Source organism: Pseudomonas sp. Leaf58, assembly GCF_003627215.1.
In the GTDB taxonomy this organism is placed as follows: domain Bacteria; phylum Pseudomonadota; class Gammaproteobacteria; order Pseudomonadales; family Pseudomonadaceae; genus Aquipseudomonas.
The window spans coordinates 461,374-510,000 of sequence record NZ_CP032677.1 but is presented as its reverse complement, the minus strand read 5'-3'; the positions used below and the strand labels follow the sequence as shown (position 1 = coordinate 510,000).

General features: G+C 62.0%; 45 protein-coding genes and 1 rRNA gene (2 of these 46 cut by a window edge). 23 read left to right on the top strand and 23 right to left on the bottom strand.

The genetic code is table 11. The annotated features are described in order from the left end of the window. Both DV532_RS02270 and tyrS read right to left on the bottom strand, forming a co-directional pair. Positions 1 to 690: ribosomal RNA gene (locus DV532_RS02270) — 16S ribosomal RNA — on the bottom strand (it extends 847 nt beyond the left edge of the window). 922 nt (positions 691 to 1,612) lie between these two features. Continuing rightward, positions 1,613 to 2,812 (bottom strand): tyrosine--tRNA ligase, encoded by a 1,200-nt coding sequence (gene tyrS / locus DV532_RS02265; RefSeq protein WP_056805434.1) that lies wholly within the window; start codon positions 2,810 to 2,812, stop codon positions 1,613 to 1,615. A gap of 213 nt (positions 2,813 to 3,025) precedes the next feature. Here tyrS and DV532_RS02255 point away from each other — a divergent pair, with 213 nt between their 5' ends. Further along, the gene (locus tag DV532_RS02255) at positions 3,026 to 4,447 is read left to right on the top strand and encodes a peptidoglycan DD-metalloendopeptidase family protein (RefSeq protein ID WP_056805436.1); all 1,422 of its coding nucleotides are present in this window, start codon (positions 3,026 to 3,028) and stop codon (positions 4,445 to 4,447) included. Between the two features lie 4 nt (positions 4,448 to 4,451). Next, positions 4,452 to 5,543, top strand: coding sequence for an anhydro-N-acetylmuramic acid kinase (locus DV532_RS02250; RefSeq protein WP_056805439.1), 1,092 nt, complete (start codon positions 4,452 to 4,454; stop codon positions 5,541 to 5,543). Between the two features lie 58 nt (positions 5,544 to 5,601). Here the strand turns inward: DV532_RS02250 and erpA are convergent, their stop codons facing one another. Both erpA and argC read right to left on the bottom strand, forming a co-directional pair. Beyond that, positions 5,602 to 5,952 (bottom strand): iron-sulfur cluster insertion protein ErpA, encoded by a 351-nt coding sequence (gene erpA / locus DV532_RS02245; protein ID WP_056806185.1) that lies wholly within the window; start codon positions 5,950 to 5,952, stop codon positions 5,602 to 5,604. Between the two features lie 152 nt (positions 5,953 to 6,104). Then, entirely contained in the window at positions 6,105 to 7,139 is a 1,035-nt protein-coding gene (argC, locus tag DV532_RS02240; protein WP_056805442.1) for an N-acetyl-gamma-glutamyl-phosphate reductase, read from the bottom strand. Positions 7,140 to 7,281: 142 nt separating this feature from the next. Here argC and hemJ point away from each other — a divergent pair, with 142 nt between their 5' ends. From hemJ to DV532_RS02210, 6 genes are all read left to right on the top strand, one after another. Then, the gene (hemJ, locus tag DV532_RS02235) at positions 7,282 to 7,707 is read left to right on the top strand and encodes a protoporphyrinogen oxidase HemJ (RefSeq protein WP_056805444.1); all 426 of its coding nucleotides are present in this window, start codon (positions 7,282 to 7,284) and stop codon (positions 7,705 to 7,707) included. A gap of 29 nt (positions 7,708 to 7,736) precedes the next feature. Continuing rightward, the gene (locus tag DV532_RS02230; protein ID WP_056805447.1) at positions 7,737 to 8,693 is read left to right on the top strand and encodes a nitronate monooxygenase family protein; all 957 of its coding nucleotides are present in this window, start codon (positions 7,737 to 7,739) and stop codon (positions 8,691 to 8,693) included. 67 nt (positions 8,694 to 8,760) lie between these two features. Beyond that, positions 8,761 to 9,543: an SDR family oxidoreductase gene (locus DV532_RS02225; RefSeq protein WP_056805451.1), complete on the top strand. Its 783-nt coding sequence runs from the start codon at positions 8,761 to 8,763 to the stop codon at positions 9,541 to 9,543. A gap of 63 nt (positions 9,544 to 9,606) precedes the next feature. Beyond that, positions 9,607 to 9,945: a histidine triad nucleotide-binding protein gene (locus DV532_RS02220; protein WP_056805453.1), complete on the top strand. Its 339-nt coding sequence runs from the start codon at positions 9,607 to 9,609 to the stop codon at positions 9,943 to 9,945. 65 nt (positions 9,946 to 10,010) lie between these two features. Continuing rightward, complete coding sequence (coq7, locus tag DV532_RS02215) at positions 10,011 to 10,658, top strand: 2-polyprenyl-3-methyl-6-methoxy-1,4-benzoquinone monooxygenase (RefSeq protein WP_056805456.1); 648 nt, start codon at positions 10,011 to 10,013, stop codon at positions 10,656 to 10,658. A gap of 10 nt (positions 10,659 to 10,668) precedes the next feature. Next, positions 10,669 to 11,709, top strand: a complete 1,041-nt coding sequence (locus tag DV532_RS02210; RefSeq protein WP_056805458.1) for a hypothetical protein — start codon at positions 10,669 to 10,671, stop codon at positions 11,707 to 11,709. 139 nt (positions 11,710 to 11,848) lie between these two features. Here DV532_RS02210 and DV532_RS02205 read toward each other — a convergent pair whose 3' ends face one another. Then, entirely contained in the window at positions 11,849 to 12,271 is a 423-nt protein-coding gene (locus DV532_RS02205; RefSeq protein ID WP_004376171.1) for an OsmC family protein, read from the bottom strand. Between the two features lie 190 nt (positions 12,272 to 12,461). On the opposite strand from DV532_RS02205, the gene crp reads away from it, so the two are divergent. Further along, complete coding sequence (crp, locus tag DV532_RS02200) at positions 12,462 to 13,106, top strand: cAMP-activated global transcriptional regulator CRP (RefSeq protein ID WP_056805460.1); 645 nt, start codon at positions 12,462 to 12,464, stop codon at positions 13,104 to 13,106. Here crp and DV532_RS02195 read toward each other — a convergent pair. The 4 genes from DV532_RS02195 to DV532_RS02180 all read right to left on the bottom strand — a co-directional run bounded on the left by DV532_RS02195 (position 13,103) and on the right by DV532_RS02180 (position 16,437). After that, complete coding sequence (locus tag DV532_RS02195; RefSeq protein ID WP_056805462.1) at positions 13,103 to 13,807, bottom strand: lipoate--protein ligase family protein; 705 nt, start codon at positions 13,805 to 13,807, stop codon at positions 13,103 to 13,105. The two genes, crp and DV532_RS02195, sit on opposite strands and share 4 nt — an antisense overlap. 147 nt (positions 13,808 to 13,954) lie before the next feature. Next, positions 13,955 to 14,788: an indole-3-glycerol phosphate synthase TrpC gene (trpC, locus tag DV532_RS02190; RefSeq protein WP_056805465.1), complete on the bottom strand. Its 834-nt coding sequence runs from the start codon at positions 14,786 to 14,788 to the stop codon at positions 13,955 to 13,957. Beyond that, on the bottom strand, positions 14,785 to 15,834 hold the full coding sequence (gene trpD / locus DV532_RS02185; protein ID WP_056805468.1) for an anthranilate phosphoribosyltransferase: 1,050 nt from the start codon (positions 15,832 to 15,834) through the stop codon (positions 14,785 to 14,787). The genes trpC and trpD overlap by 4 nt, the downstream gene beginning before the upstream one ends. A gap of 9 nt (positions 15,835 to 15,843) precedes the next feature. Next, positions 15,844 to 16,437: an aminodeoxychorismate/anthranilate synthase component II gene (locus DV532_RS02180; protein ID WP_019472944.1), complete on the bottom strand. Its 594-nt coding sequence runs from the start codon at positions 16,435 to 16,437 to the stop codon at positions 15,844 to 15,846. Between the two features lie 368 nt (positions 16,438 to 16,805). On the opposite strand from DV532_RS02180, the gene estP reads away from it, so the two are divergent. Beyond that, on the top strand, positions 16,806 to 18,686 hold the full coding sequence (gene estP, locus DV532_RS02175) for an esterase EstP (protein WP_056805471.1): 1,881 nt from the start codon (positions 16,806 to 16,808) through the stop codon (positions 18,684 to 18,686). Between the two features lie 69 nt (positions 18,687 to 18,755). On the opposite strand, the gene trpE is transcribed toward estP, so the two are convergent. From trpE to DV532_RS02130, 9 genes are all read right to left on the bottom strand, one after another. Beyond that, complete coding sequence (trpE, locus tag DV532_RS02170; RefSeq protein ID WP_056805474.1) at positions 18,756 to 20,240, bottom strand: anthranilate synthase component I; 1,485 nt, start codon at positions 20,238 to 20,240, stop codon at positions 18,756 to 18,758. A 70-nt stretch (positions 20,241 to 20,310) separates the two neighbouring features. Then, positions 20,311 to 21,129, bottom strand: coding sequence for a phosphoglycolate phosphatase (locus tag DV532_RS02165; RefSeq protein WP_056805477.1), 819 nt, complete (start codon positions 21,127 to 21,129; stop codon positions 20,311 to 20,313). After that, complete coding sequence (gene rpe, locus DV532_RS02160) at positions 21,126 to 21,800, bottom strand: ribulose-phosphate 3-epimerase (RefSeq protein ID WP_056805480.1); 675 nt, start codon at positions 21,798 to 21,800, stop codon at positions 21,126 to 21,128. Before rpe ends, DV532_RS02165 begins: the two co-directional genes overlap by 4 nt. 207 nt (positions 21,801 to 22,007) lie before the next feature. Then, a complete protein-coding gene (locus tag DV532_RS02155) occupies positions 22,008 to 22,835 on the bottom strand; it encodes an ABC transporter permease (RefSeq protein ID WP_056805484.1) in 828 nt (275 codons plus the stop codon). Between the two features lie 11 nt (positions 22,836 to 22,846). Further along, on the bottom strand, positions 22,847 to 24,094 hold the full coding sequence (locus DV532_RS02150) for an ABC transporter permease (RefSeq protein ID WP_056805486.1): 1,248 nt from the start codon (positions 24,092 to 24,094) through the stop codon (positions 22,847 to 22,849). A gap of 161 nt (positions 24,095 to 24,255) precedes the next feature. After that, positions 24,256 to 25,290, bottom strand: coding sequence for an ABC transporter substrate-binding protein (locus DV532_RS02145; RefSeq protein ID WP_056805490.1), 1,035 nt, complete (start codon positions 25,288 to 25,290; stop codon positions 24,256 to 24,258). Between the two features lie 40 nt (positions 25,291 to 25,330). After that, positions 25,331 to 26,455 (bottom strand): ABC transporter ATP-binding protein, encoded by a 1,125-nt coding sequence (locus tag DV532_RS02140; protein WP_051096152.1) that lies wholly within the window; start codon positions 26,453 to 26,455, stop codon positions 25,331 to 25,333. A gap of 293 nt (positions 26,456 to 26,748) precedes the next feature. Further along, positions 26,749 to 27,381, bottom strand: coding sequence for a response regulator transcription factor (locus DV532_RS02135; RefSeq protein ID WP_177339551.1), 633 nt, complete (start codon positions 27,379 to 27,381; stop codon positions 26,749 to 26,751). A gap of 7 nt (positions 27,382 to 27,388) precedes the next feature. Continuing rightward, on the bottom strand, positions 27,389 to 29,776 hold the full coding sequence (locus tag DV532_RS02130; RefSeq protein ID WP_056805496.1) for a PAS domain S-box protein: 2,388 nt from the start codon (positions 29,774 to 29,776) through the stop codon (positions 27,389 to 27,391). A gap of 95 nt (positions 29,777 to 29,871) precedes the next feature. On the opposite strand from DV532_RS02130, the gene DV532_RS02125 reads away from it, so the two are divergent. Next, complete coding sequence (locus tag DV532_RS02125; protein WP_056805500.1) at positions 29,872 to 30,870, top strand: alpha/beta hydrolase family protein; 999 nt, start codon at positions 29,872 to 29,874, stop codon at positions 30,868 to 30,870. A 46-nt stretch (positions 30,871 to 30,916) separates the two neighbouring features. Here DV532_RS02125 and DV532_RS02120 read toward each other — a convergent pair whose 3' ends face one another. Genes DV532_RS02120 through DV532_RS02110 form a run of 3 tightly spaced genes read right to left on the bottom strand, consistent with a single transcriptional unit; the run spans position 30,917 to position 33,373 of the window. Next, positions 30,917 to 31,684: a TerB family tellurite resistance protein gene (locus tag DV532_RS02120; protein ID WP_056805503.1), complete on the bottom strand. Its 768-nt coding sequence runs from the start codon at positions 31,682 to 31,684 to the stop codon at positions 30,917 to 30,919. A gap of 1 nt (position 31,685) precedes the next feature. Then, positions 31,686 to 32,357, bottom strand: a complete 672-nt coding sequence (gene murU / locus DV532_RS02115) for an N-acetylmuramate alpha-1-phosphate uridylyltransferase MurU (protein ID WP_056805506.1) — start codon at positions 32,355 to 32,357, stop codon at positions 31,686 to 31,688. Continuing rightward, complete coding sequence (locus DV532_RS02110) at positions 32,354 to 33,373, bottom strand: aminoglycoside phosphotransferase family protein (RefSeq protein WP_056805508.1); 1,020 nt, start codon at positions 33,371 to 33,373, stop codon at positions 32,354 to 32,356. The genes murU and DV532_RS02110 overlap by 4 nt, the downstream gene beginning before the upstream one ends. A gap of 130 nt (positions 33,374 to 33,503) precedes the next feature. On the opposite strand from DV532_RS02110, the gene DV532_RS02105 reads away from it, so the two are divergent. The 11 genes from DV532_RS02105 to DV532_RS02055 all read left to right on the top strand — a co-directional run bounded on the left by DV532_RS02105 (position 33,504) and on the right by DV532_RS02055 (position 47,530). Further along, on the top strand, positions 33,504 to 36,311 hold the full coding sequence (locus DV532_RS02105; protein WP_056805511.1) for an LPS-assembly protein LptD: 2,808 nt from the start codon (positions 33,504 to 33,506) through the stop codon (positions 36,309 to 36,311). Further along, complete coding sequence (surA, locus tag DV532_RS02100) at positions 36,292 to 37,611, top strand: peptidylprolyl isomerase SurA (protein ID WP_056805515.1); 1,320 nt, start codon at positions 36,292 to 36,294, stop codon at positions 37,609 to 37,611. Before DV532_RS02105 ends, surA begins: the two co-directional genes overlap by 20 nt. Next, positions 37,608 to 38,597 (top strand): 4-hydroxythreonine-4-phosphate dehydrogenase PdxA, encoded by a 990-nt coding sequence (gene pdxA, locus DV532_RS02095; RefSeq protein WP_056805518.1) that lies wholly within the window; start codon positions 37,608 to 37,610, stop codon positions 38,595 to 38,597. The genes surA and pdxA overlap by 4 nt, the downstream gene beginning before the upstream one ends. Further along, positions 38,594 to 39,397 carry a 16S rRNA (adenine(1518)-N(6)/adenine(1519)-N(6))-dimethyltransferase RsmA gene (rsmA, locus tag DV532_RS02090; RefSeq protein ID WP_056805523.1) on the top strand — a complete coding sequence of 268 codons (804 nt, stop codon included), beginning with the start codon at positions 38,594 to 38,596 and terminating at the stop codon, positions 39,395 to 39,397. Before pdxA ends, rsmA begins: the two co-directional genes overlap by 4 nt. A 207-nt stretch (positions 39,398 to 39,604) precedes the next feature. Next, entirely contained in the window at positions 39,605 to 39,985 is a 381-nt protein-coding gene (gene apaG, locus DV532_RS02085; protein ID WP_012270198.1) for a Co2+/Mg2+ efflux protein ApaG, read from the top strand. Then, positions 39,985 to 40,851 carry a symmetrical bis(5'-nucleosyl)-tetraphosphatase gene (locus DV532_RS02080; RefSeq protein ID WP_056805526.1) on the top strand — a complete coding sequence of 289 codons (867 nt, stop codon included), beginning with the start codon at positions 39,985 to 39,987 and terminating at the stop codon, positions 40,849 to 40,851. Before apaG ends, DV532_RS02080 begins: the two co-directional genes overlap by 1 nt. Positions 40,852 to 40,863: 12 nt before the next feature. Continuing rightward, complete coding sequence (gene glpE, locus DV532_RS02075; RefSeq protein ID WP_056805528.1) at positions 40,864 to 41,193, top strand: thiosulfate sulfurtransferase GlpE; 330 nt, start codon at positions 40,864 to 40,866, stop codon at positions 41,191 to 41,193. A gap of 283 nt (positions 41,194 to 41,476) precedes the next feature. Further along, positions 41,477 to 43,399, top strand: coding sequence for a PrkA family serine protein kinase (locus DV532_RS02070; protein WP_056805531.1), 1,923 nt, complete (start codon positions 41,477 to 41,479; stop codon positions 43,397 to 43,399). 141 nt (positions 43,400 to 43,540) lie between these two features. Next, positions 43,541 to 44,812 (top strand): YeaH/YhbH family protein, encoded by a 1,272-nt coding sequence (locus tag DV532_RS02065; protein ID WP_056805533.1) that lies wholly within the window; start codon positions 43,541 to 43,543, stop codon positions 44,810 to 44,812. Next, a complete protein-coding gene (locus tag DV532_RS02060; protein ID WP_056805536.1) occupies positions 44,809 to 46,377 on the top strand; it encodes a SpoVR family protein in 1,569 nt (522 codons plus the stop codon). The genes DV532_RS02065 and DV532_RS02060 overlap by 4 nt, the downstream gene beginning before the upstream one ends. Before the next feature lie 55 nt (positions 46,378 to 46,432). Further along, positions 46,433 to 47,530, top strand: a complete 1,098-nt coding sequence (locus DV532_RS02055) for a multifunctional CCA addition/repair protein (RefSeq protein ID WP_056805539.1) — start codon at positions 46,433 to 46,435, stop codon at positions 47,528 to 47,530. Between the two features lie 111 nt (positions 47,531 to 47,641). Here the strand turns inward: DV532_RS02055 and folK are convergent, their stop codons facing one another. Beyond that, positions 47,642 to 48,157, bottom strand: a complete 516-nt coding sequence (gene folK, locus DV532_RS02050) for a 2-amino-4-hydroxy-6-hydroxymethyldihydropteridine diphosphokinase (RefSeq protein WP_056805542.1) — start codon at positions 48,155 to 48,157, stop codon at positions 47,642 to 47,644. Beyond that, positions 48,148 to 48,504: a dihydroneopterin aldolase gene (folB, locus tag DV532_RS02045; protein ID WP_004375185.1), complete on the bottom strand. Its 357-nt coding sequence runs from the start codon at positions 48,502 to 48,504 to the stop codon at positions 48,148 to 48,150. The genes folK and folB overlap by 10 nt, the downstream gene beginning before the upstream one ends. Before the next feature lie 74 nt (positions 48,505 to 48,578). Between folB and plsY the strand changes: the two genes are divergently transcribed. Further along, on the top strand, positions 48,579 to 48,627 hold the 5' portion of the coding sequence (gene plsY, locus DV532_RS02040) for a glycerol-3-phosphate 1-O-acyltransferase PlsY (RefSeq protein ID WP_056805544.1). 521 nt of this gene lie beyond the right edge of the window; 49 of the gene's 570 nt are visible here — the first part of the coding sequence; it begins with the start codon at positions 48,579 to 48,581; the stop codon falls past the right edge of the window.

Sequence of the window (48,627 nt, the reverse complement as noted above, 5' to 3'; positions counted from 1 at the left end):
TTTCACCGCTACACAGGAAATTCCACCACCCTCTACCGTACTCTAGCTTGCCAGTTTTGGATGCAGTTCCCAGGTTGAGCCCGGGGCTTTCACATCCAACTTAACAAACCACCTACGCGCGCTTTACGCCCAGTAATTCCGATTAACGCTTGCACCCTCTGTATTACCGCGGCTGCTGGCACAGAGTTAGCCGGTGCTTATTCTGTCGGTAACGTCAAAACAGCAAGGTATTAGCTTACTGCCCTTCCTCCCAACTTAAAGTGCTTTACAATCCGAAGACCTTCTTCACACACGCGGCATGGCTGGATCAGGCTTTCGCCCATTGTCCAATATTCCCCACTGCTGCCTCCCGTAGGAGTCTGGACCGTGTCTCAGTTCCAGTGTGACTGATCATCCTCTCAGACCAGTTACGGATCGTCGCCTTGGTGAGCCATTACCCCACCAACTAGCTAATCCGACCTAGGCTCATCTGATAGCGCAAGGCCCGAAGGTCCCCTGCTTTCTCCCGTAGGACGTATGCGGTATTAGCGTTCCTTTCGAAACGTTGTCCCCCACTACCAGGCAGATTCCTAGGCATTACTCACCCGTCCGCCGCTGAATCGAAGAGCAAGCTCTTCTCATCCGCTCGACTTGCATGTGTTAGGCCTGCCGCCAGCGTTCAATCTGAGCCATGATCAAACTCTTCAGTTCAATACTGCTTGGGTTTTTAAGAAACCCTAAACTTGGCTCAGCAATCTCAAATGACTATGTGATTTCTCGCATGGTCACTTGTGATGCTGATAATCTTTTTGACTATCAGTCCATACTCACAAGCACCCACACGAATTGCTTGATTCAATTTGTTAAAGAGCGTTTGGTTAAGAGCTTTTCGTCTCAACCGAGGCGCGCATTCTACGCTTTCCTCAGAGCCTGTCAAGCGTTTATTTTGAAGTTTTTTGCGAGAAACTCGTTTAGCTTCAAACACTTGGCTCGCTGCGATCTCTCGTAGCGGGAGGCGAATCATACAGCGTTTAGCAACGCTGTCAACCATCATCTCAACCGCTTTCGATCATTCGATCGTAGCCCTTTCAGCTTCTTCTGAACTACTTAACTCGTTGAATCTCAAGGAGTTTGTCGTTCCGTTGTCGCTGGAAGTGGGGCGCATTATAAGGGGATTCGAAAGGGCGTCAACCTTTAATTTCAAGAATATGAAATATAACGGGAAAAGACCGTGTCAGGGCCACCAAGTGTTCGCCACCACACCTTCAGCGCCGGTGAGATCGAGCGCCGCCCGCGCGGCGCTTCGCGGGGCAAGCCCGCTCCCACATCTGTTTTGGGCCAATCACTCCTGTGAAGTCTCCTCTGCCCGCCTTGTTTGTACGGCGCACCACCAAGACAGGCATCAAGGCGCCCGCGCGGAAAGCCCACAGGTGTAACTGGCCCGAAACAAATGCAGGAGCGCTCGACTTCATAGGCGCCAGAGAACCCAAGGTAGGCACCACTCGAAGCCAATGCCATCTCAAGACAGGTACCCGCCAGCCCTGACACACAGCAGCCCACAACCAAACCCCCAAAACCAAAGAGGGGAGGCCTATCGGCCTCCCCGCTTCTATATAGCTACACCTGCAGGCTATCACTCAGCCTTGAGAGTAACCCGTGCAAACGACTTCTTGCCCGCTTGGCACACATGGGTCGCACCCAGCGCAAACACGAAGTCACGATCCACCACCGCGCCATCGACCTTAACAGCGCCACCGCTTAGCAGATCCCGCGCCTGCGCCGAGTTCTTCACCAAACCAGCCCGGTTCAGCACAGCAGCGATCGGCAGGTCTTCTGCCGCAACCACTTCGACTTCCGGCAGGTCTTCCGGCAACTCACCTTCCTTCATACGGTTACCGGCCGCGCGGTGAGCATTGGCAGCAGCCTCCTCACCATGGAAACGCGCAACGATTTCTTCGGCGAGCTTGATCTTGATGTCACGCGGGTTGGCACCCTTGGCTACGTCGGCACGGAACTGCTCAATCTCTTCCATCGAACGGAAGCTCAGCAGCTCGAAGTAGCGCCACATCAGAGTGTCCGGGATCGACACCAGCTTGCTGTACATCACCCCCGGCGCTTCCTGGATACCTACATAGTTACCCAGCGACTTGGACATCTTCTTCACGCCGTCGAGCCCTTCGAGCAGCGGCATGGTCACAATGTTCTGAGCCTCCTGACCATAGGCACGTTGCAGTTCGCGCCCCATCAGCAGGTTGAACTTCTGGTCGGTACCGCCCAGTTCCACATCCGCCTTCAGGGCCACCGAGTCATAGCCTTGCACCAGCGGGTACAGGAACTCGTGGATGGCGATCGGCTGGTTGGTGGTGTAGCGCTTGTCGAAGTCATCACGCTCGAGCATGCGCGCCACGGTGTACTGCGAAGCCAGACGAATGAAATCAGCTGGGGTCAGCTTGTCCATCCAGGTGGAGTTGAACGCAACCTCGGTCTTGGCCGGGTCGAGAATCTTGAACACTTGCTGCTTGTAGGTCTCGGCATTCTCCAGCACCTGCTCACGGGTTAGAGGTGGGCGCGTAGCGCTCTTGCCGCTTGGGTCGCCGATCATGCCGGTGAAGTCACCGATCAGGAAGATGACCTGATGCCCCAAGTCCTGGAACTGGCGCAGCTTGTTGATCAGCACCGTGTGCCCAAGGTGCAGGTCAGGCGCGGTCGGATCGAAGCCGGCCTTGATGCGCAGAGGTTGGCCACGCTTGAGCTTCTCCACCAGTTCCGACTCGACCAATACTTCTTCCGCACCGCGCTTAATAAGCGCCAGCTGCTCTTCAACCGACTTCATAGACAAACCCGCAAGGCTCAGATTCAGGGGGAGCCAACCATACAAGATCGGCCGTCAATTACAAGTTTCGCAACGGAATGTGACCCGCACACAGGTTTGCGGCGTCTATGCGCCCTTGCGTGAAAATGGATTTGGTTATATTTTATACAGTTATTTCATCTTCATCATGTCATTCATCTTTTCCATTTCACCTTTTTCAAAGTCACCTTACCCATGACCAACGAACCGCCTAAAGCGCCCCCGCTTTATCCGAAAAGCCATCTGTTGGCCGCCAGCGGCATCGCCGCCCTGCTCAGCCTGGCTCTGCTGGTATTTCCCTCCAGCGAAGTGGAAGCCAAGAAAACCACCCTTAACCTTGAGCTGGAGAGCCCTGCCGAGCAGTTGAAGGACGAATCCGCTGCCGCGCCCCTGGTGCAGGCAGAAGGTGAGCAAGGCTCGCCGTTTGCCCAGATCGAAGAGGCCGCACCCGAAACGCAGAAGGCCAAGCAGGAAGCCCCTACCGCCGAACCGGTTGCTGAGGCAGCCACGGCGCCTGGCCACCGCGAGGTGACCGTGGCCCGCGGCGACACCCTGTCGACCCTGTTCGCCAAAGTCGGCCTGCCGACCAATGCGGTGCATGACCTGCTGGCCAGTAACAAGCAAGCCAAGCAGTTCAGCCAGCTCAAGCACGGCCAGGTGCTGCAGTTCGAGCTCGACAAGGACGGCCAGCTGGCGAGCCTGCACAGCAAGGTCAGCAACCTCGAAACCATTCGCCTGACCAAGTCTGCCAAGGGCTACACCTTCAACCGCGAAATCAGCAAGCCAGTGGTGCGTACAGCCTACGCCCATGGCGTGATCAAGAGCTCACTGTCGGCCTCGGCCCAACGCGCCGGGCTGTCTCACAGCATGACCATGGATATGGCCCGCGTGCTGGGTTACGACATCGATTTCGCCCAGGATATTCGCCCGGGCGATGAATTCGACGTGGTGTACGAGCAGAAGGTGATGGACGGCAAGGTCGTCGGCACCGGCAACATCCTGTCCGCACGCTTTACCAACCGCGGCAAAACCTACACTGCCGTGCGGTATACCAACAAGCAGGGCAACACTACCTACTACACCGCCGATGGCAACAGCCTGCGCAAGGCCTTTATCCGCACCCCGGTAGACTTCGCCCGCATCAGCTCGCGCTTCTCCGCCGGGCGCAAGCACCCAATCCTGAACAAGATCCGCGCCCACAAAGGCGTCGATTACGCAGCGCCTCGCGGCACTCCGATCAAGGCAGCCGGTGACGGTCGTATCGAACTGGCCGGGCGCCGCGGTGGTTACGGCAACACCGTGATCATCCAGCACGGCAATCGCTACAAAACGCTGTATGGCCACATGCAGGGCTTTGCCAAGGGCATCAAAACCGGTAGTTCGGTCAAGCAGGGCCAAATCATCGGCTACATCGGCACCACCGGCCTGTCCACCGGCCCGCACCTGCACTACGAGTTCCAGGTCAACGGCGTGCACGTCGACCCGCTGAGCCAGAAAGTACCGATGGCTGACCCAATCGCCAAAAACGAGCGCCAGCGCTTCCAGCAGCAGAGCCAGCCACTGATTGCCCGCATGGATCAGGAAAAGGCCACCCTGCTCGCAGCGAACAAGCGCTAAGCCCATGGTGCTCTACATAGGGGTGATGTCCGGCACCAGCCTTGACGGCCTGGACATTGCCTTGATCGAGCAAGGTGAGCAGCTTCAGCTGCTTGCCACCCACTACCTGCCCATGCCCACCGACCTGCGGCAGGACCTGCTAGCCCTTTGCAGCAGCGGCCCTGACGAGATTGCGCGGGCCGCACTGGCAGAAAACCACTGGGCCAGCCTGGCAGCTGAAGGCATCCGCCAGCTGCTGGCCCGGCAGGGGCTGCAGGCCGCTGCCATCCGCGCCATCGGCAGCCACGGCCAGACCATCCGCCACGAACCTGCGCGTGGCTTCACCGTGCAGATCGGCAACCCGGCGCTGCTGGCTGAGCTTACCGGTATCTGCGTAGTGGCTGACTTCCGTCGGCGCGATGTGGCAGCCGGCGGCCAGGGTGCGCCGCTGGTACCAGCCTTCCACGAAACCCTGTTCAACCACCTCGGCCAGCGCCTGGCCATCCTCAATATCGGCGGCTTCAGCAACCTGAGCCTGATCGAGCAGGGCAAACCGGTCCATGGCTTTGACTGCGGCCCGGGTAACGTGCTGCTGGATGCCTGGATCGAGCGCAAGCGCGGCCAGGCCTACGATGCGCAGGGTGCCTGGGCGGCCTCGGGTACGGTGCAGGATGACTTGCTCACCACCCTGCTGGCCGACCCGTTCTTCGCTGGCAGCGGCCCGAAGAGCACCGGCCGCGAGGTGTTCAACCTGCCGTGGCTGGATGGCCACCTGGCCGGTCTACCGGTTTACCGCGACGAGGATGTACAGGCGACATTGCTGGAGCTGACTGCACGCAGCATCATCGACTCGCTGAGCAACGCCCAGCGGGGCACCGAAGCGCTGCTGGTGTGCGGTGGCGGTGCGCAAAATGACGCCCTGATGGCTCGCCTCGGCCAGTTGCTACCCGAGGCCCGTGTCGCCAGCACCGCAGCCCATGGCATCGACCCGGATTGGGTCGAGGCCATGGCCTTCGCCTGGCTGGCCCACTGCTGCCTGGAAGGCATCGCCGCTAACCGCCCCAGCGTCACCGCAGCCAGGGGCCCGCGGGTACTGGGCGCGATCTATCCGGCTTAATCACTCCCCAGAAAGCAAAACGCCGCGCAAATGCGCGGCGTTCTCATAGGGTCAGGGCTCAGATCGAGAACGAAGACCCGCAGCCACAAGTAGTGGCAGCGTTCGGGTTCTTGATCACGAAGCGCGAGCCTTCCAGGCCTTCCTGGTAGTCCACTTCGGCACCAGCCAAGTACTGAAAGCTCATGGGGTCGACCACCAGTGAAACACCTTCACGCTCGACGATGGTGTCGTCTTCGGCCACGTCTTCATCGAAGGTGAAACCGTACTGGAAGCCCGAGCAACCACCACCGGTCACGAACACCCGCAGCTTCAGACGCTCATTGCCTTCCTCGTTGACCAGGTTCTTCACCTTCTGGGCTGCCCCTTGGGTGAATTCCAGACCAGTAGGGGTGAAGGTTTCGACGCTCATGTTGATTCTCCCGGCGCGGTAGCCGCCATAAAACTCGATGACGCGCATTATCCGCTTTCCCGAGAAAATTGGTCAACAATACGTAAGCAGCAAGCTACAAGCTGCAAGCAATATACTCACTTGCAGCTTGCGGCTAGTAGCTTGGGCTGCTGTCAGGGCAGCAAGCCCGCGTGGGACAGGCCCATGCGCTCGTCCAGACCGAACAGGATGTTCAGGTTCTGTACCGCCTGACCGGACGCGCCCTTGACCAGGTTGTCAATCACCGACAGCACCACTACCAAGTCACCACCCTGCGGACGATGAACGGCAATACGGCAGACGTTGGCACCACGCACGCTACGGGTTTCTGGGTGGCTGCCCGCTGGCATCACGTCGACGAACGGTTCATCGGCGTAGCGCTTCTCGAACAGCGCCTGCAGGTCGACCGAAGTGTCGGCAACAGTGGCGTACAACGTGGCGTGGATACCGCGGATCATTGGCGTCAGGTGTGGCACGAAGGTCAGGCCGATGTCCCTGCCAGCGGCCAGGCGCAGGCCCTGGCTGATTTCCGGCAGGTGGCGATGGCCCTTGACCGCGTAGGCCTTCATGCTTTCGCCGGCTTCGCAGAACAGCGAACCCACTGCCGCACCACGGCCAGCACCGCTGACACCCGATTTGCAATCGGCGATCAGGCGCGACGGGTCGGCCAGGCCGGCTTCCAGCAGCGGCAGGAAGCCCAGCTGGGTGGCAGTCGGGTAACAACCGGGCACGGCGATCAGGCGCGCCTGGCGGATCTTCTCGCGGTTAACTTCAGGCAGGCCGTACACCGCGTCCTTCAGCAGCTCTGGCGCACCGTGCGGCTGGCCATACCACTTGCCCCATTCGGCAGCATCCTGCAGGCGGAAGTCGGCCGACAGGTCGATCACCTTGGTACCGGCAGCCAGCAGTTCGCCAGCCAGGGCATGGGCAACACCGTGCGGCGTGGCGAAGAACACCACATCGCAGGCGGCCAGAGCCTTGCTGTCCGGCACGCTGAACGCCAGCCCGTCATAGTGGCCGCGCAGGTTCGGGTACATGTCCGCCACCGCCACGCCCGCCTCGGAGCGCGAAGTGATGACCGCCACTTCGGCCTGTGGATGCTGTGCCAGCAGACGCAACAGTTCGACGCCGGTGTAACCCGTGCCGCCGACGATACCGACCTTGATCATAACGCTTGCCCCTTATCAACGAGCCGTCTGGAAAGCGCACGATAATAGGGGCGCAAGGCGCCTGTAACAACTCTTCGGGTGACCCTTCGGGCGCCTGACCACTACTATCTGACGACCGTGATTACCTGAAGGAACTCCCTCCATGCTTTACCTATGGATCAAAGCGCTGCATATCGTCAGCGTGGTCTGCTGGTTTGCCGGCCTGTTCTACCTGCCGCGGCTGTTCGTCTACCACGCCCAGAGCCAGGACAGCATCAGCCAGGACCGCTTCGTGACCATGGAGCGCAAGCTGTTCCGCGGCATCATGAACCCGGCGATGATCGCCACCTACGTGTTCGGTGCGTGGATGCTCTACCTCACCCCCGGCTGGCTCAGCCAGGGCTGGCTGCACGCCAAGCTCACCCTGGTCATCTTGCTGACCGTCTACCATCACATGTGCGGCGCGCAGCGCAAGCGCTTCGCCAGCGGCAGCAACACCCGCAGCCATGTCTACTATCGCTGGTTCAACGAAGTGCCCGTGCTGTTCCTGCTGGGTATCGTCATCCTGGTGGTGGTCAAACCGTTCTGACCGAGCCACCCCGCTCAAGGAGCCTTGCCATGTCGCTACCCGCCTCGCTCGAACAACGCCTGCGCTTGCCCCTGGTTGCCGCTCCGATGTTCCTGATTTCCAACCCAACCCTGGTGCTAGCCTGCTGCGCCGGCGGCGTGGTCGGTAGCTTTCCCGCCCTGAACCAGCGCGACAGCGCCGGGTTCAAGGCCTGGCTGGAAGAAATCGAGGCAGGCCTGGCGCAACTGCAGGCGCCAGCGCCGTATGCCGTCAACCTGATCGTTCACCCCACCAACCCGCGCCTGCAGGCCGACCTGGCCTTGTGCGTGGAACACCGTGTGCCAATCGTTATCACCAGCTTGGGCGCAGTGAAGGAAGTAGTCGATGCCGTGCACGGGTACGGCGGCCTGGTGTTCCACGATGTCACCACGCGTCGCCATGCCGAGAAGGCTGCCGCGGCGGGTGTCGATGGCCTGATCGCTGTGGCGGCGGGCGCAGGCGGCCATGCCGGCACCTGCAGCCCGTTTGCCCTGGCCGCCGAGATTCGCCAGTTCTTCGACAAGACCCTGCTGCTGGCCGGCTGCCTCAACCACGGCCACGAGATCCTGGCCGCACAAATGCTAGGCGCCGACCTGGCGTACATGGGCACGCGCTTCATCGCCACGGCAGAAAGCCAGGCCCAGAGTGCCTACAAGCAAATGCTGCTCGATGCCCATGCCGCCGACATCATCCACACCGCGGCGGTGTCTGGCATCCCCGCCAGTTTCCTGCGCCCGAGCCTGGAGCAGGCTGGCTACGACATGAATGCGCTCAAGGGCGGGCACGAGCCTGGCAAGCTGAAACCGATCGACGACGAAGCCAAGGCCTGGAAGACCGTGTGGTCAGCGGGCCAAGGCGTCGGCAGTATCGACGACCTGCCCAGTGCCAGCGCGTTGATCGAACGGCTGCACAACGAGTACCGGCACGCCCTGCAACGCTGCCAGGCGCTGCACGCCCGCGCCCTGTAGCAAAAGGCAACACCTTGCCCGGCCAAGCTGTACACTAGGCGCCCTCTTTAGCCCCCAGGAGCCCTGCATGACCCGTTACGCCATGATCACTGGTGCTTCCAGCGGCCTGGGCTTAGCCCTGGCGGAAGCCCTGGCGCGGCGCGGGCGCAACCTGATCCTGGTGGCACGCCAACGTGAAACGCTGGAGCCGGTGGCCATCGAACTGACCCAGCGTTTCGGTGTCGAGGTGCTGTTTCGCGCCTGCGACCTCAGCCAGCCGCTACGCTTGTCGGGCTTCGTGCTGGAGCTGGAAGAAGGCGAGCGGCGCATCGACCTGTTGGTCAATTGTGCTGGCCTGCGCACCTACGGGCCATTCCTGGCCCATGAATGGGCCGACGAACAGGACCTGCTGGAAGTCAACGTGCTGGCCCTGAGCCGGCTATGCCACGCCATTGGCAACCTGATGGCCGTGCAAGGCGGCGGGCAAATTCTCAACGTTGCCGGCCTGGCTGGGGTAGCACCCGGCCCATGGATGGCGGCCTATGCCGCCAGCAAGGCCTACGTGCTGAGCTTCTCGCAGGCACTGCGCGAAGAACTCAAGCGTACCGGTATCAAGGTTTCGGTGCTGTGCCCAGGCCCGGTGCGTTCCGCGCGCCGGCGCATAGCCCGGCTGGATGGCAAACCCCGCTGCCTCAGCCCCGAGGAAGTGGCGCTGTACACCGTACGTGCACTGGACAAGAACCGCGCACTGATTATGCCCGGCCGGCGCAACCGCTGGCTGGCATTCGCCCCGCGTCTGCTGCCGCGCTGGCTGGTGCGCAAGCTGGCCGGGGCCATCCACCGCCGCTATTGCCCAGCCGGCATGGAATAGCCACTGGGCGAGCGGCGCCCGGCTGAGTACACTCGGCCTGGCCCTCACCATGGAGCAAGTGCTGTGGACGATTTATTCTGCAAAATCATCAACCGGGAAATCCCGGCGAAAATCATCTACGAGGACGACCAGGTTCTGGCGTTCCACGATATCGCCCCCCAGGCGCCTGTGCATTTTCTGGTCATCCCGAAAAAGCACATCCGCACCCTCAATGACCTGACCGAAGAAGACAAGGGGCTGGCCGGCCACATTCTGTTCACCGCCCAGCGCCTGGCCAGGGAACTTGGCTGCGAGGAAGGCTTCCGCGTAGTCATGAACTGCAACGAGCAAGGCGGCCAGACCGTCTACCACATCCACATGCACGTGCTTGGCCAGCGCCAGATGCACTGGCCACCGGGCTGATCCACCGCAAGCGACCCTGCCGCTATTGCGGTAAACTATCGGGCACATTCTTGCGGAGGTGCCCGATGGCTACCGAACGTCACTACTCGCCGCTCGACCGCTTGTTGCTGCAGGCCGATACCGCCATGCGCACCTTGCTGCCCTTCAGCGGCCAACCCGCCCGCCCCTCGCCAGCCATCGTCCAGCCGGACGTTGACCTGGACGACCAGCAGGCCCGCCATGTGGCTGGGCTGATGCGCATCAACCACACCGGTGAAGTCTGCGCCCAGGCGCTGTATCAGGGCCAGGCCCTGACCGCCAAGCTGCCCGAAGTGCGCAAGGCCATGGAGCACGCCGCCGAGGAAGAAGTGGATCATCTGGCCTGGTGCGAACAGCGCATTCGCCAGCTGAACAGCCACCCGAGCGTACTCAACCCGTTGTTCTACGGCATGTCGTTCGGCATCGGTGCACTCGCCGGGCTGGTCAGCGACAAGGTCAGCTTGGGCTTCGTCGCGGCCACCGAGCACCAGGTGTGCAAGCACCTCGACGAGCACCTGGAGCAAATCCCGCAGCAAGACGAAAAGTCCCGGGCCATCCTCGAACAGATGCGCATCGATGAAGAACAGCACGCCGAGTCTGCCCTGGAAGCCGGCGGTTATCGCTTCCCTGCCCCGGTTCGCTTTGGCATGAGCCTGTTGGCCAAGGTCATGACCAAGAGCACCTACCGCATCTGAAGGCATCACCATGACGGACCGTTTCGACGCCAAGGACCTGGCGCGCGCCGTGCAAGCCGGCATTCTCCAGCCCGGTCAGGACCAAGCCCTGCTGGCGTACTTGCGCCAGCAGCCGGCGCAACGTGGCAGCTTCCAGCTGGCCCATATTGCCTTCTACTTTGGCGCCATGCTGATCATGGCGGCCATGGGCTGGTTGCTCACTGAAGCCTGGATGAGCATCGGCGACGGGGCGCTGCTGATCATCGCCAGCCTCTACATTCTGCTACTCACACTGTTCGCCCTTAACCTGCAAAAGCGCGCCCAGCCGGTTGCTGCCGGGGTGCTGGCGGCGGTCGCGGTCAGCATCGTGCCACTGGCAGTATTCGCCATCGAACGCCTGGCCGGCTGGTGGCCACTGGGTGATACGCAGGCGACCTATCACCAGTACTACACCTATGTGCAAGGCGGCTGGCTGGCGATGGAAGCGGCCACCGTGCTTGCCGGGCTGCTGATGCTGAGGCTGATCCGCTATCCGTTCATCGTCATGCCAATTGCCGTAGCCTTGTGGTTCATGTCGATGGACCTGAGCGAATGGATCTTCGGCTCGCCGTTCAGCTGGGAGCAGCGCCGCGAAGTTTCGCTGTGGTTCGGCTTGGGGTTGCTGATGGTGTTCATCGGGGTTGATGGACGCACGCGCGAGGACTACGCCCACTGGGGTTATTTGGCCGGTCTGGCGGCATTCTGGGGCGGGCTGACACTGTCGGACAGCGACAGCGAGCTGGGCAAGGCCGTTTACTGCCTGATCAATATGGCGCTGATGGGCATGGCGGTACTATTGCGCCGGCCGGTGTTCATGGTGTTCGGGGCGCTGGGGGTGGCGGCTTACCTGGGCTATCTGGCGTATGAGGTGTTTGCCGAATCGCTGCTGTTCCCGCTGGTGCTGACCCTGATTGGGTTGGCGGTCATCTGGCTGGGGCTGGTTTACCAGAAGCGGCGGGAGCGGTTTAGCCAAGTGATGCGTAGTCGCTTGCCAGAGTGGGTGCGGGCTGCACTGCCGGCGCTTCGCAGCTGATATTGTTGCGGCCGCTTTGCGGCCTATTGCCGGCAAGCCAGCTCCCACAGGTATTGCGCGGGCCTTAAGTGTGGCGCTGTACCTGTAGGAACTGGCTTGCCGGCGATGGGCTGCGCAGCAGCCCCCAAAAATCTTGGGCTTAACCCAGCTCTACGATTTCATAGCCATGGGTAATCTCAACCCCGGCACGCTCCAGCATGATCGAAGCCGAGCAGTACTTCTCCGCCGACAACTCCACCGCACGCTTTACCTGGGCTTCTTTCAGCCCACGCCCTTTCACCACGAAGTTCATGTGGATCTTGGTGAACACCTTCGGGTCTTCACTGGCGCGCTCGGCCTCCAGGAACGCTTCGCAGCTTTCTACTGCCTGGCGCGACTTCTTCAGGATGCTCACCACATCAAAGCTGCTGCAGCCACCCAAGCCCAACAACAGCATCTCCATTGGGCGCACACCCAGGTTGCGGCCGCCGGCCTCGGGCGGGCCGTCCATCACGACGACATGGCCGCTCCCCGATTCGCCGAGGAACATCGCCTCACCGGCCCACTGGATACGTGCCTTCATCTATCTGGACTCCTGATTTTCGGAAAAGGGTGTCAGCTTAGACCTTGTACGGCTGTGGGAAAAGTACGAGACGTGGCGGTTTAATACCGAAACATCCTGTAGTGTCTGATAAGCTGGCGCCAAATGACTGGCGCTGGTCGCCAGCCAACCTCTATAAAAGCCTATAGGTTGTATCGAACAGGATTTCGTGATGGTTGCCTCCGCCCTACCCGCCAAGATCAAGAACATCGACAGGCTGCTGGTGCACTGCCAACGCCGCCGCTACACCGCCAAAAATAACATTATCTGCGCCGGCGACCGGGCCGAAACACTGTCGTTCATCATCAAGGGTTCGGTCACTGTCCTGATCGAAGACGACGAAGGCCATGAAATGATCATCGCCTACCTGAACAATGGTGATTTCTTCGGCGAACTGGGCCTGTTCGAGCCCACTGACGGTGTTCAGCAGCGCAGTGCCTGGGTACGCGCCAAGACCGAATGCGAGGTAGCCGAAATCAGTTACGAAAAATTTCGCGAACTCGCCCGGCAAGACCCGGAGATTCTCTACGCCCTGGGCAGCCAGATGGCCCAACGCCTACGCAACACCACCCGCAAGGTCGGTGACCTGGCATTCTTCGACGTCACCGGGCGCGTTGCCCGTTGCCTGCTGGAGCTGTGCAAGCAACCCGACGCCATGACCCATCCCGACGGCATGCAGATCAAAATCACCCGTCAGGAAATCGGCCGTATCGTCGGTTGCTCCCGGGAAATGGTCGGCCGCGTCCTCAAAGACCTTGAAGAGCGCAGCCTGGTGCAGGTCAAAGGCAAGACCATGGTGGTCTACGGTACCCGCTAGTCCTTGGGCAGGTCGGCCAGTACCTTGGCATAGGCCTGCGACAGATGCTCGAACCAGGGTGCCTCGGGTGCCACCTCGTGCAAGGCGATGTGCGCGTCAGCGCGGCAGCGCTGTTCCAACTCGCAGCACTCGTTGAAGCGGTTTACCGCCGCCACCATCGACTCACGTTCGTTGTCCAGCAACAGCGCACCGTGCACCAACACCACCGGGCGCTTGCCGCCCAGCCCCTGGCGCCAGCGTTGGGCAGTGCCGACCAGTTTGCGGCCGTTGAGGTTGACGTTGTAGCGACCATCGCAGAAAGCACCGTCGATTTCCCCCACCGACGCCACCCCGCCCCACCCGCGCAGCACATCGCACAGCGGCAGGCACAGGCGCTCGTAGGCATTCTCGATACGGCCGTGGTCGCCCTCACTACGTGGGGCAACATAGACCAACGCAACGTTCACCGTCGAATGTGACTGCGGCACCGGCTCCCCACCGGTTTCGCGCAACAGCACCGGCCAGCCGGCGATGGCCAGTTCGGCGCAGGCGGCCTCGAAATTGTCCAGGCGGCTCATGCGCCGGGGCATGACCAAGGCATGGTCGGTGGGGCGCCAGAACAGCACGCCACTGTCGCGTTCGCCGCGGCAGACGGCGGCTAGCAGTTCCTGTTCGGCGTGCAGCCCTTGTTCAACGGTCAGGGCCAGGGGTTGATCGGTCATTGATCCACCTATGTTGTTGTTTTCACCGACCTCTTCGCGGGTGAACCCGCTACAACAGGACGCGTATCCATTGTAGGAGCGGGCTTGCCCGCGAAAGGGCCATTCCAGGCATACAAAAAAGCCGGCAGTAACGCCGGCTTGGTTTGCTCAGTCCAATTGCTGAACAGTTTTCTTCACTTGTTCCGGGAAGAACAACCGCTGCAACTCCAGCCCTGGTTGTTCAGCGCGCATGAACGCCTCACCCACCAGGAACGAGTAGACCTCGTTGATTGCCATCAGCTCGACATCGGCCCGGTTCAAGATACCGCTCTCGGTAATCGCCAGGCGATCCCGTGGAATGCGCGGCAACAGGTCGAGGGTGGTTTCAAGGCTTACCTCGAAGGTGTGCAGGTTGCGGTTGTTTACCCCCACCAATGGCGTATCGAGGGTTTTCAGCGCCCGCTCCAGCTCATCGCCATCGTGTACTTCTACCAGCACATCGAGGCCGACATCCTTGGCGGTGGCCGCCAGTTCAGCCATCTTCACGTCATCCAGCGCCGACACGATCAGCAGCACGCAGTCGGCGCCCAAGGCACGGGCTTCGATGATCTGGTAAGGATCGACCATGAAGTCTTTGCGGATCACCGGCAGTGACACTGCCGCACGGGCTTGCTGCAGGTATTCATCGGCGCCTTGGAAGTAGTCCACATCGGTCAGCACCGACAGGCAGGTGGCACCGCCCTTCTCGTAGCTGACGGCGATTTCCGCCGGCACAAAATGCTCGCGAATCACGCCTTTGCTTGGCGAGGCCTTCTTGATTTCGGCAATCACCGCCGGCTGCTTGCGCTTGGCCTGCTCGATCAGCGCATTGGCGAAACCACGCGGCGCGTCGGCAGCCTTGGCCAGGCCTTCGAGTTCAGCAAGGCTTACGCGCGCGCTGCGCTCAGCCACTTCCTGGAACTTGCGGGCAATGATCCTTTCCAGCACCGTCGGCACGCTCATGCTTCGTTCTCCACCTTGAATACTGCAGTAAAGGCACCCAATTCCTGCAGCTTCTCCCAGGCCAGGCCCGTGTGCAGAACATCATGGGCCAGTTCTACGCCCGACTTCAGGCTCATGGCATGGTCCGCCGCATACAGCGCGGCACCGGCATTCAGCACAATCATCTCGGCAGCCTTCTGCCCATTCTCGGTCTTGCGCCGCCCCAGTGCATCACGGATGAGCTCCAACGACGCCTGCGGGTTCTCGACCGCCAGGCCGTGCAGGCTCTGGCTTTTCATGCCAAGGTCTTCGGGCTCTACCCAGTATTCGCTGATCTGGTCGTTTTTCAGTTCGGCAACAAAGGTCGGTGCCGCCAAGCTGAACTCGTCCAGGCCGTCCTTGGAGTGCACAACCAGCACATGCTTGCTCCCCAGGCGCTGCAGCACCTCGGCCAGCGGGCGGCACAGGGCTTGCGCGAACACACCGACCACCTGGTGCTTCACCCCAGCCGGATTCGTAAGCGGGCCGAGCATGTTGAACAGGGTACGCAAGCCCAGGTCGCGACGCGGGCCGGCTGCATGTTTCATGGCCGAGTGGTGGCTTTGCGCGAACATGAAGCCGATGCCCAAGCTATCGATGCAGCGCGCCACCTGAACAGGGGTTAGGTTCAGGTAGATGCCAGCGGCTTCCAGCAGGTCAGCACTACCGCTCTTGCCCGACACTGCGCGGTTGCCGTGCTTGGCCACGGTGCAACCCGCTGCGGCCAGGACGAACGACGAGGCAGTGGACACGTTGAAGATGTTCGCGCCATCACCGCCGGTGCCGACGATATCGACTACGCCGTCGAGGGTTTGCAGTTCAACCTTGTCTGCCAGCTCGCGCATCACCGACACCGCACCGACGATTTCATCGATGCTTTCGCTTTTCATGCGCATGCCCATCAGAAAGGCACCGATCTGCGCCTCGCTGCACTGGCCGGTCATGATCTGGCGCATCACATCGCGCATTTCTTCGGTAGAAAGGTCCAGCTGGCCGACGATACGGCTCAACGCGCTCTTGATATCCATGTTCAATCCTTAGCGGCGGCCGCCGGTCTGCTTGAGGAAGTTGGCGAACAGCTCGTGACCCTGCTCGGTAAGGATCGATTCAGGGTGGAACTGCACCCCTTCGATATTCAGCGTTTTGTGGCGCAAGCCCATGATCTCGTCGACCGAACCATCTGCATGGGCAGTCCAGGCAGTGACTTCCAGGCAGTCTGGCAGGGTATCGCGCTTGACCACCAGGGAATGGTAGCGGGTCACGGTCAGGGGGTTGTTGAGGCCGGCGAACACGCCCAGGTCACGGTGGTGGACCGGGCTGGTCTTGCCGTGCATCACTTGGCGTGCACGCACTACGTCACCGCCAAAGGCCTGGCCGATGGACTGGTGGCCCAGGCACACGCCCAGGATCGGCAGCTTGCCGGCAAAATGCAGGATGGCCTCGATGGACACACCCGCCTCGCTCGGCGTGCACGGGCCAGGGGAAACGACGATGCGCTCAGGGTTGAGGGCTTCGATCTGGGCGATGGTCATTTCGTCATTGCGAATGACCTTGACCTCGGCACCCAGCTCGCCAAGGTACTGAACGACGTTGTAAGTGAATGAGTCGTAATTGTCGATCATCAGTAACATCGGGTTAAACCTCTTGAATCTACTGACTTCAGAATTCGAACCTTCCTACACCAGCCGATAGGCGCGGCTTTGCCACAAGGGGCGTTAGACAGGAAGGCAAACGGGGGCGGGCCGGGCGGGCCGGCAGGGGATAAAGTCAGGCGCGCCAACGCCAACGGGCGTGGGCCTTGATTACACGCATCAAGAGTTTGCTGACGATCAACACAGGATAGGTCTCGCTCATACGTCCCGGCACAGTAGCCTACCGGGGCGGCGGGCGCAATATGCCCGTAAACACGGGGAAACGAATGGACTTGGGAGGTATGCACTGCGATTTGCTAAGGTCGATCGGGTAGTCCTGATAAAAACAAAGAAAAGGATGTTCCCTGATGCGAAAAGCACCGTTATTGCGCTTTACCCTCGCCTCACTGGCACTGGCATGCGGCCAGGCGTTTGCGGCACCCTCGCCCTACTCCAGCATGATCGTGTTTGGCGACAGCCTCAGCGACGCCGGGCAGTTTGGCGGCGCACGCTTCACCAACCGCGATGCCAGTGGCAATTATGCCCCGGTGTCACCGATGATCCTGGGTGGGCGGTTGGGCGTGAGCCCAACCGAGCTTGGCCCCTCCACCTCCCCACTCAACCAGGCGCTTGGGTTGCCGGACGGCAACAACTGGGCAGTTGGCGGCTACACCACGCAGCAGATCCTGGATTCGATCACCAGCACTTCCGAGACGGTCCTCCCCCCAGGGCGCCCCGGCGCAGGCCAGGTACTGCGGGAAAAGCCGGGCTATCTGGCCAACGGCTTGCGCGCCGACCCTAACGCGCTGTACTACCTGACCGGCGGTGGCAACGACTTCCTGCAAGGCCTGGTCAACAGCCCCGCCGATGCCGTCGCCGCTGGCGGCCGCCTGGCTGCCAGCGCCCAGGCCCTGCAGCAGGGCGGCGCCCGCTATATCATGGTCTGGCTGCTGCCCGACCTCGGCCAAACACCGAACTTCAGCGGCACGCCGCAACAAAACCCGCTGTCGTTGCTGTCGGGCGCCTTCAACCAAGCGCTGCTCAGCCAGCTGGGGCAGATCGATGCCGAGATCATTCCGCTGAACATCCCCGTGCTACTGGGTGAGGCGCTGGCCAGCCCCAGTCAATTCGGCCTGGCCAGCGACCAGAGCCTGGTCGGCACCTGCTACAGCGGCGAAGGCTGCGTGGAAAACCCGGTTTATGGCATCAACGGCACCACGCCAGACCCGACCAAGCTGCTGTTCAACGACTCGGTGCACCCGACCATCGCCGGCCAGCAACTGATTGCCGATTACGCCTACTCGATCATCGCCGCCCCCTGGGAGCTGACCCTGCTACCAGAAATGGCCCACGCCAGCCTGCGCGCCCACCAGGACGAGCTGCGCAACCAATGGCAGACACCCTGGCAGGCGGTTGGCCAGTGGCAAGCCTTTGCCGCTACCGGCGCCCAAGACCTGGACTTCGACGGCCAACGCAGCGCGGCCAGCGGCGATGGCCGCGGCTACAACCTGACGCTAGGTGGTAGCTACCGGCTGAACGACGCCTGGCGCCTGGGCCTGGCCGGCGGCGTGTATCGGCAGAAGCTGGAAGCGGGCGAACAAGACTCCGATTACAAGCTGGACAGCTACCTGGCCAGCGCCTTCGCCCAGTACCGCCAGGACCGCTGGTGGGCCGACGCGGCACTGACCGCCGGGCACCTGGACTACAGCGACCTCAAGCGCACCTTCGCCCTTGGCGTGAACGACCGCAGCGAAAAGGGCGACACCGATGGCGAAGCCTGGGCAATGTCGGGGCGGCTGGGCTACAACCTGGCGGCCGACAGCAGCCGCTGGCAGCTGGCGCCGTTCATCAGCGCCGACTATGCCCGGGTGAAAGTCGACGGCTATGAGGAGAAGAGTGGGCGTTCGACGGCACTGGGCTTCGACGACCAGGAACGCACGTCACGCCGTCTGGGTGTGGGGTTGCTGGGCAGTGTGCAGGTGTTGCCGAGTACCCGGCTGTTCGCCGAGGTGGCGCAGGAGCATGAATTCGAGGATGACCAGCAGGATGTGACGATGCACCTGACCAGCTTGCCGGCGAATGATTTCACCCTGACCGGGTATACGCCGCACAGCGACCTGACCCGGGCGAGCCTAGGGGTGAGCCATGAAGTGGTGGCGGGGGTGCATTTGCGCGGCAACTACAACTGGCGCAAGAGTGATGAGTTGACGCAGCAGGGGGTTAGCCTGGGGGTCAGCGTGGACTTCTGAACTGATGGGGCCGCTTTGCGGCCCTTCGCGGGCGTGCCCGCGAAGGGCTGCAAGGCAGCCCCAATCAATTCATTTTGGGGCGGAAGTCTGCTCAGCCAACGCCACCGCGCGGAACATCGCCCGGCGTTTGTTGATGGTTTCTTCCCACTCCAGCGCCGGCACGGAGTCGGCCACGATGCCGCCCCCGGCCTGCACATGCAGCTCACCGTCTTTAATCACTGCAGTACGGATGGCAATCGCGGTATCCATGTTGCCGTTCCAGGCGAAATACCCGACAGCACCACCGTAAACCCCACGTTTGACCGGCTCCAGCTCGTCGATAATCTCCATCGCCCGAATCTTCGGTGCCCCCGAAAGCGTACCGGCCGGCAGGATCGCGCGCAGTGCATCCATCGCCGTCAGCCCTTCGCGCAGCTGACCGGTGACGTTGGACACAATGTGCATCACGTTGGAATAACGCTCGATCACCATCTTTTCGGTCAGGCGCACGCTACCGGTCGAGGACACACGACCGACGTCATTGCGGCCCAGATCGATCAGCATCAGGTGCTCGGCAATTTCCTTGTCATCCGACAGCAGGTCGTCTTCCAACGCGCGGTCGGCCTCTTCGGTCGCGCCACGCGGGCGGGTGCCGGCAATCGGCCGCACAGTGACTAGGTTGTCCTCGACGCGCACCAGCACCTCAGGCGAGCTGCCGACCACATGGAAGTCGCCAAAGTTGAAGAAGTACATGTACGGCGTCGGGTTGAAGCAACGCAGCGCGCGGTACAGGTCGATAGGCGCGGCTTTGAAGTCGATCGACATGCGCTGCGACGGCACCACCTGCATGCAGTCGCCCGCCAGGATGTATTCCTTCACCGTGTCGACTGCGCGCTCGTAATCTTCTTGGGTAAAGCTTGAGCGGAACGCTGGCTCGGCAGCCATCGGGCCACTCAAGTCCAGCCCACGGCGCGGGGTGATCGGCTGGCGCAGTGTTTCCAGCAAACCCTGCAGGCGTGCCTGGCCCTGTTCGAAGGCCTGCTCTTCAGCCGGGTCGACCAGCACGATGGCGTGCATCTTGCCGGCCAGGTTGTCGAACACTACCACCGCGTCGGATACCATCAACAGGATGTCCGGCACACCCAGTGGATCAGGGTTGGGGCAGGCTCCCAGGCGTTTTTCCACATAACGCACGCAGTCGTAGCCGAAATAGCCGACCAGGCCGCCGTTGAAGCGTGGCAGGCCGGGGATGTCGGCGACCTTGTACCGGTCCTTGAAAGTTTCGACGAACGCCAGCGGGTCTTCGACATCGTGGCGTTCCACCTCCACGCCATCCTGCAGGATGCTGACGTGGTAGCCATGCACACGCATTACCGTGCGCGACGGCAGGCCGATCATCGAGTAACGGCCCCACTTCTCGCCGCCTTGCACCGATTCGAGCAGGTACGAGTTGGGTTGGTCAGCCAGTTTCAGGTAGATCGACAGCGGCGTGTCGAAGTCGGCCAGGGTTTCGCAGGCCAAGGGAATGCGGTTGTAGCCGGCAGCGGCCAGGCGCAGGAATTCTTCGCGGGTCATGGGGTAGCCTCGTGGCAAGCAGCAATAGGTCAGGCAAACGGACGGGCCGGCACGCGCCGGCAAGCTAAAGTCAGGCGCGCCAACGCCAACGGGCCAGGGCCTTGATGACTTTCATCCAGAATTTGCCAGTAACCGCCACGGTGGACTCTCTGTCTTGTGAGGCTTGAAGGTCCGCCAACGTTATCCCAGTGGCCGGGTCTGCGCAACCGGGCAGCAATGCGCGCAGGTCGTCGATCACCAGGCTGGGGGATTCGTCGTCAATCGGCCGGCCATGATTGTAGCCGTAGCTCAGGCCCACGCACTGCACCCCAGCCGCCTTGGCCGCCAGTACGTCACTACGCGAATCGCCGATAAACAGCGACTGCTGCGGGGTAACGCCGGCCATTTGCATGACAAACAGCAGCGCCGCCGGGTCGGGCTTTTTCTGCGGCAGGGTGTCGCCGCCGATGATCCAGCGGAAGTTGTTGCCGATCTTCATCTGGTCCAATAGCGGGCCGACGAAGCGCTCTGGCTTGTTGGTGATCAGCGCCATCTCCACGCCCTGCTTGCGCAGCCAGCGCAGGGTATCCCGTACCCCGGGGTAAACCACCGTCAGTTCATGGCTATCGGCATAGGCGTCCATGAACAGCGCCAGCGCCTGGTCAGCCAGCGCATCGTCGACACCGGCGTGGTCGATACCACCTGCCAGCGCCCGACGCACCAATACCTGGGCGCCGTTGCCAACCCAGTGGCGTACGGCTTCCAGGCCAGCGGGCGGGCGCCCCAATTCGAGCAGCATGCGGTCCACGGCGGCGGCCAGGTCTGGCACGGAATCGATCAGGGTACCGTCCAGATCGAACATCACCAGCCTGGGCAGAGTCCCCGGGAACAGCTGCTCGAAGCCGCTCATGGGCGGGCCAGAGCCATTTCGGCGCGCATCTTGGCGATCACTTCCTGGTAGTCCGGGGCATTGAAGATCGCCGAGCCGGCGACGAAGGTGTCGGCGCCAGCGGCAGCGATCTCGCGGATGTTGTTGACGTTGACGCCGCCGTCGATTTCCAGGCGGATATCACGGCCACTGGCGTCGATCAGCGCACGCGCCTCGCGCAGCTTGTCGAGGGTACCGGGGATGAATTTTTGCCCGCCGAAGCCTGGGTTGACGCTCATCAGCAGCACCATGTCGACCTTGTCCATCACGTACTTCAGGGCATCCAGGCTCGTGGCCGGGTTGAACACCAGGCCGGCCTTGCAGCCGCCGTCCCTGATCAGTTGCAGCGAGCGGTCGATGTGCTGCGAGGCTTCCGGGTGGAAGGTGATGTAGGTGGCGCCGGCTTCGATGAAGTCGCCGATGATGCGGTCGACCGGGCTGACCATCAGGTGCACGTCGATCGGGGCGGTGACGCCGTACTTGCGCAGGGCGGTGCACACCATCGGGCCGATGGTCAGGTTGGGGACGTAGTGGTTGTCCATGACATCGAAGTGGACGATGTCGGCACCCGCCGCCAAGACCTTGTCGACGTCCTCGCCCAGGCGAGCGAAATCGGCGGAGAGAATGGAGGGGGCAATAGCGTAGGGCTGCATGGCGCACCTGTTGGCAGAATCACGGTGGCGCGCATTGTAACCCAGGGAAAGGGATGAGGGCTGATTGGTATCAATAGCTGCTTCGACCTGTACCGGCCTGTTCGCGGCTAAAGCCGCTCCTACAACGCTTTGTACACGGCATGAATGCTGCGCAGTCGTTGTAGGAGCGGCTTTAGCCGCGAACAGGCCGGTACAGACAAGCCATCATCAGCCAGGCTGCTGGGTTCTGAGCTTCTCGCTACGCCCACGTAACCACTCCAGGGTCAGCAGCAGCACCACGGAGAAGGCAATCAGCAAGGTCGCCGCCGCGGCAATGGTCGGGCTCAGGTTCTCGCGAATACCACTGAACATCTGCCGTGGCAGAGTGGCCTGCTCCGGCCCGGCAAGGAACAGCGTCACCACCACCTCGTCGAACGAGGTGGCAAAGGCGAACAGCGCCCCCGAAATCACCCCGGGCGCGATCAGTGGCAGGGTCACCCGGCGGAAGGCCAGCAGTGGCGAAGCGCCCAGGCTGGCTGCCGCCCGTACCAGGTTGTAATTGAAACCCTGCAAGGTCGCCGACACGGTAATGATGACGAACGGCACACCCAGCACCGCGTGCACCAGGATCAGCGAAGTGAAGCTGTTGCCCATGCCCAGCGGGGCGAAGAACAGGTAGCTCGCCACACCGATAATCACCACCGGTACTACCATCGGCGAGATCACCAGTGCCATCACCAACGACTTACCCGGGAAGTCGCCACGGGTCAGGCCGATGGCCGCCAAGGTGCCGAACACCATGGCTAGCACCGTGGCCGCCGGGGCAACGATGATGCTGTTTTTCAAGGCCCGCATCCATTCGGCCGAGCCGAAGAAGTCCTGATACCACTGCAGCGAGAAGCCCTGCAGCGGGTACACCAGGAAACTGCCACTGTTGAACGACAGCGGCACAATGACCAACACCGGCAGGATCAAAAACAGCAGAATCAGACCGCAAAGAATGCGCAGGCTGTAGTACCACACCCGCTCCACAGGCGACATGTAAGGGCTCAGCATGACAAGGCTCCTCAGCTCAGGCGCAGGCGGCTGGCGCCGACCAGCCAGCTATAGATCAAGTACAACAGCACGGTCGCCAGCAGCAACAGCCCGCCCAGCGCGGTGGCCATGCCCCAGTTGATGCTGGTGTTGGTGTAGAAGGCGACGAAGTAGCTGACCATCTGGTCGTTGGGGCTGCCCAGCAGTGCCGGGGTGATGTAGTAGCCGATAGCCAGGATGAACACCAACAGGCAGCCCGCGCCAACCCCGGCGTAGGTCTGCGGGAAGTACACCCGCCAGAAGCTGGCGAACGGGTGACAGCCCAGCGAGATCGCCGCCCGCATGTAGCTGGGGGAAATGCCCTTCATCACGCTGTACAGCGGCAAGATCATGAACGGCAGCAGGATGTGCACCATCGAGATGTACACGCCGGTGCGGTTGAACACCAGTTCCAGCGGCTGGTCAATGATGCCCATGGCCATCAGCGCGCTGTTGATCAGGCCACCGGACTGCAACAGCACGATCCACGCCGCTACCCGCACCAGGATCGAGGTCCAGAACGGCAGCAGCACCAGAATCATCAACAGGTTGCTCTGCCGGGTTGGCAGGTTGGCTAGCAAATAGGCCAGCGGGTAGGCCAGCACCAGGCAAATGGCGGTAATCACCACCCCCATCCACAGGGTGCGGGCAAAGATGTCCAGGTAAATGGCCTGGTCGGGGGTGGCCTTGGCCAGCTCGCCGAGGTCGTCGATACGGTGGTCGACAGAGGCCAGCAGGTAGAACGAGGTCACCGAACTGGTGTTGCGGCGGATCGCCTGCCAGTAGGCCGGGTCGCCCCAACGCTCGTCCAAGGCCTGCAAGGCCTCTTTATAAGAGGCAGGCTCAACCTTGAACGGCAGTGCCCGGGCGGTCTTGGTCAACAGGCTGCGGTAGCCGGCCAGTTCCATATTCAAGCGTTTTGAAAGGTCGCCAAGGGTCTGATTCTTGCGCGCCTCGGCCAAGTCCTGGCTGAGCGCCTTGTACACTTCCTCACCCGGCAGGCTCTTGCCATCCCACTGGGTGATGATGTCTACCGTTCGCGGCAGGCCGCCGACCACTTCCGGGTTGCCGACGCTCTTGTACAGCAGCGCCGCGATCGGCACCAGAAAGACCAGCAGAAGAAACAGCGCCAGCGGCGCGATCAACGCCTGCGCCTTCCAGCGGTTGACCCGCTCGGCGTGTTTGAGGCGCTGCTTTAGGTTTGGACCCGCGCCTTCGTTAAGGGGCACTGCAATGGCCATGGCGAACTCCGCGATACGAACTGAAAAATGGGGCTGCTGCGCAGCCCATCGCCGGCAAGCCCGGCTTCCACAGGTACTGCACTGACTTCAGAGAATGCGCGCTCCCTGTGGGAGCTGGCTTGCCAGCGATGGGCCGCATAGCGGCCCTGCTTTCCGGTGTCCTACTTCTTCGCCGCCCAGGCGTTGAAGCGTTGCTCCAGTTGCTCGCTGTTGTCAGCCCAGAAGGCCACATCGATCTGCACCTGGTTGGCGATGTTTTCAGGCGTGGTCGGCATGTCCTTCTTCACATCGTCCGACAGCAGGCTCACAGCCTTGGCGTTGGCCGGGCCGTAGGCGATGTTCTCGGAGTAGGTCTTCTGCTGCTCGGGCTTGACGCTGTAGGCGATGAACTTCTTCGCTTCTTCGACGTTCTTGGCACCTTTAGGGATAGCCCAGGCATCGAAGTCGTAGATGCCGCCGTTCCACACCACCTTGAGGTTGCTCTCTTTTTGCACGGCGGCGATACGGCCGTTGTAAGCGGAGCTCATGACCACGTCACCCGAGGCCAAAAACTGCGGTGGCTGCGCGCCAGCTTCCCACCACTGAATGCTGGGCTTGAGTTCATCGAGCTTCTTGAAGGCACGGTCTTGGCCTTCTTTGGTGGCCAACACTTTGTAGACGTCCTTGGGCGCAACGCCGTCGGCCATCAAGGCAAACTCCATCGTGTACTTGGCGCCTTTGCGCAGGCCACGCTTGCCTGGGAACTGCTTGGTGTCCCAGAAGTCAGCCCAGCTGGTAGGTGCGGTCTTGAGCTTGTCAGCGTTGTACGCCATGACCGTGGACCACACGAAGAAGCCCACACCACACGGTTGGATCGCCCCCGGCACGTAGTCGGCTTCATCCCCGAACAACGCGGGGTCGAGCTCTTCGAACATCCCCTCATCGCAACCACGGGCTAGCTCTGGCGACTCAACCTCTACCAGGTTCCACGACACGCTCTTGGTGTCGACCATCGCCTTCACCTTGGCCATTTCGCCGTTGTATTCACCCGCGACGATCTTGCCGTTACCCGCCTTTTCCCATGGCTCGTAGAACGCTTTGACCTGGGCAGCCTTGTTAGCGCCACCAAACGAAATTACGGTCAAGTCTGCGGCCATGGCCTGGCCAGCGGCGAACAGCCCCAGGGCCAGGGCGGTCAGTTTCAACTGCTTGCGCATTATTATTCTCTCCACAGTACAGGGTTGGTGAAGCAATCCATCAATGGGCTTCGGCAATCGGATCGAGCGCGCGGGCGTGCTCCACCTCCCAGCCCAGCGGTACCACATCGCCCACGGCCAGGGCCGGGTCGAGCTCGGCAATCGGCTGTTTCACGAAGAAGTCGCCCTTGCCGCAAACCTCCAGGCGCACCCGCACGTGGTCGCCAAGGTAAATGAATTCGGCCACCCGGCCAGAAAAGCGGTTGACGCAGCTTTCGCTGTGGCCGTTCAGGCGCACCCGCTCCGGGCGGATAGACAAGGTCACCGGCTCGCCGGCCTGACCGACGTTCACAGCCAGCGCCTCAACCCGCTCGCCGCGCGCCAGCTGCACCTGGCAGCGCTTGCCATCGCTGGCCAGCAGGGTGCCGTTAATGCGGTTGTTTTCGCCGATGAAGTTGGCGACGAAGGTATTGCAGGGTTCTTCGTACAGCGTGCGCGGATCGGCGATCTGCTGGATCTCGCCCTGGTGGAACACGGCCACGCGGTCGGACATGGTCAGCGCCTCGCCCTGGTCGTGGGTTACATACACCACGGTCACGCCCAGGCGCTGGTGAATGTGCTTGATCTCCATCTGCATGTGCTCGCGCAGCTGCTTGTCCAAGGCACCCAGTGGTTCGTCCATCAGCACCAACTGCGGCTCGAACACCAGCGCACGGGCCAGCGCCACACGTTGCTGCTGGCCGCCGGACAACTGGCCGGGGTAGCGCTTGGCGAAAGCATCGAGCTGAACCATGTTCAGCACCCGCTTCACCCGCTCGCTGATGTCGGTTTTGCTCAGGTTACGCACGGTCAGCGGGAAGGCCAGGTTCTCAGCCACGGTCATGTGCGGGAATAGCGCATAGTTCTGGAACACCATGCCGATGTCGCGCTTGTGCGGCGGCACGTTGTTGATCGACCGCCCAGCCAGCTGGATTTCACCAGCGGTGGGAGTTTCGAAACCGGCCAGCATCATCAGGCTGGTGGTTTTGCCCGAGCCGGACGGGCCAAGCAGGGTGAGGAACTCGCCCTTGCGGATATCCAGGTTGAGGTCTTTGACGATCAGCGACTCGCCGTCGTAGCTCTTCTGCACACCACGGAAGCTGACCAGCGTTTCGCTGGTTGCAGCGTTCGACTTCGCCTCGCTCATGCCTGCACCTTTTTGTTGGATGACTGCGTAGGCAAAGACTAGACAAGCGGCAAGCACCGGGAAATCGGGGGTGCTGAGAGAATGCCATCATCCGGATGGAAGATTTGTTGTAGGGATTGCCCTACAAAGATGGCGGGTTTGGAATGCCCCCTGTGCCCTGCTACGGCCGTTGTAGGCGCGGGTTTACCCGCGAAAGGGCCGGTCCAGGCACCGCACATAGCAGGCTAGGCCCTTTCGCGGGTAAACCCGCGCCTACAACGGGCGGTGCAGACCGCGGGACAGGCATGTCGCAATCAGACCAGCTTGTGCTCCATGGCGTACTTCACCAACTCCGCCAGCGAGTTCACTTTCAGCTTCTGCATCAACCGCGCCTTGTGGGTGCTGATGGTTTTGCTCGACAGCGCCAGTTGCTGAGCGATGTCATTGACGTTAGCGCCCTGAGCCAGGCGCTCGAACACTGAAAACTCCCGCTCCGACAGCAATGTGTGCAACGGTCGCGACTCGGTCAGGCCCACCTCGAATACCATGCGGTCAGCCAGCGCCGGGTCGATATAGCGCCCACCGGCGGCAACCCGGCGAATGGCGGTCAGCAACAGCGCCGGGTCGCTGTCCTTGGTGGCATAGCCCGCTGCCCCAGCCTTCAGCGCCCGTGCCGCCATCTGCGCCTCATCGTGCATCGACAGCATCAGGATCGCCGGCGCATCGTGCAACGCCCGGATCCGTGGGATCGCCTCCAGGCCATTCACGCCCGGCATCGAAATATCCAGCAACACCACCTCGCAAGGGGTGTGGCGCAGGGTTTCGAGCAACTGCTCGCCATTACCGGCTTCCCCCACCACCTGCATGTCCTTGGCCAGGCCAATCAACTGCTTGATGCCCTCACGGACAATGGTGTGGTCTTCGGCCACCAGCACTCGAATCACGATCGCTCTCCTACTCCAACGGTATGGCCACGCTCAGGCTGGTGCCTTCGCCCGGCTCACTGTTCAGCACCATGCTGCCGCCCAACATCAACACTCGCTCGCGCATCCCTACCAGGCCGAATGACGTGGGCCGGGGCTGGTCACGGCAAAACCCCCGGCCATCATCGCTGATGGTCATGCGCAATTGCCCACGCTCAGGCACCAGTTCGATCTCCACACTGTGCGCCTGGGCATGGCGCATCACGTTGGTCAGCGCCTCTTGGAGGATTCGGAACAGCCCGGTGGCCTTGGCGTCGCTCAATGCTGGCAGATTATCCGGTACTTGCACCAGGCAGGGGATTTGCGTGCGTGTCTCGAAGCGCCGCGCCTGCCATTCGATGGCCGAGGCAATACCGGCATCGAGGATCGGCGGGCGCAAGGCAGTGGCCACGTCGCGCACCAACTGGAACAGCTGGGCGATCAGGCGCTTCATGCTGGCCAGGCGCTCGTTCAGGCCGGGGTCCAGTTCGGCAAAGGCCAGCTCGCACATCGATACCTCCAGCTTGAGCACGGTCAGCATTTGCCCCAGCTCATCGTGCACTTCGCGGGCGATGCGGGCTTTCTCTTCTTCACGCACGCTCTCCAGATGGGCCGACAGCTCGCGCAGCTGCTCCTGGGATTTCGCCAGGGCCAGCTCTGCTCGCTTGCCTTGGGTGATGTCCCACACCACGCCGTCCCACACCACCCGGCCATTGGCCAGGCGCCGGGTACTGGCCTTGATGTCGGCCCAGCGCTGTTCGCCGTGGCGGGTCAGGATGCGCCCCTGCCAGGACCAGTCCTGGTCATTGGCCAGGGCCAGGTCCTGCACCCGGTGGTAATCGCTGCGGTCTTCGGGGTGCACGAGGTTGCGCAGGCCCATTTGCGGGTGCTGGATTTCGCTGGGCGCATAGCCCACCAGGGCCTCGCTACCCTCGCTGATGTAAGGGAACTCCAGGTCGCCCTCGGCCGGGTTGCGCTCCAGGCGAAACACCAGCCCCGGCACGTTGCCGGCAATGCCCTTGAGCCGCGCCTCGCTTTCGCGCAGGGCGGCCAGGGCGCGGTGGCGCTCGGTGACATCGGCGAGGTAGACCACCAGGTACTCGGAATCACGAAAGCGCAGAAAGCTCAGCGACAGCTCCACCGGCAGCAGGCTGTGGTCGGCCCGCCGGCAGTGTGTTTCAAATTGGCCGACACCGCCCTCCCCGGTGCGTGCGCCCTTCCACAACTCCAGCCAGCGGTCCATGTTCAGGCTGGGTTCAAAGGCGCTCAGCGGCCGCTCCAGCAGTTCGCCTTCGCCATAGCCCAGCATGCGTTCGGCGGCGTGGTTGGCGTAGCGCACGTGGCTGTCCCAGTTCACCCAGAGGATGCCCACTGTGCTCTGGTCGATGGCGAACTGGCTGAGGCGCAGCGCTTCTTCGCGCACTTGCCGCTCCACCAGGCTTTCTCGCGTGGCCAGCAGGCTGCGCTCCAGCTGGCGCTGCTGCCGACGCTGCCACACCAGGGTCGCCAAGGTGCACAACAGCAGCAGACCAAACAGCAAGGCCAAGTTCTGCCAGAAGCCCGCCGAGTCGCTCAGGCGTGGGTACTTCGGCTGCAACCAGCGCTGGTGCAGCTGCTCCAACTGCTTGGCTGGCAGGGCCTGCAAACCCCGCTCGAGCACATCGGCCAACAGCGGCCAGTCGCGCCGCGAACCGATGCGCAGCAGCTGCGGCAAACCGATATCGCCAACTACTGCCAGCTCGCCGAACTCGCTTTCGCGCGACAGGCGACTGAGCTGGGCCTCATCCATCACCGCGAAACTGGCTTGGCCACCCAGCACCAGCTGCAGGGCCTCCCGCTCGTTGGGTACGCCTTGCAGGTTGAGGTTGCTGTAGTTGCCGCGCAGGTAGTCGGCCAACTGGCTGGGCATGCGCACCACCACCCGCTGCTCGGCTTCGAGCTGTTCCAGGTCCACGGCCATGGCCCCGGTACGCGGCCCCACCACCAGCTGTGGCACGCGCATATACGGGTCGCTGAACAACCACAGGCGCAGGCTCGCTGGGGTTTGGGTAAGGCCTGGGGCGAAGTCGATTTCGCCAGCTTGCAGGGCATGCTCGAGGCTGGCCTGATCGGCGAAGTTGCGCCAGGTCAGGTCCAGGCGCAACGCCTGCGCCAGGCTGCTCACCAACTCCACATTGGCCCCGTACAGCTGCTGCAGACGGCGGTCGAACTGGGCGTAGGGGGCCTGCAGCACCAGGCCGACGCGCAGGCTGCGGTGCGTATCCAGCCACTGCTGCTGGGCCGGTTCGAGGGCGACTGTGGGCTGCGCCTCGGGCCTGGCCAATGCAATCAAGGGCAGCCACAAGCAGCCGATAACCAACAGGCGACGCACTCGCTTCATCTACACGCTCGTCTTGGCAAAGGCGGCCATGCAGCATGGCCGTCACGGGCAAATACTATTAGGCTGCCGGTATCATTCTGGCCTTGGGTTGACTCATGTCCACACTTTATCGCACGACGCTGGCAATGTGCTGCCTAGCCTCGATCATTCCACTCGGCGCCCTGGCCGCCGATGCCGCAAAACCAGCCACTACCACCGAGGCAGCTACTGCCCAAGCCCCGCGCCCGCCCCTGCTGGAGCGCAGCCAAGAAGATGCCCAGGCACTCGAGCGGCTGGTGCCCAAGGCCGAACAGCAGACCCTGCAGGCCGGTGCCGACAGTTTCCTGGCCCTGTGGAAGCCGGCCAACGACAGTGCTCCGCAAGGGGCAGTCATCATCGTCCCGGGCGCTGGCGAAACGGCCGACTGGCCGAATGCAGTTGGCCCATTACGGCAGAAGTTTCCTGATATCGGCTGGCACAGCCTGAGCATTAGCCTGCCCGACCTGCTCGCCGATAGCCCGCTGACGCGGGTTGAGGCCAAACCCGCTGCCGAGCCCGAAAAAGCCACCGGGCAAAGCGCACCAGCCAAGGCTGTACCCGCCGACGCCAATGCCAATGTCGCCCAAGCCACAGCGGCCGATGGCGACACGGCGCAAAGCAGCAATGCCGAACAAGCAAGCGAACAGACCGACCCAGCCGATGCCGAGCGCATCTTCGCCCGCCTGGACGCTGCAGTGGCCTTTGCCCAACAGCACAACGCCCGCAGCATCGTGCTGATCGGCCATGGCAGCGGGGCGTATTGGGCAGCCCGCTACCTGAGCGAAAAGCAACCCCCGCAGGTACAGAAACTGGTGATGGTCGCCGCGCAGACACCGGCGCGAGTGGAGCATGACCTGGAGAGCCTGGCGCCAACCTTGAACGTGCCAACTGCCGATATCTACTATGCCACCCGTAGCGCTGACCGTAACGCGGCGGTGCAGCGCCTGCAGGCCAGCAAACGGCAAAAGGACAGCCAGTACCGGCAGTTGTCGCTGATCGCCATGCCGGGGAACAAGGCGGCCGAACAGGAGCAGCTGTTCCGACGAGTGCGGGGGTGGATGAGCCCGCAGGGGTAAGGTTTGCCATGATGGCCCTCTCGCCGGCTTACCGGCGATAGGGCATTCAAAGCCCGCGCCGCTTGCGGATCATGGCGTAGGCTTGATGCAACTCACGGGTCCGCTCGGTCGCTTCGCGCAGCTGCGCCTCGCTAGCACCCGTGCCCGCCAGCTTGTCCGGGTGGTGCCGGCTGACCAGGCGACGATACGCCTGCTTGACCTTGTCGCCATCGGCGTCTGCCTCTACCGCCAGCAGCCGCAACGCCGCCGCATAGGTCATGGGCACGTCTCGCGCGCCCGCCGCCTTACGCGGCTCGTACTCCAGCGACATGGCCTGCACCTGCCGTCGGCTCAGGCCCAGCTTTTGCCCCCAGTCCAGCAGCAGCTCGCGCTCCTTGTTGCCCATCTTGCCGTCGGCCCAGACCATGCGCCAACAGGCACGCAAGGTGCCTTCTGCCGCGTGCGGCTGCTGGCGGATCCGCCGCAAGTGCCCGCCCAGCCGGTCTTTGCCAGCCTTGCCGCGGTTGAACGCGGCAATCGCGCGCAGCCTGGCCGCTTCGGCCAGGTCCAGGCGCACCATCTCCTGGCGCGCCTGCTGGATATGCTGCTCCGCCACCCGGCCATCGCACTTGGCCAGGCGCCCCAGCATCACGAACAGCAGTTCGTCGTCACGCATGGCTGGGCGCCCACTCAGGCGCTCACGCAGGTCCTCCCAGCCAGTCAAGCGCAGGCGGCGGTCGATGGCCTGCCCGAGCAACGCGCCGAGCAAGGCCCCCGGAATGCTGGCAACGGCAAAGCCGACCCCGGCACCAATCACCGTGCTTGGCCACCACATGTCAGGCGCGCTCGCCAATCAGGCGCTCGGCTTCGGCCAGGCGCTCGAGCGTACCCACATCCACCCAGTGCCCACGGTAGTGCTCGCCACTGACCTGGCCCGCAGCCATGGCCTGGCGTAGCAACGGCGCCAGCTTGAAGGCGCCAGCCTGGCAGCCCTCGAACAGCGCCGGGTGCAGCACCGAAAGGCCGCTGAAGGTCAGCGTGCCGGGGGCATCGTCGCCGTCGACGACCTGCTCGCCCACAAGGCGAAAGTCGCCACGGCCGTGATGGCCCGGGTTGTCGACCAGCACCAAGTGCGCCAGGCCTTGCAGGGGAGCCTGCAGGCGTGCGAAGTCATAGTCGGTCCAAACATCGCCGTTCACCAGCAGAAACGGCGCGCCCCCCAACAACGGCAGGGCCTTGAAGATGCCGCCGCCGGTTTCCAGCGGCTCACCCTCAGGCGAATAGCGGATGCTCAACCCAAAACGGCTGCCGTCACCCAGGTGGTCCTCAATCTGCTGACCAAGCCAGGCATGGTTAATCACCACTTCGGTGACGCCCGCCGCTGCCAGGGCCCGCAGGTGGTACTCGATCAGCGGCTGGCCCGCGACCGGCACCAGCGGCTTGGGGGTGTGCAGGGTCAGCGGGCGCATACGCTCGCCTTTGCCCGCTGCCAGGATCATTGCCTTCATGCACGCGCTCCGGCCTGCAACTCGGCAATCAGCTCACCCAGCTCCGCCAATTCGGGCCGGCGACCGATCACTTCTTTTATATAGGCGAAGAAACGCGGTACGTCGCCCAGGTAACGGGGTTTGCCGTCGCGGTGGCAGATACGGGCGAAGATGCCGATCACCTTCAGGTGGCGTTGCACGCCCATCAGGTCGCTGGCACGCTGGAACGCCTCGAAATCGGCCTGCACCGGGATGCCGGCGGCCTGGGCCTTGTGCCAGTAGTCACGCAGCCAGCCTTCGACCCGCGCCTGTGGCCAGCTGAGGAAGGCGTCCTTGAACAGGCAGGTGATGTCATAGGTGACCGGCCCGTAGACCGCGTCCTGGAAGTCCAACACACCGGGGTTGGGCGTGCTGTGCATCAGGTTGCGTGGCATGTAGTCACGGTGCACCAGCACCTTGGGCTGGGCCAGGGCGCTGTCGATCAACAGTTGGCTGACGCGCTGCCAGGTGGCTTTTTGGGCATCGCTGAAAGCCAGGCCAAGCTCACGCCCCACGTACCACTCGGGAAACAGTTCGACTTCCCGGCGCAGCAGCGCGTCGTCGTAGCTGGGCAGCGGCGCATCCATTGGCAGGCGCTGGAAGGCCAGCAGGGCGTCTATGGCATCGGCGAACAGGCCGTCAGCGTTGTCGGCATCGATGATGTCGAGGTAGGTCTGGTGGCCCAGGTCACCCAGCAGCAGGAAGCCGCGGTCCAGGTCCTGGGCGTGGATCAGCGGCACATGCACGTCGGCGCTGGCCAGCAGATGGTCAATGGCGACGAACGGGCGGCAGTTCTCCTGCGGCGGTGGTGCATCCATGATCACAAAGCTGTGGCCGGCACCCTGCCAGCGGAAATAACGGCGGAAGCTGGCATCACTGCTGGCCGCGGTCAAGCTGCCTGCTGGCACTTCGCCCCAGGCGTTTTTTAGGAAAAGATCATTGAGCTGCTCATCGAGCCAGACCGTCAGTTGTTGCAGGCGTACATCGTGTTCAGGCATTACAAGGGTCTCCGACGGCCCTAGCCGTCAAGCGGGTCATGCTTTATTATCCAGCATCTTTTTCAGACCATCGAGAGGCGTGCGGCCCCACACGCGGGCAGATGGCACGCAGGAAGCCCGGACTAATAAGATGGCATTGAAATCCCCCGCGTTTCGTAGAAAATTTCCGTTGCTGGTGACCGGCGGTCTGCTGGCCCTGCAACCTTTGGCCACCTCGCACGTGATGGCGGCCGAACAGTTCGACTGCCAAGTGTCCGCCTCCGGTGGTTGGGACTGCAAGCCCAAGACCCCAACCAACAACCTGCCACCGCGCCCGGTGCACGAAGGTGCGGCTGTCAGTTCTGGCAGCGAGTCCGCCACTGAAGCCGAAACCGCGGACAAGCCGATGCTGGTCACCGAGGCCAAGGGCCGTGGCCTGAAGTCGCGCAGCGAAGACTTCAGCCACCTGGACTGGGTCCCACGTGAAAAGCTGACCGCAGCCCAGCTGGCCGAAACCGGCCCGTACTGCGGAGGCGCCTACATCGAACCAACCCGCCCGGGCATGGCCGACAACACGCCGAAAGACGAGTCGCCAACCTACATCAACGCCAAGGTGTCCAAGTACCAGCAGGAGCAGCAAATCGCTACCCTCGCCGGTGACGTGGTGATGCGCCAAGGCAGCATGCAGGCCGAAGCCGACGAGGCCAACCTGTACCAGGCCGAGAACCGTGGCGAGCTCAAGGGCAACGTCAAGATCCGTGACAACGGCTCGCTGGTGGTCGGTGACCAGGCGCAAATCCAGCTCGACACGGGCGAGGCCCAAGTCGACAACGCCGAATACGTGATGCACAAGTCGCACATCCGCGGCAACGCCCTGTACGCCAAGCGTGGCGAAAACGCCATCATCCGCCTCAAGGACGGTACGTACACCACCTGTGAACCGGGCAGCAACGCCTGGCAGCTGAAGGGCAACAACATCACCCTGAACCCGGCCACCGGTTTCGGTACCGCGACCAACGTCACCCTGCGGGTCAAGGATTTCCCGGTGTTCTATACACCGTACATCTACTTCCCAATCGATGACCGTCGCCAGTCCGGCTTCTTGCCGCCTTCGTTCAGCACCAGCAGCGACACCGGCTTCACGCTGGTCACACCGTACTACTTCAACCTGGCACCGAACTACGACGCCACGTTGTACCCGCGCTACATGACCAAGCGCGGCCTGCTGATGGAAGGCGAGTTCCGCTACCTGACACCGTCCAGCGAAGGCCAGTTCGGCGGCGCGTACCTGAACGACAAGGACGACGACCGCAAAGACCAGACTGATTATAAAGAACAGCGCTGGATGACCAACTGGCAGCACAAAGGTGGCCTGGACGAGCGCCTGATGACCGAGGTGGACTACACCGACATCAGCGACCCGTTCTACTTCCAGGACCTGGAGTCCGACCAGATTGGCGTAGAGAGCAAAGACCTGCTCAACCAGCAGGGCGCACTGACCTACCGCGGCGACAGCTACACCGCCCGGTTGAACGTGCATGCCTACGAGATGGCGACCATCTCGCAGATCACGCCGTATGATCGTCTGCCGCAGATCACCCTTAACGGTTTGCTGCCGGCCCAGCCGGGTGGGTTGAACTTTGGTTACGAAACCGAAGCCGTTCGCTTTGATCGTGACCTGAAGGACGACTTCGTACTCGACAAAGATGGCAATCCGGACGCCAGTGCCGGGGTGCCAGGCCGACGTCTTGACGAAAACATCTTCGGTGTCGCGCGTGCCAACGGTACCCGCCTGAACGTCGCCCCTTCCATCAGCCTGCCGATGACAGCCAGCTACGGCTATGTCACGCCAAAGCTGAAGTACATGTACACCCATTACGATCTTGACCTGGATGGCAAGGGCAAGAGCGATGTTGCCAGCTCAAGTGCCGACACCCTGGACCTGTACGGCGACTTCAAGAGCAACCAGAATCGCGACATTCCGATTTTCAGCGTCGACAGCGGCCTGTACTTCGACCGCAACACCTCGCTGTTCGGTACAAACTACCGCCAGACCCTCGAGCCGCGCCTGTTCTATCTGTATGTCCCATACAAGGACCAGATGGACATCCCGCTGTTCGATACCAGCGAGACACTGTTCAGCTATGACTCGCTGTTCCGCGACAACCGCTTCAGCGGTGTCGACCGCATCGGCGACGAGAACAAGCTGTCGCTGGGCGCGACCACCCGCTGGATCGAAGAAAACGGCTTCGAGCGCCAGAACCTGAGCGTCGGCCAGGCCTACTACTTCAAAGACCGCAAGGCCCAGCTGCCAGGCATCGACTACCGCACCCGCAAGGATGCACAGTCCGATGTATCGCCGTACGCCTTGCTGTACAACTACTACTTCAACCGCGATTGGCGCTTCAATTCGGACTTCAACTGGGACCCGGACAGCCGCAGCACCCGTTCGGGCAGCGCGATGTTCCACTACCAGCCGGAAGACAACCCGAACAAGGTGGTCAACCTCGGTTATCGCTACCGCAACGACACCATTGCCTACGACTCGACCACCGGTACGTGGAAAGTGGGCGGCGGCGACTACGGCACACCGGGCGACCCGAACTACATCAAGGACTACTACAAGATCCAGCAGCATGACTTCTCGGTCATCTGGCCGATCGTCCCGCAATGGAGCGTCATCGCTCGCTGGCAGCATGACTACAACCGCAACCGCACCCTGGAAGCCATGGGTGGTTTCGAGTACGACAACTGCTGCTGGAAGCTGCGCCTGATCAACCGTTACTGGATCGACTACGACGACTTCAGCCAGGCACTTCCGCAGAACGAAAAAGGCGACCACGGCATCTTCCTTCAGATCGTCCTGAAAGGCCTCGGTGGCGTCGTTGGCAACAAGGTCGAATCTTTCCTCGACCAAGGCATTCAAGGTTACCGTGAACGTGAAGACCAAGCTTATTGATCGTCTGCGCCCAGCGTTGCTGGGCGTTGCATTGCTGAGTGGCGCGGTGCATGCCGCGGTGCAACCTCTTGATCGCGTGGTGGCCATCGTCGACAACGACGTGGTCATGCAAAGCCAGCTGGACCAGCGCGTCCACGAGGTGCAACAAACCATCGCCAAGCGCGGCGGCGGCGTGCCGCCCACCGGCGCTTTGGAGCAGCAGGTGCTGGAACGTCTGATCGTCGAGAACCTGCAGCTGCAGATCGGCGAGCGCTCCGGCATCCGCATTACCGACGAAGAGCTGAACCAGGCCATCGGCACCATTGCCCAGCGTAATGGCATGTCGCTGGACCAGTTCCGCGCCGCCCTGGCCCGCGATGGCCTGTCGTTCGACGACGCTCGCGAGCAGGTCAAGCGCGAGATGATCATCAGCCGCGTGCGCCAGCGCCGCGTGGCCGAGCGCATCCAGGTATCCGAGCAGGAAGTGAAAAACTTCCTCAACTCCGACCTGGGCAAAATGCAGATGTCGGAAGAGTACCGCTTGGCCAACATCCTGATTCCGACCCCGGAAGCGGCCAACTCGGAGGCCATCCAGGCTGCCGCCCGCCAGGTCGGCGATGTTTACCAGCAGCTTAAGCAAGGCGCCGACTTCGGCCAAATGGCCATCGCCCGTTCCGCCAGCGAAAACGCCCTCGAAGGCGGCGAGATGGGCTGGCGTAAAGCCGGCCAGTTGCCACCAGACTTCGCCAAGATGCTCAGCAGCATGCCGGTCGGCGAAATCACCCAGCCGATCCGCATTCCCAACGGCTTCATCATCCTCAAGCTTGAGGAGAAGCGCGGTGGCAGCGAAAACGTGCTGCGTGACGAAGTGCATGTGCGCCACATCCTGATCAAGCCAAGCGAGATCCGCAGCGAAGCGGCCACCGAGCAATTGGCCGAGCGCCTGTACGAGCGCATCAAGAATGGCGAAGACTTCGGCGAGCTGGCCAAGAGCTTCTCGGAAGACCCGGGCTCGGCGCTCAATGGCGGCGACCTCAACTGGATCGACCCGAACAGCCTGGTACCTGAGTTCCGCGAACAGATGGCCAACGCCGCCCAGGGCGAAGTCACCCGTCCGTTCAAGACCCAGTATGGTTGGCATGTTCTGGAAGTGCTGGGCCGCCGCGCCACCGACAGCACCGAGCAGGCTCGCGAACAGCAGGCCATGGGCGTACTGCGCAACCGCAAGTACGACGAAGAGCTGCAAACCTGGCTGCGCCAGATCCGTGACGAAGCCTACGTTGAAATCAAGCTGCCTGGCACTGACCAGGCCGCCCAGTGAAGCCACTGCGCTTCGCCGTCACCCCCGGCGAGCCGGCCGGCATAGGCCCCGACCTGTGCCTGCTGCTTGCCGCCGACGCCCAGCCTCACCCCCTGATCGCCATCACCAGCCGTGACCTGCTCGCCGAGCGGGCCGCCCAGCTGGGGCTGGCCGTCAAACTGCTGCCGGTAGCGCCAGGCCAATGGCCCGAGCAGCCGGCGCCAGCGGGCAGCCTGTACGTCTGGGATACGCCCCTGGCGGCCCCGGTGGTGTCAGGCCAGCTCGACAAAGCCAACGCAGCGTTCGTGCTAGAAACCCTGACCCGGGCCGGGCAAGGCTGCCTGGCCGGGCATTTTGCCGGGATGATCACCGCCCCTGTGCACAAGGGCGTGATTAACGAAAGCGGTATCGCCTTCTCCGGGCACACCGAGTTCCTGGCTGACCTGACCCACACCGCGCAAGTGGTGATGATGCTGGCTACCCGTGGCCTGCGTGTGGCCTTGGTGACTACGCACCTGCCGCTACGCGATATTGCCGACGCCATCACCGCTGAGCGCGTCGAGCGTGTTACCCGCATCCTGCATGCCGACATGCGTGACAAGTTCGGCATCGCCAACCCTCGCATCCTGGTATGCGGCCTGAACCCGCACGCGGGTGAAGGCGGCCACCTGGGCCGCGAGGAAATCGACATCATCGAGCCGACCTTGGCCCGCCTGCGCACCGAAGGCATGGACCTGCGCGGGCCGCTGCCGGCCGATACCCTGTTTACCCCCAAATATCTGGAGCACTGCGATGCGGTGCTGGCGATGTACCACGACCAAGGCCTGCCCGTACTCAAGTACAAAGGCTTCGGCGCTGCGGTCAACGTGACCCTGGGCCTGCCGATCATCCGCACGTCGGTCGACCATGGCACCGCCCTGGACCTGGCCGGTACCGGCAAGGTCGACACCGGCAGCCTGCGCGTCGCACTGGAAACCGCCTACCAGATGGCCGAGAACCGACCATGAACGAGCAATACCAACACCGGGCGCGCAAGCGCTTCGGCCAGAACTTCCTGCACGACGCTGGCGTCATCGACCGCATCCTGCGTGCCATCAACGCCAAGGCGGGCGAACACCTGCTGGAAATCGGCCCGGGCCAGGGCGCCCTGACCGAAGGCCTGCTGGGCAGCGGCGCACAGCTGGACGTGGTGGAACTGGACAAAGACCTGGTGCCGATCCTGCAGCACAAGTTCGCTGGCCGCGGCAATTTCCGCCTGCATCAGGGCGACGCCCTGAAGTTCGACTTCAACCAGCTGGGCGTGCCACCGCGCAGCCTCAAGGTGGTCGGCAACCTGCCCTACAATATCTCCACCCCGCTGATCTTCCATTTGCTCAGCCATGCTGGGCTGATTCGCGACATGCACTTCATGCTGCAAAAAGAAGTGGTCGAGCGCATGGCGGCCGGCCCTGGCGGTGGTGACTGGGGGCGCCTATCGATCATGGTGCAGTACCACTGCCGGGTCGAGCACCTGTTCAATGTTGGCCCTGGCGCCTTCAACCCGCCGCCAAAAGTGGACTCGGCCATCGTCCGACTGGTGCCACACGAAGTGCTGCCCTACCCGGCCAAAGACCACCTGCTACTGGAACGCGTGGTACGCGAAGCGTTCAACCAGCGCCGCAAGACCCTGCGCAACACCCTGAAAGGCCTGCTCGACAGCGCGGCCATCGAGGCTGCTGGCGTGGATGGCAGCCTGCGCCCCGAACAGCTGGACCTGGCGGCCTTCGTGCGCCTGGCTGACCAGCTTGCTAATCAGCAACAAGCCTGATTTAGCCTGGAGCGGCCTCTTCACGGGTAAACCCGCGCCTATATGGGGCCGCACAATCATCTAATGTGTGCGGTCCCTGGTAGGTGCGGGTTCACCCGCGAAGAGGCCGGCACAGACAACCCAAAACCCCAAGCCCTACAGCGCTGGCCCTCCCCCCTCTCAATGGCCTAGACTGCATTACTGCGTCAGTTCTCCCAAGGCCCTTGCATGTCCGACCCCCGCTATCAGATCGACGTCAGCGTCGTGACCCGCTACCTCAAAGAACAATCCGACCCCGAAAACAGTCGTTTCGCTTTCGCCTACACCATTACCGTGCAGAACAATGGCTCGCTCAAAGCCAAGCTGCTGTCGCGCCACTGGCTGATCACCAACGGTGACGGCGAAGTCGAGGAGGTGCGCGGCGCCGGCGTAGTCGGCCAGCAACCCAATATCGACCCGGGCCAGAGCCACACCTACAGCAGCGGCGCGGTCATCAGCACCCGCGTTGGCACCATGCAGGGCAGCTACCAGATGTTCGCCGAAGACGGCAAACGCTTCGACGCCGAGATTGCCCCCTTCCGCCTGGCGGTACCCGGGGCACTGCACTGATGGCCACCTACGCCGTCGGTGACCTGCAGGGCTGCCTGCAGCCACTCAAGTGCCTGCTCGAACGCGTCAAATTCAACCCTGCCGTCGACCGCCTGTGGTTGGTCGGTGACCTGGTCAACCGCGGCCCCGAATCACTGGCAACCTTGCGCTTCCTTTATTCGATCCGCCAGTCGCTGGTCTGCGTGCTGGGCAATCATGACCTGCACCTGCTGGCCGCCTGGCACAACGTCGAACGGCTGAAAAAAAGCGACACCCTACGCGAGATCATCGACGCGCCAGACGCCGACCAACTGCTCGACTGGCTACGCCGGCAAAAGCTGCTGCATTACGATGACCCCCGTGGCATCGCTCTGGTTCACGCAGGCATTCCGCCGCAATGGACCCTGGGCAAAGCCTTGGAACTGGCTGCCGAAGTCGAGGAAGTGCTGCGCGATGACGAGCGCCTGAAGCTGTACCTGGACGGCATGTATGGCAACGAGCCAAACAAGTGGAGCAAGAACCTAAGCGGCATCGAACGCCTGCGGGTCATCACCAACTGCCTCACGCGCATGCGCTTCTGCACCGCCGAGGGCAAGCTCGACCTCAAGAGCAAAGAAGGCCTGGATACCGCGCCCAAAGGCTACAAGCCCTGGTACGCGCACAAAAACCGCCGCTCACGCCATGTAAAAATCATCTTCGGCCACTGGGCCGCCCTGCAGGGCAAGGTTGACGAGCCCGGTATCATCGCCTTGGACACCGGTTGCGTGTGGGGCGGTGCCATGACCCTGTACAACGTCGACAGCGGCGAATACCACCGCTGTGACTGCGCCGACGACGGCACCCTTCGTGCACCGGCCCAACCCACTACACTGAACGATAAACCCTGAAGGAAAGCCCCCATGAGCGAATTCAAGCGCATCCCTCCCGAACAGGCACTGGCCCTGCGCGCGCAAGGTGCGGTAGTCGTCGACATTCGCGACTCGCAGGCCTTCGCCGCCGGCCACATCACCGGCGCCCAGCATCTGGATAACCACTCGGTCGCCGAGTTCATCCGCAATGCCGACCTCGACGCCCCAACCCTGGTGGTCTGCTACCACGGCAACTCCAGCCAGAGCGCCGCCGCCTACTTGGTAGGCCAGGGCTTCTCCGACGTTTACAGCGTCGACGGCGGTTTTGAACTGTGGCGCGCCACCTACCCGGCAGAGACCGCCCTAGGCAGCGCCGAATAAATTTTTCATTTTTACTGCAGCCCGCGCCCCGTGCGGGCTTGCGGGCGATCTGACGAACGGTCGTTCGTAACTTCTGCCTCGCTCGCCACTTGACCTTGCCGATAACCAACTACGCTTAAGCTCAGGCCATCCAAAAAAGGGGAGAGCCGGTACACCGGCGTGCGGGTCATCGGTAGCGTTACAGGGTGTTCTGGGGGGTATACAGCAATCGGCGAACCCGGTTGCATGCCAGCATCAGCTGACTGATCCGGCGTCGTCTCCACGTATCGAGCGAGGTGACGTCATGAGTATTTTTAGCCACTTCCAACAACGTTTCGAGTCTACGCGCCAGGAAGAACTCTCGCTGCAGGAGTACCTCGAGCTGTGCAAAGAGGATCGCAGTGCCTACGCATCGGCGGCCGAACGGCTGTTGCTGGCCATCGGTGAGCCAGAGCTGATCGACACCTCTACCAACTCCAGGCTGTCGCGTATCTTTTCCAACAAGGTTATTCGTCGCTATCCGGCCTTCGCCGACTTCCATGGCATGGAAGAGTGCATCGACCAGATCGTGTCCTACTTCCGCCACGCCGCCCAAGGCCTGGAAGAAAAGAAACAAATCCTCTATCTGCTGGGCCCGGTGGGCGGCGGCAAGTCGTCGCTGGCCGAAAAACTCAAGCAACTGATGGAAAAAGTACCGTTTTACGCCATCAAGGGCTCGCCGGTATTCGAGTCGCCCTTGGGGCTGTTCAATGCCACCGAAGACGGGGCCATCCTCGAGGAAGAGTTTGGCATCTCGCGGCGCTACCTGAATACCATCATGTCGCCGTGGGCCACCAAGCGCTTGCAAGAGTTCGGCGGTGACATTTCCAAGTTCAAGGTGGTGAAACTCTACCCTTCGATCCTTAACCAGATCGCCATTGCCAAGACCGAACCTGGCGATGAGAACAACCAGGATATTTCTGCCCTGGTCGGTAAGGTCGATATCCGCAAGCTCGAAGAATTCCCACAGAACGACGCCGACGCTTACAGCTACTCGGGCGCGCTGTGCCGGGCCAACCAGGGCCTGATGGAATTCGTCGAAATGTTCAAGGCGCCGATCAAGGTCCTGCACCCTTTGCTCACCGCCACCCAAGAGGGTAACTACAACAGCACCGAAGGCCTGGGCGCAATTCCTTATACGGGTATTCTGCTGGCTCACTCCAACGAATCGGAGTGGCACACCTTCCGTAACAACAAGAACAACGAAGCGTTTATCGACCGGATCTACATCGTCAAGGTGCCTTATTGCCTGCGTGTCAGCGACGAGATCAAGATTTACGACAAACTGTTGATCAACAGCTCGCTGTCCAAGGCCCATTGCGCGCCGGATACACTCAAGATGCTGGCCCAATTCACTGTGCTTTCGCGCCTCAAAGAGCCCGAAAACTCTAACATTTACTCGAAAATGCGCGTCTACGACGGGGAAAACCTCAAGGATACCGACCCAAAGGCCAAGTCGATCCAGGAATACCGGGACTCCGCCGGTGTCGACGAGGGCATGAATGGCCTGTCGACGCGCTTCGCCTTCAAGATCCTGTCCAAAGTCTTCAACTTCGACCCACACGAAATAGCAGCCAACCCAGTGCACCTGCTGTATGTGCTTGAGCAACAGATCGAACAGGAACAGTTCCCGGCCGAAGTGCGCGAACGCTACCTGCGCTACTTGAAGGAATACCTGGCACCGCGCTACATCGAGTTCATCGGCAAGGAGATCCAGACTGCCTACCTGGAGTCCTACAGCGAGTACGGCCAGAACATCTTCGACCGCTACGTGCTGTACGCCGATTTCTGGATCCAGGACCAGGAATACCGCGACCCGGAAACCGGCGAAATCCTCAACCGTATCGCCCTCAACGAGGAATTGGAGAAGATCGAGAAGCCGGCGGGCATCAGTAACCCGAAAGACTTCCGTAACGAGATCGTCAACTTCGTACTGCGCGCACGCGCCAACAACAACGGCAAGAATCCTAGCTGGCTAAGCTATGAAAAGCTGCGGGTGGTGATCGAGAAGAAAATGTTCTCCAACACCGAAGACCTGCTGCCGGTCATCAGCTTCAACGCCAAGGCCAGCAAAGAGGACCAGAAAAAACACAACGACTTCGTCACCCGGATGGTGGAGCGTGGTTATACCGACAAACAGGTGCGCCTGCTGTCGGAATGGTACCTGCGGGTCAGGAAATCGCAATAAAGCGGCAAGCTACAAGCCGCAAGCTCCAAGCTGCCCAGCGCCGAGCGCAAGCCCGGCGCCGTAGCTTGCAGCAGCGGTGGCTGCTCGTTCTTGCAGCTTGAAGCTTGTGGCTTGCAGCTGCTCCCAGCTACCGGAGGGACCATGAGCTACGTAATCGACCGACGCCTGAACGGCAAGAACAAGAGCACGGTCAACCGCCAGCGTTTCTTGCGGCGCTACCGTGAGCACATCAAGAAGGCCGTCGAAGAGGCGGTGAGCCGCCGTTCCATCATGGACATGGAACATGGCGAGCAAATCAGTATTCCTGGGCGCGACATCGACGAGCCGGTGCTGCACCATGGCCGCGGCGGCAAACAGACCATCGTGCACCCTGGCAACAAAGAGTTTACAGCCGGCGAACACATCCCCAGGCCGCAAGGTGGAGGCGGTGGTGGTGGCCGTGGTAAGGCCGGCAATTCCGGCGAGGGCATGGACGAGTTCGTCTTCCAGATCACCCAGGAAGAGTTCCTCGAGTTCATGTTCGAAGACCTCGAGCTACCTAACCTGGTCAAACGTCACCTGACCGGTGCCGACACCTTCAAAACCGTGCGCGCCGGTATCGCCAACGAAGGCAACCCGTCACGCATCAACATCGTGCGCACCCTGCGCTCGGCCCATGCCCGGCGTATCGCCCTAACCGGCAGCAGCCGCGCACTGCTGCGCGAGGCACAAAAGGAACTTGACCGCCTGCGGGTCGAGGAACCAGACAATTTCACCGATATCCAGGAAGTCGAACAGGAAATCGAACGTTTGAAGGCACGCATCAATCGCCTGCCCTTCCTCGATACCTTCGACCTCAAGTACAACTTGCTGGTCAAACAGCCCAACCCCAGCTCCAAGGCGGTAATGTTCTGCCTGATGGACGTGTCCGGCTCGATGACCCAGGCTACCAAGGACATCGCCAAGCGCTTCTTCATCCTGCTGTACCTGTTCCTGAAGCGTAACTACGACCGCATCGAGGTGGTGTTTATCCGCCACCACACCAGCGCCCGCGAGGTGGACGAGGAAGAGTTCTTCTATTCGCGAGAAACCGGCGGCACCATCGTCTCCAGCGCGCTGAAGCTGATGCAGGAGATCATGGCCGAGCGCTACCCGGCCAGCGATTGGAACATCTACGCCGCCCAGGCCTCCGACGGCGACAACTGGAACGACGACTCGCCAATCTGCCGCGAAATCCTCTCCAAGCAGATCATGCCGCATGTGCAGTACTACACTTATGTCGAAATCACACCCCGCGAGCACCAGGCGCTGTGGTACGAATACGAGCGCATCGGCGAAGGCTTCCCCGACACGTTCGCCCAACAGCAGTTGGTATCGGCCGGCGACATCTACCCGGTCTTCCGTGAACTCTTCCAGCGCAGGTTAGCCACATGACCGCCAGAGCACAGAGACGCCAACCCATTTCCACCGGGTCCGAGTGGACGTTCGAACTGATCCAAACCTATGATCGGGAAATCGGCCGGCTGGCCGAGCGTTATGCCCTGGACACCTACCCCAACCAGATCGAAGTGATCACTGCCGAGCAGATGATGGACGCCTACGCCTCGGTCGGCATGCCGCTGGGCTATCACCACTGGTCTTACGGCAAGCAGTTTCTCAGCACGGAAAAGTCGTACAGCCGTGGCCAAATGGGCCTGGCCTACGAGATCGTGATCAACTCCGACCCGTGCATCGCCTACCTCATGGAAGAAAACACCATGTGCATGCAGGCACTGGTTATCGCTCACGCCTGCTACGGCCACAACAGCTTCTTCAAAGGCAACTACCTGTTCCGCACCTGGACTGACGCCAGTTCGATCATCGACTATCTGGTGTTCGCCAAGCAGTACATCGCCCAGTGCGAAGAGCGCCATGGCATTGATGCCGTGGAAGACCTGATCGACTCCTGCCACGCTCTGATGAACTACGGTGTCGACCGCTACAAGCGCCCCTACCCTATTTCTGCCGAAGAGGAGCGGCGCCGGCAACAGGAGCGCGAAGAGCACCTGCAACGTCAAATCAACGACCTGTGGCGGACCATCCCGAGAAGCGCCGACAAGGGCAACGACCGCGATGATGGGCGCTTCCCCGCCGAACCACAGGAAAACATCCTGTATTTCATCGAGAAGAACGCGCCCCTGCTCGAACCCTGGCAGCGCGAGGTGGTGCGCATCGTGCGCAAGATCGCCCAGTATTTTTACCCACAGCGCCAAACCCAGGTGATGAACGAAGGCTGGGCGACGTTCTGGCATTACACCTTGATGAACGACCTGTACGACGAGGGCCTGATCACCGAAGGCTTCATGATGGAGTTCCTGCAGTCGCATACCAGCGTGGTGTTCCAACCCGGCTTCGACAGCCCCTACTACAACGGCATCAATCCCTATGCGCTGGGCTTTGCCATGTACACCGACATCCGCCGTATGTGCGAGAATCCTACTGAAGAAGATCGCCACTGGTTCCCCGACATTGCCGGCAGTGATTGGCTTTCTACCATCAAGTTCGCCATGAGCAGCTTCAAGGACGAAAGTTTCATCCTGCAGTACCTGTCGCCTAAAGTGATGCGCGACCTCAAGCTGTTCAGCATCCTCGACGACGACCAGCGCGACGACCTGTTGGTGCCTGCCATTCATGACGAGGCTGGCTACCGCATTATCCGTGAGCAACTGGCAGCACAGTACAACCTGGGCAACCGTGAACCGAACGTGCAGATCTGGAGCGTCGATCGCCGCGGTGACCGCTCGCTCACCCTGCGCCACCAGCAACACAACCGCAAACCGCTAGGCGACTCCACCGATGAAGTGCTCAAGCACCTGCACCGCCTGTGGGGCTTCGACATCCACCTGGAGACCGCACAGGGCGACCAGGTGATGAAGACCCACCACATGCCACCCCGCGGCGAGCATGGCGAAAGCGCCGACTACGGCCGCATGGACCTGGCCGTGATCCACCACCTCTGAAGCCACGCCATAGCTGCCGACGGGGTATCCTGTCGGCAGTTATGGAGAGTTGCACATGCACATCTACAAAGTTGGCGGCGCCGTGCGCGACCGCCTGCTCGGCCGCCCTGTCAGCGATATCGACTGGCTGGTGGTGGGCGCCACCGTCGAAGAAATGCACGCCAAGGGTTTTCGGCCCGTCGGCGCTGATTTCCCGGTCTTCCTGCACCCGAAAACCGGCGAGGAGTACGCCTTGGCGCGCACCGAGCGCAAAAGCGGGCGTGGCTATGGCGGGTTCACCTTTCATGCCAGCCCCGAGGTGACCCTGGAGGAAGACCTGATCCGCCGTGACCTTACCATCAATGCGATGGCCGAGGACGAAACGGGCACAGTGTACGACCCTTATCACGGCAAGGACGACCTTGATCAACGCCTGTTACGCCATGTTTCACCGGCATTCGCCGAAGATCCCTTGCGCGTGCTGCGCGTTGCTCGCTTTGCTGCCCGCTATGCACCGCTAGGTTTCCGGGTTGCCGACGAGACTCTGGTGCTGATGCGCCAGATCAGCGCCTCTGGCGAGCTGCAGGCATTGACTGCCGAGCGTAGCTGGAAGGAAATTGAGCGGGCGCTGATGGAAGCGCAGCCCCAGGTATTCTTCCAAGTGCTGCGCGGGTGCGGAGCCTTACAGGAGCTGCTGCCTGAGCTTGAAGACGATGCCCAGGCGCTGACGGCGCTGGAGCAGGCTGCACTGCACCAGCAGCCCCTGCATGTGCGCTGGGCCTGCCTGCTGCACACACTGGCCCCCGCTTCGATCAAAACCGTCAATCAGCGCCTCAAGGCCCCCCGGGAGTGCCAGGAGCTGGCCCTGCTGACAGGGGAGTGCCTGGCGCAGGGCAAGCAGGCGCTGGAGCTGCCTGCCACAGCCCTGCTGGAGTTGCTGCAGAAGTTCGATGTGTACCGGCGGCCGCAGCGGTTCGAGGATTTCATTGCGGTGTGCGAGATGGCGGCGCTGAGCGATGGCGAAGCGGGTTATCCACAGGCCAAGTATCTGCGAGGGGCCGCAGCGGCGGCGCGGGCGGTGGATGTGAAGCCGCTGGTGCAGGCCGGGCTAACTGGCCAGGCTCTGGGCGAAGCGCTTAAAGGTGAGCGGCTGAAAGCGCTTGAGGCTTACTAGCGCGGTTGAACATACCGGCCTCTTCGCGGCTAAAGCCGCTCCTACAGGGATCGCACAGCACTCGCATCATGCGATCCCTGTAGGAGCGGCTTTAGCCGCGAAGAGGCCGGCTCAGGTTCCAGTAGGGGTCAGCTGCAACCCACGCCATTGGAAGGCGACCGGGGCCAATACCTGGTCAATCTGCGCCTCCTGCCACAACTGCGCCATACGCTTGCCCACCCCCGGATGCACCAGCTCGGGCGCCAACAGCGACAAGGGCCACAGCACGAAGGCGTTTTTCAAAATCTCGGCGCGGGGCAGCACAAGACCATCGAACGTACCGTGCAGATCGTCATACATCAGCACGTCGATATCCAGCGGCAGCCCTTTGCGGTCTGGCGCATAGCGGCCGTTGTCGGCCTCGATGAACTTCAGCCGGCGGTCCAGCTCAATCAGCGGTAACGCAGTTTGCCCGGTCACCACAAAATTGATGAACGGCCCGCTCTTGATCCCCACCGCCTGGCTTTCGAATGCCGGCGAACAACGCATGTCCGTCAGGATGCCCGCCAATGCATCGAGCCCGGCGCACAGGTGCACCTCGCGGTCGATGTTGCTGCCAAGGCCCAGGTAAACCGTGCTCAGAGACATCCGCGCTCGATCTCCACGCCAACACCACCACGGGCTGCCGGCACCGCACCCGGCTTGGTCAGCTTCAACCGCACCCAAGGGATGTGGAACTCTTCCATCAACGTTGCCACCAAGCGTTCGGCGAAGGTTTCCACCAGCTCGAAACGTGCTTGCTCGGCAAACGCCTGGATGCGCGCCGACACGCTGGCGTAGTCCAGCGCCAGGTTCAGGTCATCACCAGCGGCGGCCGGGCGGTTATCCCAAGCGAAGCTCAGGTCCAGGCGCAAGCACTGGCGAATATCCCGCTCCCAGTCATAGGCACCGATGACGGTATCGACTTCCAGGCCTTCGATGAACACTCTGTCCAAGCACTTCTCTCCACAGCACGACAAGGGCGACTGGCGCCGTTAGAATCAGGGCGTCCTCGCCCGGAATAGTTAGCATGTTTTGGTTACTGGCGTTGCTCGCCTACCTGCTCGGCTCGCTGTCCT

Excerpts from the sequence above, each read along its gene's own strand:
- DV532_RS02140 (WP_051096152.1), bottom strand. The coding sequence starts at position 26,455 with ATGAGCGAGGCGAAGTCGAACGCTGCAACCAGCGAAACGCTGGTCAGC.
- DV532_RS02110 (WP_056805508.1), bottom strand. The coding sequence starts at position 33,373 with ATGCCTGAACACGATGTACGCCTGCAACAACTGACGGTCTGGCTCGAT.
- apaG (WP_012270198.1), top strand. The coding sequence starts at position 39,605 with ATGTCCGACCCCCGCTATCAGATCGACGTCAGCGTCGTGACCCGCTAC.
- rpe (WP_056805480.1), bottom strand. The coding sequence starts at position 21,800 with ATGCAGCCCTACGCTATTGCCCCCTCCATTCTCTCCGCCGATTTCGCT.
- DV532_RS02080 (WP_056805526.1), top strand. The coding sequence starts at position 39,985 with ATGGCCACCTACGCCGTCGGTGACCTGCAGGGCTGCCTGCAGCCACTC.
- murU (WP_056805506.1), bottom strand. The coding sequence starts at position 32,357 with ATGAAGGCAATGATCCTGGCAGCGGGCAAAGGCGAGCGTATGCGCCCG.
- DV532_RS02180 (WP_019472944.1), bottom strand. The coding sequence starts at position 16,437 with ATGTTACTGATGATCGACAATTACGACTCATTCACTTACAACGTCGTT.
- DV532_RS02065 (WP_056805533.1), top strand. The coding sequence starts at position 43,541 with ATGAGCTACGTAATCGACCGACGCCTGAACGGCAAGAACAAGAGCACG.
- argC (WP_056805442.1), bottom strand. The coding sequence starts at position 7,139 with ATGATCAAGGTCGGTATCGTCGGCGGCACGGGTTACACCGGCGTCGAA.
- DV532_RS02145 (WP_056805490.1), bottom strand. The coding sequence starts at position 25,290 with ATGCGCAAGCAGTTGAAACTGACCGCCCTGGCCCTGGGGCTGTTCGCC.
- hemJ (WP_056805444.1), top strand. The coding sequence starts at position 7,282 with ATGCTTTACCTATGGATCAAAGCGCTGCATATCGTCAGCGTGGTCTGC.
- trpE (WP_056805474.1), bottom strand. The coding sequence starts at position 20,240 with ATGACCCGCGAAGAATTCCTGCGCCTGGCCGCTGCCGGCTACAACCGC.
- DV532_RS02250 (WP_056805439.1), top strand. The coding sequence starts at position 4,452 with ATGGTGCTCTACATAGGGGTGATGTCCGGCACCAGCCTTGACGGCCTG.
- coq7 (WP_056805456.1), top strand. The coding sequence starts at position 10,011 with ATGGCTACCGAACGTCACTACTCGCCGCTCGACCGCTTGTTGCTGCAG.
- crp (WP_056805460.1), top strand. The coding sequence starts at position 12,462 with ATGGTTGCCTCCGCCCTACCCGCCAAGATCAAGAACATCGACAGGCTG.
- DV532_RS02060 (WP_056805536.1), top strand. The coding sequence starts at position 44,809 with ATGACCGCCAGAGCACAGAGACGCCAACCCATTTCCACCGGGTCCGAG.
- DV532_RS02105 (WP_056805511.1), top strand. The coding sequence starts at position 33,504 with ATGGCATTGAAATCCCCCGCGTTTCGTAGAAAATTTCCGTTGCTGGTG.
- DV532_RS02125 (WP_056805500.1), top strand. The coding sequence starts at position 29,872 with ATGTCCACACTTTATCGCACGACGCTGGCAATGTGCTGCCTAGCCTCG.
- DV532_RS02150 (WP_056805486.1), bottom strand. The coding sequence starts at position 24,094 with ATGGCCATTGCAGTGCCCCTTAACGAAGGCGCGGGTCCAAACCTAAAG.
- DV532_RS02120 (WP_056805503.1), bottom strand. The coding sequence starts at position 31,684 with ATGTGGTGGCCAAGCACGGTGATTGGTGCCGGGGTCGGCTTTGCCGTT.
- DV532_RS02195 (WP_056805462.1), bottom strand. The coding sequence starts at position 13,807 with ATGACCGATCAACCCCTGGCCCTGACCGTTGAACAAGGGCTGCACGCC.
- estP (WP_056805471.1), top strand. The coding sequence starts at position 16,806 with ATGCGAAAAGCACCGTTATTGCGCTTTACCCTCGCCTCACTGGCACTG.
- DV532_RS02210 (WP_056805458.1), top strand. The coding sequence starts at position 10,669 with ATGACGGACCGTTTCGACGCCAAGGACCTGGCGCGCGCCGTGCAAGCC.
- DV532_RS02155 (WP_056805484.1), bottom strand. The coding sequence starts at position 22,835 with ATGCTGAGCCCTTACATGTCGCCTGTGGAGCGGGTGTGGTACTACAGC.
- trpD (WP_056805468.1), bottom strand. The coding sequence starts at position 15,834 with ATGGATATCAAGAGCGCGTTGAGCCGTATCGTCGGCCAGCTGGACCTT.
- DV532_RS02070 (WP_056805531.1), top strand. The coding sequence starts at position 41,477 with ATGAGTATTTTTAGCCACTTCCAACAACGTTTCGAGTCTACGCGCCAG.
- trpC (WP_056805465.1), bottom strand. The coding sequence starts at position 14,788 with ATGAGCGTGCCGACGGTGCTGGAAAGGATCATTGCCCGCAAGTTCCAG.
- rsmA (WP_056805523.1), top strand. The coding sequence starts at position 38,594 with ATGAACGAGCAATACCAACACCGGGCGCGCAAGCGCTTCGGCCAGAAC.
- DV532_RS02205 (WP_004376171.1), bottom strand. The coding sequence starts at position 12,271 with ATGAAGGCACGTATCCAGTGGGCCGGTGAGGCGATGTTCCTCGGCGAA.
- DV532_RS02255 (WP_056805436.1), top strand. The coding sequence starts at position 3,026 with ATGACCAACGAACCGCCTAAAGCGCCCCCGCTTTATCCGAAAAGCCAT.
- tyrS (WP_056805434.1), bottom strand. The coding sequence starts at position 2,812 with ATGAAGTCGGTTGAAGAGCAGCTGGCGCTTATTAAGCGCGGTGCGGAA.
- erpA (WP_056806185.1), bottom strand. The coding sequence starts at position 5,952 with ATGAGCGTCGAAACCTTCACCCCTACTGGTCTGGAATTCACCCAAGGG.
- glpE (WP_056805528.1), top strand. The coding sequence starts at position 40,864 with ATGAGCGAATTCAAGCGCATCCCTCCCGAACAGGCACTGGCCCTGCGC.
- DV532_RS02225 (WP_056805451.1), top strand. The coding sequence starts at position 8,761 with ATGACCCGTTACGCCATGATCACTGGTGCTTCCAGCGGCCTGGGCTTA.
- DV532_RS02055 (WP_056805539.1), top strand. The coding sequence starts at position 46,433 with ATGCACATCTACAAAGTTGGCGGCGCCGTGCGCGACCGCCTGCTCGGC.
- DV532_RS02130 (WP_056805496.1), bottom strand. The coding sequence starts at position 29,776 with ATGAAGCGAGTGCGTCGCCTGTTGGTTATCGGCTGCTTGTGGCTGCCC.
- DV532_RS02165 (WP_056805477.1), bottom strand. The coding sequence starts at position 21,129 with ATGAGCGGCTTCGAGCAGCTGTTCCCGGGGACTCTGCCCAGGCTGGTG.
- DV532_RS02230 (WP_056805447.1), top strand. The coding sequence starts at position 7,737 with ATGTCGCTACCCGCCTCGCTCGAACAACGCCTGCGCTTGCCCCTGGTT.
- folK (WP_056805542.1), bottom strand. The coding sequence starts at position 48,157 with ATGTCTCTGAGCACGGTTTACCTGGGCCTTGGCAGCAACATCGACCGC.